General features: G+C 40.9%; 43 protein-coding genes and 4 tRNA genes (2 of these 47 cut by a window edge). 25 read left to right on the top strand and 22 right to left on the bottom strand.

Annotation, left to right across the window (positions count from 1 at the left end):
• The 6 genes in view from B3E92_RS16200 to B3E92_RS16225 are tightly spaced (at most 50 nt apart) and all read left to right on the top strand, a layout consistent with a single transcriptional unit that may run on beyond the window.
• Window positions 1-839 carry the 3' portion of a glycoside hydrolase family 28 protein gene (locus tag B3E92_RS16200; RefSeq protein WP_112374952.1) on the top strand. Its footprint begins 646 nt before the window's first position, so only the last 839 of its 1,485 coding nucleotides appear in the window; the start codon falls outside the window, past its left edge; the stop codon is at window positions 837-839.
• 10 nt (window positions 840-849) lie between these two features.
• A complete protein-coding gene (locus B3E92_RS16205; protein WP_172462408.1) occupies window positions 850-1,575 on the top strand; it encodes a glycosyl hydrolase family 28 protein in 726 nt (241 codons plus the stop codon).
• Window positions 1,576-1,586: 11 nt separating this feature from the next.
• Complete coding sequence (locus B3E92_RS16210) at window positions 1,587-3,056, top strand: glycoside hydrolase family 28 protein (RefSeq protein ID WP_112375436.1); 1,470 nt, start codon at window positions 1,587-1,589, stop codon at window positions 3,054-3,056.
• Window positions 3,057-3,106: 50 nt separating this feature from the next.
• Window positions 3,107-4,954 (top strand): CocE/NonD family hydrolase, encoded by a 1,848-nt coding sequence (locus B3E92_RS16215; RefSeq protein ID WP_204990857.1) that lies wholly within the window; start codon window positions 3,107-3,109, stop codon window positions 4,952-4,954.
• On the top strand, window positions 4,944-6,218 hold the full coding sequence (locus tag B3E92_RS16220; protein WP_286897543.1) for a M28 family metallopeptidase: 1,275 nt from the start codon (window positions 4,944-4,946) through the stop codon (window positions 6,216-6,218). Before B3E92_RS16215 ends, B3E92_RS16220 begins: the two co-directional genes overlap by 11 nt.
• Window positions 6,219-6,249: 31 nt before the next feature.
• Window positions 6,250-8,367: a right-handed parallel beta-helix repeat-containing protein gene (locus B3E92_RS16225; protein WP_286897544.1), complete on the top strand. Its 2,118-nt coding sequence runs from the start codon at window positions 6,250-6,252 to the stop codon at window positions 8,365-8,367.
• 5 nt (window positions 8,368-8,372) lie between these two features.
• On the opposite strand, the gene B3E92_RS16230 is transcribed toward B3E92_RS16225, so the two are convergent.
• Genes B3E92_RS16230 through rbsK form a run of 4 tightly spaced genes read right to left on the bottom strand, consistent with a single transcriptional unit; the run spans window position 8,373 to window position 13,539 of the window.
• Window positions 8,373-9,665 carry an acetylxylan esterase gene (locus B3E92_RS16230; RefSeq protein WP_286709690.1) on the bottom strand — a complete coding sequence of 431 codons (1,293 nt, stop codon included), beginning with the start codon at window positions 9,663-9,665 and terminating at the stop codon, window positions 8,373-8,375.
• A 24-nt stretch (window positions 9,666-9,689) separates the two neighbouring features.
• Complete coding sequence (locus B3E92_RS16235) at window positions 9,690-10,691, bottom strand: GRP family sugar transporter (RefSeq protein ID WP_112375435.1); 1,002 nt, start codon at window positions 10,689-10,691, stop codon at window positions 9,690-9,692.
• A 41-nt stretch (window positions 10,692-10,732) separates the two neighbouring features.
• A complete protein-coding gene (locus B3E92_RS16240) occupies window positions 10,733-12,592 on the bottom strand; it encodes a beta-L-arabinofuranosidase domain-containing protein (protein ID WP_112374946.1) in 1,860 nt (619 codons plus the stop codon).
• A 35-nt stretch (window positions 12,593-12,627) separates the two neighbouring features.
• Window positions 12,628-13,539: a ribokinase gene (gene rbsK, locus B3E92_RS16245; protein ID WP_286897545.1), complete on the bottom strand. Its 912-nt coding sequence runs from the start codon at window positions 13,537-13,539 to the stop codon at window positions 12,628-12,630.
• A gap of 233 nt (window positions 13,540-13,772) precedes the next feature.
• Here rbsK and B3E92_RS16250 point away from each other — a divergent pair, with 233 nt between their 5' ends.
• Window positions 13,773-14,816 (top strand): GntR family transcriptional regulator, encoded by a 1,044-nt coding sequence (locus B3E92_RS16250; protein WP_312128877.1) that lies wholly within the window; start codon window positions 13,773-13,775, stop codon window positions 14,814-14,816.
• A 107-nt stretch (window positions 14,817-14,923) separates the two neighbouring features.
• On the opposite strand, the gene B3E92_RS16255 is transcribed toward B3E92_RS16250, so the two are convergent.
• The 9 genes from B3E92_RS16255 to panC form a co-directional block, all read right to left on the bottom strand.
• On the bottom strand, window positions 14,924-15,496 hold the full coding sequence (locus B3E92_RS16255) for a DUF4136 domain-containing protein (protein ID WP_286897546.1): 573 nt from the start codon (window positions 15,494-15,496) through the stop codon (window positions 14,924-14,926).
• Between the two features lie 285 nt (window positions 15,497-15,781).
• Window positions 15,782-17,425, bottom strand: a complete 1,644-nt coding sequence (locus B3E92_RS16260) for an NAD+ synthase (protein ID WP_286709687.1) — start codon at window positions 17,423-17,425, stop codon at window positions 15,782-15,784.
• Window positions 17,426-18,368: 943 nt separating this feature from the next.
• Window positions 18,369-18,962, bottom strand: coding sequence for an FKBP-type peptidyl-prolyl cis-trans isomerase (locus tag B3E92_RS16265; protein ID WP_286897547.1), 594 nt, complete (start codon window positions 18,960-18,962; stop codon window positions 18,369-18,371).
• A 220-nt stretch (window positions 18,963-19,182) separates the two neighbouring features.
• A complete protein-coding gene (locus tag B3E92_RS16270; RefSeq protein ID WP_145327556.1) occupies window positions 19,183-19,854 on the bottom strand; it encodes an FKBP-type peptidyl-prolyl cis-trans isomerase in 672 nt (223 codons plus the stop codon).
• 75 nt (window positions 19,855-19,929) lie between these two features.
• Window positions 19,930-20,397 (bottom strand): thioredoxin family protein, encoded by a 468-nt coding sequence (locus B3E92_RS16275; RefSeq protein WP_286897548.1) that lies wholly within the window; start codon window positions 20,395-20,397, stop codon window positions 19,930-19,932.
• Between the two features lie 14 nt (window positions 20,398-20,411).
• Entirely contained in the window at window positions 20,412-22,748 is a 2,337-nt protein-coding gene (locus B3E92_RS16280; RefSeq protein ID WP_286709684.1) for a TonB-dependent receptor, read from the bottom strand.
• 371 nt (window positions 22,749-23,119) lie between these two features.
• A complete protein-coding gene (locus B3E92_RS16285) occupies window positions 23,120-23,482 on the bottom strand; it encodes a hypothetical protein (protein ID WP_145327559.1) in 363 nt (120 codons plus the stop codon).
• A 120-nt stretch (window positions 23,483-23,602) separates the two neighbouring features.
• Complete coding sequence (gene panD / locus B3E92_RS16290) at window positions 23,603-23,953, bottom strand: aspartate 1-decarboxylase (RefSeq protein WP_115046550.1); 351 nt, start codon at window positions 23,951-23,953, stop codon at window positions 23,603-23,605.
• A 44-nt stretch (window positions 23,954-23,997) separates the two neighbouring features.
• Window positions 23,998-24,858, bottom strand: a complete 861-nt coding sequence (panC, locus tag B3E92_RS16295) for a pantoate--beta-alanine ligase (RefSeq protein WP_201667161.1) — start codon at window positions 24,856-24,858, stop codon at window positions 23,998-24,000.
• 148 nt (window positions 24,859-25,006) lie between these two features.
• On the opposite strand from panC, the gene B3E92_RS16300 reads away from it, so the two are divergent.
• The 4 genes from B3E92_RS16300 to uvrC all read left to right on the top strand — a co-directional run bounded on the left by B3E92_RS16300 (window position 25,007) and on the right by uvrC (window position 31,077).
• On the top strand, window positions 25,007-25,825 hold the full coding sequence (locus tag B3E92_RS16300) for a glycogen/starch synthase (RefSeq protein ID WP_286709682.1): 819 nt from the start codon (window positions 25,007-25,009) through the stop codon (window positions 25,823-25,825).
• A gap of 368 nt (window positions 25,826-26,193) precedes the next feature.
• A complete protein-coding gene (gene ispF / locus B3E92_RS16305) occupies window positions 26,194-26,673 on the top strand; it encodes a 2-C-methyl-D-erythritol 2,4-cyclodiphosphate synthase (protein WP_070570337.1) in 480 nt (159 codons plus the stop codon).
• Between the two features lie 240 nt (window positions 26,674-26,913).
• Window positions 26,914-29,184 carry a penicillin-binding protein 1A gene (locus B3E92_RS16310; protein ID WP_286709681.1) on the top strand — a complete coding sequence of 757 codons (2,271 nt, stop codon included), beginning with the start codon at window positions 26,914-26,916 and terminating at the stop codon, window positions 29,182-29,184.
• Window positions 29,185-29,277: 93 nt separating this feature from the next.
• On the top strand, window positions 29,278-31,077 hold the full coding sequence (uvrC, locus tag B3E92_RS16315) for an excinuclease ABC subunit UvrC (RefSeq protein WP_115046553.1): 1,800 nt from the start codon (window positions 29,278-29,280) through the stop codon (window positions 31,075-31,077).
• A 73-nt stretch (window positions 31,078-31,150) separates the two neighbouring features.
• Here uvrC and era read toward each other — a convergent pair whose 3' ends face one another.
• The gene (era, locus tag B3E92_RS16320; RefSeq protein WP_070570335.1) at window positions 31,151-32,029 is read right to left on the bottom strand and encodes a GTPase Era; all 879 of its coding nucleotides are present in this window, start codon (window positions 32,027-32,029) and stop codon (window positions 31,151-31,153) included.
• Between the two features lie 115 nt (window positions 32,030-32,144).
• On the opposite strand from era, the gene B3E92_RS16325 reads away from it, so the two are divergent.
• From B3E92_RS16325 to B3E92_RS16365, 9 genes are all read left to right on the top strand, one after another.
• Window positions 32,145-32,217, top strand: a tRNA-Met gene (locus tag B3E92_RS16325).
• A gap of 55 nt (window positions 32,218-32,272) precedes the next feature.
• A tRNA-Met gene (locus B3E92_RS16330) sits at window positions 32,273-32,345 on the top strand.
• A 56-nt stretch (window positions 32,346-32,401) separates the two neighbouring features.
• Window positions 32,402-32,474: transfer RNA gene (locus tag B3E92_RS16335), tRNA-Met, on the top strand.
• Between the two features lie 55 nt (window positions 32,475-32,529).
• Window positions 32,530-32,602, top strand: a tRNA-Met gene (locus B3E92_RS16340).
• A 349-nt stretch (window positions 32,603-32,951) separates the two neighbouring features.
• Window positions 32,952-36,041: a SusC/RagA family TonB-linked outer membrane protein gene (locus tag B3E92_RS16345; RefSeq protein WP_083296082.1), complete on the top strand. Its 3,090-nt coding sequence runs from the start codon at window positions 32,952-32,954 to the stop codon at window positions 36,039-36,041.
• A gap of 23 nt (window positions 36,042-36,064) precedes the next feature.
• The gene (locus tag B3E92_RS16350; protein WP_286897549.1) at window positions 36,065-37,786 is read left to right on the top strand and encodes a RagB/SusD family nutrient uptake outer membrane protein; all 1,722 of its coding nucleotides are present in this window, start codon (window positions 36,065-36,067) and stop codon (window positions 37,784-37,786) included.
• A gap of 169 nt (window positions 37,787-37,955) precedes the next feature.
• Window positions 37,956-39,257, top strand: coding sequence for a ribosome biogenesis GTPase Der (gene der / locus B3E92_RS16355; protein ID WP_070569188.1), 1,302 nt, complete (start codon window positions 37,956-37,958; stop codon window positions 39,255-39,257).
• 21 nt (window positions 39,258-39,278) lie between these two features.
• Complete coding sequence (cysS, locus tag B3E92_RS16360; RefSeq protein WP_075994298.1) at window positions 39,279-40,745, top strand: cysteine--tRNA ligase; 1,467 nt, start codon at window positions 39,279-39,281, stop codon at window positions 40,743-40,745.
• A gap of 120 nt (window positions 40,746-40,865) precedes the next feature.
• Complete coding sequence (locus B3E92_RS16365; protein WP_070569123.1) at window positions 40,866-41,750, top strand: DUF4440 domain-containing protein; 885 nt, start codon at window positions 40,866-40,868, stop codon at window positions 41,748-41,750.
• 77 nt (window positions 41,751-41,827) lie between these two features.
• On the opposite strand, the gene B3E92_RS16370 is transcribed toward B3E92_RS16365, so the two are convergent.
• Window positions 41,828-43,177: a peptidylprolyl isomerase gene (locus tag B3E92_RS16370; protein WP_145329853.1), complete on the bottom strand. Its 1,350-nt coding sequence runs from the start codon at window positions 43,175-43,177 to the stop codon at window positions 41,828-41,830.
• A 482-nt stretch (window positions 43,178-43,659) separates the two neighbouring features.
• Here B3E92_RS16370 and B3E92_RS16375 point away from each other — a divergent pair, with 482 nt between their 5' ends.
• A complete protein-coding gene (locus B3E92_RS16375) occupies window positions 43,660-44,751 on the top strand; it encodes a lactonase family protein (protein ID WP_158638943.1) in 1,092 nt (363 codons plus the stop codon).
• 61 nt (window positions 44,752-44,812) lie between these two features.
• Here the strand turns inward: B3E92_RS16375 and mnhG are convergent, their stop codons facing one another.
• From mnhG to B3E92_RS16410, 7 genes are read right to left on the bottom strand one after another with little or no spacing between them, the layout of a single operon-like run.
• Window positions 44,813-45,163, bottom strand: a complete 351-nt coding sequence (mnhG, locus tag B3E92_RS16380; RefSeq protein WP_145329857.1) for a monovalent cation/H(+) antiporter subunit G — start codon at window positions 45,161-45,163, stop codon at window positions 44,813-44,815.
• On the bottom strand, window positions 45,156-45,431 hold the full coding sequence (locus B3E92_RS16385) for a monovalent cation/H+ antiporter complex subunit F (RefSeq protein ID WP_046671612.1): 276 nt from the start codon (window positions 45,429-45,431) through the stop codon (window positions 45,156-45,158). Before B3E92_RS16385 ends, mnhG begins: the two co-directional genes overlap by 8 nt.
• Entirely contained in the window at window positions 45,428-45,886 is a 459-nt protein-coding gene (locus B3E92_RS16390) for a Na+/H+ antiporter subunit E (RefSeq protein WP_227550155.1), read from the bottom strand. Before B3E92_RS16390 ends, B3E92_RS16385 begins: the two co-directional genes overlap by 4 nt.
• Window positions 45,887-45,905: 19 nt before the next feature.
• Entirely contained in the window at window positions 45,906-47,414 is a 1,509-nt protein-coding gene (locus B3E92_RS16395) for a proton-conducting transporter membrane subunit (RefSeq protein WP_145329859.1), read from the bottom strand.
• A complete protein-coding gene (locus tag B3E92_RS16400; RefSeq protein ID WP_028072046.1) occupies window positions 47,411-47,767 on the bottom strand; it encodes a Na+/H+ antiporter subunit C in 357 nt (118 codons plus the stop codon). Before B3E92_RS16400 ends, B3E92_RS16395 begins: the two co-directional genes overlap by 4 nt.
• The gene (locus B3E92_RS16405) at window positions 47,767-48,189 is read right to left on the bottom strand and encodes a Na+/H+ antiporter subunit B (protein ID WP_046671608.1); all 423 of its coding nucleotides are present in this window, start codon (window positions 48,187-48,189) and stop codon (window positions 47,767-47,769) included. The genes B3E92_RS16400 and B3E92_RS16405 overlap by 1 nt, the downstream gene beginning before the upstream one ends.
• 56 nt (window positions 48,190-48,245) lie before the next feature.
• The gene (locus tag B3E92_RS16410) at window positions 48,246-50,555 is read right to left on the bottom strand and encodes a putative monovalent cation/H+ antiporter subunit A (protein WP_145329861.1); all 2,310 of its coding nucleotides are present in this window, start codon (window positions 50,553-50,555) and stop codon (window positions 48,246-48,248) included.
• A gap of 365 nt (window positions 50,556-50,920) precedes the next feature.
• On the opposite strand from B3E92_RS16410, the gene B3E92_RS16415 reads away from it, so the two are divergent.
• The 4 genes from B3E92_RS16415 to B3E92_RS16430 form a co-directional block, all read left to right on the top strand.
• A complete protein-coding gene (locus B3E92_RS16415) occupies window positions 50,921-51,448 on the top strand; it encodes an RNA polymerase sigma factor (protein ID WP_070569139.1) in 528 nt (175 codons plus the stop codon).
• Window positions 51,449-51,494: 46 nt separating this feature from the next.
• On the top strand, window positions 51,495-52,652 hold the full coding sequence (locus tag B3E92_RS16420; protein WP_145329864.1) for a FecR family protein: 1,158 nt from the start codon (window positions 51,495-51,497) through the stop codon (window positions 52,650-52,652).
• Window positions 52,653-52,906: 254 nt separating this feature from the next.
• Entirely contained in the window at window positions 52,907-56,533 is a 3,627-nt protein-coding gene (locus tag B3E92_RS16425; protein ID WP_208734339.1) for a SusC/RagA family TonB-linked outer membrane protein, read from the top strand.
• Window positions 56,534-56,544: 11 nt separating this feature from the next.
• Window positions 56,545-57,671: the 5' portion of a RagB/SusD family nutrient uptake outer membrane protein gene (locus B3E92_RS16430; protein WP_145329866.1), read on the top strand. The gene runs 361 nt beyond the window's last position; the window shows 1,127 of its 1,488 coding nt (coding positions 1-1,127); it begins with the start codon at window positions 56,545-56,547; its stop codon lies beyond the right edge, outside the window.

Raw genomic sequence — 57,671 nt, forward strand, 5'->3', positions numbered from 1 at the left:
AGAATGTAGTGATCCGGAATTGCTATTTCGATGCGGCTGATGATGCCATCTGCTTTAAGTCACACGATGCGAATGCAGTCTGTGAGAATGTGCTGGTCGAAAACTGTACGGCGCGCTCCAGTGCCAGTGCCCTAAAATTTGGGACAGTCTCCCGCGGTGGTTTCCGAAATTTTGTTGTCAGGAACCTCGTAGTCTATGATACATATCGATCAGCAATCACTTTTGCTGCCGTAGATGGTGGATTCGTCGAAAATATCCTGGTGGACGGTGTCAAAAGTATCAATACCGGTAATGTCATTTTCTTGCGTATTGGTGATCGCTGGAGCAAGGGAAAGAAACCTTTTATGAAAGATATAACGATTCGCAATGTATATGCAGAGGTACCCGCCAATAAACCCGATTTGGGATATAGTTATGAGGGACCCGTAGAAGATATGCCCCGGAATATTTCTCCGGCAAGCATCATCGGCTTACCTGATCATAAGATCGAAAATGTTACGCTGGAGAATATAGAGATCGTTTATCCCGGAGGTGGAAATCCGTTATATGCTTACCGCGGGATTGATCCTAAGTCATTGGATGGTATTCCCGAAATGGCTAATGCTTATCCAGAATTTTCACAGTTTAAAGAGTTGCCAGCTTGGGGATTATATATCCGTCATGCCAAACAGATCAATTTAAAAAATGTGACTTTCCGTATTAAAGGTGCAGATTACAGGCCTACGATTGTTGCCGATGACCTCACTGGGGGCGCCTGGGATTTTAAATCCTATTTGGATGGAGATCGGTTAAAGGACAGTTTCCATTTATATCAAACAAAAGATGTCAAAATTAATTAGACAGCGTAACATGAAGAAGTATCTATTTTTGATCGTGTTATGGGCGAGCTGCTTCAAGCTGTTTGCTCAGGACTATAATGCATCGCTTTTCGGTTGTAAGTCCGATGGTGTAACCAATAATATGGGATCTATACAATATGCCATTGATTATATTGCCAAAAAAGGCGGCGGTAAACTACATTTTTATGTCGGACGTTATCTGACGGGGACATTTAGTTTAAAATCCAATGTATCCATCGAACTGCATGAAGGCGCTGTATTGGTTGGCAGCAGCAACATATTTGATTACAGCCTTCAGGATGGCAAGAGAGCTCTCATTGTTGCAGTCGGTCAATCTAATATTCAGATTGGTGGGAAAGGCGTCATTGATGGGCAGCAGTCTTTATTGCGTAGCCAGGTCGCAGCGCTAAGACAGAAAGGAAACATTGATCTATCTGAAAAAGTGGAAGACATTAGCCTAATTTATTTGAAAGCTTCTAAAAATATCCAGATCAACGGCATAATGGAATTGAACCTGCTCGGAGCAGCACAATTTATTGATCAGTGTGCGGATGTTACCCTAAGCGCATTGGACATAAATAGTCCGGGCAGCATTGGTGTGTATGTCAGCAATTCCAAAACGGTGCGTCTGTCCAATGTTTTCTTTCAAGCCATTGGCAAGGCATTGGTTGAATCGGAGGGGAGTCAGCAGGTCATCAAAGAAAATAGCCGGTTGGCTAATGGTAAAACATTATAAATGGGATGTTTATGAAAATTAAACTTATTCTTGTCATGATCTTCCTCTATGGTGGTATACTGACATTACAGGCGAAAGAATACAATGCTTCTCTTTTTGGCATTAAATCGAACGGAACAACATTAAATACCACTTCTATACAAAGAGCAATTGATTTTATTCATGAGCAGGGTGGGGGGACGTTACGATTCTACGTTGGACGTTATCTGACGGGAACTGTCGTGCTCAAAGAGAATGTGCATATTCAACTCGAAGAAGGCGCAATCCTGGTCGGCTCAACCAATATTTATGACTATAATATCGATGTCCCGAATTGTGCTTTGATTTATGCAAAGGACGCTAAAAATATCACCATTAAAGGGAAGGGAGTTATTGATGGACAAGGGCGTGAAGTTGCTTATAATTTGCTTGCACAGATCCAGAGCGGCGTGCTCAAAGATCCCTTAGACTATGATCGCCCGCGCAATAGAAGGCCAAAGGCCATTTATATGCGCTCTTGCGAAAATGTACGTATTCATGGTGTCACCATCAAAAATTCAGCCGACTGGGTTCAGGTCTATGATCAATGTGTCAATACGGTCGTAGATAGCATCACAGTTGATAGCAAGGCTTTTTGGAACAATGATGGTATCGACATTGTCGATTGTCGTAACTTTAAGTTGCTCAACTCTTTTATCGATGCTTCAGACGATGCAATATGCCTAAAGTCGCATGATGCAACGAAGAGCTGTGAAGATGTTGAGATCCGCAACTGTACAGCACGGTCGAGTGCAAATGGTATTAAATTCGGTACTGTTTCCGCTGGCGGTTATAAACGCATTCGTATCATCAACAATAAAGTCTATGATACCTTTCGTTCGGCTTTGACGATTGCAACTCCCGATGGCGGCATAATAGAAGATATTCTTGTCGATAGTCTGACCGCATTTAACACGGGGAACCCTTTTTATTTGCGCATTGGCGCACGCTGGAATAAAGGACGCATCGGCTCCATTAATAATGTTGTGATTCAGAATGTAAAAGTTGAGGTGGCAAAAGGGAAACCAGACCGCGGTTATTCCTACGAAGGGCCTATTGAAGATAATCCGCGCAATCCATCGCCTTCGAGTATTGTAGGACTGAAAAATGCGCCCATCCGAAATGTGACCTTTAGGAATATCGAAATCAGCTACCCGGGTGGCTCGAACCCCCACTATGCCTATCGGGGGACGAGCAGAACGGATCTCGACAGTATTCCCGAAATGGAAGCATCTTATCCCGAATTTTCCCAGTTTAAAGAGCTTCCTGCCTGGGGTTTTTATATTCGACATGCAGAAAACATACATTTTGAAGGGGTCGTCCTCAAATTGAGGGAGCCGGATTATAGACCGATGTTGGTGCTGGATGATGTCAATGGATATGCACTGTCCAGGGTAAAGCAGGAGGGAGCAAAAGGAAAGAAAGAATTGGTAGCGCAGGGATCCAAAAAAGTTAAACCTTAACGGAAATACGTAACTTGTTGGCCAAGATATAACCTGTTAAATTGAATGTTATGCGATTACACCTGATGCTGGCCTTAACAGGCTTGATACTCTCCCTGGGATTACGCGCCCAAAATACAGCGCAGGATTCTGTTTATGTTTATGCACATTACACAAAACAGGAAATTTATATTCCCATGCGGGATGGAAAAAAGCTCTATACAGCGATTTACACCCCCAGAGATACGGCAAAGAGTTATCCTATTATGATGATGCGGACACCCTACAGTATTGCACCTTATGGGGAACAGAATTTTCGAATTCCGATCGGTCCAAGCATGGAATTTGTGAAGGAAAAATTCATTTTCGTTTACCAGGATGTCAGGGGAAAATATAAGTCTGAAGGAGATTTTATTGCCAATCGACCCTATACAGATACGCCAGGGGCGGTCAATGAATCAACAGATACCTACGACACAATTGATTGGCTTGTGAAACAGCTGAAATCGAATGGTAACGTGGGGATATGGGGGATTTCCTCTCCCGGGATGTACGCATCGATGTCACTGATTGATTCACACCCTGCATTGCGGGCCGTATCTCCGCAGGCACCGGTAACGGATTGGTTTCTAGGGGATGATCGCCATCACAACGGGGCTTTTATGTTGATGGGGAGTTTTTCGTTTCTATCCTCGTTTGGAAAAAAACGCGATTCTATCGGCAGCAAGGGGGCAGCGGGATTTTCCAATTATGGAACAGATCAAGCGTATTCTTTTTTTCTGAAAGCAGGAGCTCTATCCAATCTCAATCAGCAGTATTTAAAGGGCGAAAGTGTCCTCTGGAACGAAATGATGTCTCATCCAAATTATGATGACTACTGGACGTCGCGAGCCTATCTTTCTCGAATCCGTGAGCTGAAACCAAAGGTACTTGTTGTTGGTGGATGGTTTGACCAAGAGGACTTATATGGACCGTTGAAAACCTATCAGGCACTACAAAAAATTGCGTCGGACCGTGTAAAACTAGTGATGGGCCCCTGGTATCATGGTTCCTGGTCTAGGGGAAGTGGCAGGCAACTGGATAGCCTGGATTTTGGTCAAAATACAGCCAGTTATTATCGGAAAAAGATTGAACTTCCTTTCTTTGTAAGCCATCTCAAAGGGCAGGGTAAAGACGGACTTGCCGCGGCTACAGTTTTTGTAACAGGCGAGAATAATTGGTCTTCACACCGGACATGGCCTGTGGAAGAGGTACGGTCACAGCCCTTATTTCTTACAGCAGATAGAAAATTGAGTTTGAAGCCAGCTCCCAAATCGGCATCTCCCTATGTCTCCTATATTTCTGATCCCAGCAAACCTGTTCCCTATACACGGGAAAAAACTGTTTTGCGCGGCTATAAATACATGTATGAAGATCAATTTTTTGCCGCGCAGCGACCAGATGTGCTTGTCTTTGAAACTGAAGTCTTAGAACAGGATGTAAAGTTGATGGGGAATATTCAGGCGAATCTGTTTGTCAGCAGTACCGGCAGTGATGCCGATTTTGTCGTAAAACTGATCGATGTGCATCCGTACAAAAAAGGGGATAAACTTTCGGATTGTCAATGTCTGATTCGTGGGGAGGTTATGCGGGCCAAATATCGAAAAAGCTTTGCTCATCCGGAAGCGATGAAACCCAACAGGATTGAGGAAGTACGTTTCGATATGCAGGATGCTGCTCATGTATTTAAAAAAGGGCATAAGATTATGGTGCAGATACAGAGTTCCTGGTTTCCTTTGGTTGATCGAAATCCGCAGCAGTTTATGAATATTTATGAGGCTGCCGACAAAGACTTCAAGACGCAGGAACATCGGATCTATTGTCAGGGGCAATATGCTTCTTTTATTTCATTACCTATTGTTACGTCTCATGAAAATTAAGTATTGTTATTGTTTTGTTCTTTTCTTTATTTCCAGCTTTTCGCTACGGGCGCAGGTCGACTATGCGCGAGCTGTTGTAAAGGAGCTGGCATCCAAAGCCTATGCAGGTCGTGGATATGTGTTTGATGGTGATCGAAAGGCCGCCGCTTTTATTGCGAAGGAGTTTAAGAAGAGCGGATTGCTGCCTTTGAGCGATCATTATTATCAACCTTTTGTAATGCCCGCAAATGTATTTCCTAAGGATGTTAAAATTACGATAGATGGCCAAAAACTCCGTATGGGTGAACAGGTATTGATTGAAGCATCCAGTCCGTCCCTCAAAGGGAAATTTGGACTGACGGAGGTCATGATATCGTCTGATACGGATGCTTTGGATAAACTGATGCAAAATACTGCATTTCAACACAAATTTCTAGTACTTGATGAGCGCAAGGCTTTGGAAACAATGAAGCCAGACCAATTCCGGTCTGCCTTGCTGCGCCTTGCCCAAGGGGGGCATTATCGTGGGATTCTGGTGCAAACCAAGCAAAAGCTACTTTGGCGGGGAGCTACCAGTCAGCTCAATCGACCAATTGTTTATGTGAAAAATAATGCTGCTGTAGCGCTGGAGGGGAAGCAGATCAATCTGGCAATCCATGCCCGCTTTCAGCCAGACTATACGACAAATAACGTCTGCGGTATGCTGAAGGGAACCAGTGCATCGGACTCTACGATTGTCATCACGGCGCATTATGATCATGTGGGGGCGATCGGTAGACATACTGTTTTTACCGGTGCCAATGACAATGCCAGTGGTACTGCGCTCATGCTCTATTTGGCACGCTACTATCAGCAGCATCCGCCGCGCTATAACATGGTTTTCTTGGCCTTTTCGGGTGAGGAAAGCGGTTTACTAGGCTCGAGTTTCTTTGCTAAGAATCCACTTATTGACCTCAAAAAAATTAAGATCCTGCTTAATTTTGATATGGCAGGTACAGGCGATGATGGCATTCAAGTGGTGAACGGCACGATATTTAAAGAACAATTCGAACGACTAACGGCAATCAATACGGAAAAAAAATACCTACCTCAGGTAAAGGTGCGTGGACCAATGAACCGTAGCGATCACTATCCTTTTTATGAAAAAGGAGTGCCTTCATTTTTCATCTATACTCTGGGTGGCATTGATGCCTATCATGATATTTATGATCGATACGAAACGTTGCCCTTTACACGGTTTAATGAGTACGTAAGGCTCATGGTTGATTTTATTGGCACCATTTAATTGGGGACTATAATCTGTTAAATTTTTCGATATGAAGCATCTTAGAAGAGCGTTGACCTTAGCACGGAAGATTTTCTGGTATAGTTTGTTTTACTTCATTCCATTTTATAGCTTCGGCCAACTGCAATTGGTTGTTTCACCTGACGGAAGTGAACATGGAGACGGTTCACTAGCGCATCCCTTGGCGTCGGTCGCTCAAGCGCTAACGTTGTTGCGCACACAGCGGGGGGAGAAGCCGGAGCGTACAGCCTTCGTGCTTCTCCGTGGAGGAACTTATTTCTTTGATTCGGGGATTTCGTTGGATGAAAGAGACAGCCATACCATCATTCAGGCTTATGGCAATGAAAGGGTTATTTTTAAAGGCTCCATTCCGCTGTCGACAACAGGTTTGTTCCGTACACGCGAGAACGGATCGATCAATTTCTATCAACTGAATTTGCTGGAACATGGTGTCAAGGACTTGGGACAGTTGCGCCAGGTTGGTTTTTCCAGAGCCAGTGGCAATGCTCCGGGCGAATTATTTGTGGACGGCATAGCTTTTCATCTGGCGCGTTGGCCCAATCAGGGAATGGTGCCTATGGGGAAAGTGATTGATACAGGTTCCATTCCACGGAATCGGGATTCGAGTAATCGGGGCGGTGTTTTTCAGTATAAAGAATCACGTATCGATGCCTGGGCAAAGGAAGATGACCCTTGGATTGCGGGTTATTTCAAATGGGGCTATGCCGATGATATGGTACGTGTCAAGACCATTGATCAAAACAAAAAAACAATAACAACAAAGGAACCCACATTGTACGGCTTTGACTATAAGAAAAAATACAGGCAATGGCGGGGTATAAATCTATTGGTGGAATTGGACACTGTAGGTGAATTTTATCTCGATAGAAAACATGGCGTACTGTCATTTGCTGTTGATAAGCCCATAAAGACATTGAGCTATTCTGTCTTGGAAGAACCATTTTTTAGTCTGATCGGTACGCAGCATACACAGATTAGGGGTATTGAGTTTGAAGAATCCAGAGGAATGGGGGTTTACCTGCGGGATACCTATGCCGTCGAGATTGATGCGTGTAGGTTTAGCAATTTGGGTAGCCTGGGCGTTGCTGTTGGGTATGGAATAAAACCTTTTGAGCGTTTGCAGCACGAAGGTACGGGAGAAGCGCTTGACAACAGTATTGGAGATCTACATCAGCACCTGTATAGTCATCCGACATTTGATCAGAAAGGAGGTGAACAGAATGTCATTCGCCATTGTCATTTTTCACATCTAGGAGCCGGCGGGGTTTCGTTGTCGGGTGGAGACCGTAGCAAATTGACGAAAGGGAATAATCGAATTGAGGACTGTATCTTTTTTGATCTGAACCGTTTGGAGCGGTCCTATCGACCGGCGATAGCACTTTATGGCGTGGGCAATACCGTCAAAAATTGTGAGATATCAGATTTGCCGAGTATGGCTATTCTCATTCATGGCAATGAGCATAAAATCGAATATAATTACATTCACAAGGTTGCACAGGAAGTTGATGATCAGGGAGCGATTTATATCGGACGGGATCCTTCAGAGCGGCACAATCTGATACAATATAATCTACTTGCAAATATTCCGAAAACATTAAGGACTTCTGGCATATATCACGATGATGCATCAAGTGGTACCAAAGTATTCGGTAATATTTTCGTCAATGCCGGTGAGCGATCGGTATTTATTGGCGGGGGCTCAGATAATTGGTATGTGAATAACCTATTTGTAGGTGCCGGAAGATGGGCGGTACGTGTGGACAATCGGTTGGAAAACTGGCTTAAAAACCTGAATGTGTACGGATCGGGGCACTTGTTCTATGACCGTTTGGTGGGTGTCAATTATCTGATAAGCCCTTATCGCGAAGCCTATCCCGAATTAGCATTGCAGTTTAGCCGAAATGGAAAACCTACAGGAAATGTATTTCAGGATAATCGGTTTTACAATTGTAAGCACATTCTAAAAGGTAAAAGAAAATGGCTTGCCTGGGATCAAAGTAACAAGGAAGGTTTTCTGCTGGATTTCCGTCGGGATTTTCAGACAATGAATTTAAAGGATCTCAAAGTTGTTCTAGGGACGAAAGCCCTAGAACAACAGATTCCGATAGACAACATTGGCCCTCAATAATAGATCTATTTTTCCGTTTGCTGTTTTATCCAGTTGAACCATTCGGTTTTTTGATCCGGATGGGTCCAATGTCCTGTTTCCTTGTAGATATGCAATGTTTTGGGTGCGGTGATGCCATTGTAGCTAGCGTACATCGAAGTAGGAGGGCAAATCACATCGTTGAATCCCCAGGAATAGAATCCCGGTACTGTAATGCGTTTGGCAAAGTTGACCACATCGTAATACGATAACGTTGTTTCGATATCACGGATGCCTTTTAAGGCACTGTAATTTGCTGGAGCAAAATAGTGGGGCCATCCACCAGCACGTTGATGCAGGTAGCCCGTCACGTCCGACAGCGCAGGATAGAGTGCCGCAACTGCGGTCACACGTTTATCCAATGCTGTGGTTGCGATACTCAGCGCACCGCCCTGACTACCACCCATAACAACGAGGTTTTTTCCATCCCATTCAGGTAGTGAAGTGAGGTAGTCGTTGGCTCGCAGACAACCTAAGTAGACACGCTTATAATAAAACTGATCTTTATCCTGCAGATTATAGTTATAATATGCCTTCAAAGCACCTGCAGCTAGGTCTTTGTAGATCGCGGAGTCTAGGTCAACCGGAATGCCATGTATGCCAATGCTTAAGACTATCATTCCTTTGGCGGCCAATTCAATCTCAGGGCCATAAGGGCGAACGCCAGCACCGGGCACACGCAATACAGCTGGATATTTTCCCGGATCTGAAGGCATGCTTAAAATACCATATATTTTGCTATTTCCAACGTTGTTAAATGATACACGATAGACGTCGACCTCTACAGTACTTTTGTCAGGAAGCAAAGTTTTGCTGGCCTCGATGGGAACAGCCTGAAGTACTTTGATCGCCTTATCCCAGAACGAATTAAAATCCACCGGATTTTGTTGTGTAGCAATGATTTTTTCGGGTGAAAATCCGATTGTGCATAGCTTTTTGGTCTGCTTTCCGTTTTTAGTCACAATAACAGTACAACGCAGAAAGCCTGGTTTCTTCAACGTGAAAGGAGCACTTTTAAAATGCCCCTGAAAGGACGGTATCTGTGCACTGACAAAAGGCCTGACCATTTCAGGACCTATTTCGTAATACACACTATCGCTATGGAAAGCTTGCCCCCCTGCATTGACCTGAATATCAAAACTAACTTGATCGCCGGGTTTTGCGAGCCAGTTGTCGTACGCTGTATTAATCTGTATGTCTAATTTTTCGGTTTGCCCTTTACTGTTTATGGCACAGAACAGAAGCAAGGTTAAGAAAAGAAATTTGTTGATTTTTTGCATAGTAGTAGGATGAATCTAAATGGATTATTTCCCTGCTTCAATGAGCAGCAGCAATCCGAGAATAAATAAGCAAAACATAAATCCGAGCCACAGCATGGTCTGTTTGCTGGCGCCTTTGAATTCGCGCCAGATAAACACACCCCATAAGGCCGCAACCAAAGTTGCACCCTGACCTAATCCATAGGATATTGCTGGCCCGGCTTTACCCGCAGCAATTAGATTAAGGGAATTGCCTATTCCCCAAATGATACCGCCGAGAATACCGACAAGGTGTACACTGAAATTACCTTTAAAATAATCGCTATAACGAAGAGGTGGTCCCGCTAGTGGCCTTTTCATGAGTAAGGTGTTGAAAATAAAATTGCTCAATAAGATACCGCATGAAAAGATAAATACTGCCGTATAGGGCGTCATTTTTCCGATTGCTGGCGACTCAAAATTATTCAGGTCCATGGCGGATGCTATAAATCGATAAAATAACGACATCAACAGCCCTGCGAGCACGCTAAGAAAAATTCCTTTCGAGGAAAGTTTCTGCTGATTTTTCATCATTCTTTTATAGGCAAAAGCATTGATAACAATGGCTACCGCGATACAGGCTACTCCAGCAAATAGGAGGGATGGATTACCTTGCATTGCTGCAATATAGTTGATAAGGACTCCTAAAATCAATGCCGTACCGATACCAACCGGAAATGCAACAGCCATACCTGCCAGGGAGATCGCCGATGAAAGTAGGATATTGGCAGCATTGAATATAATCCCACCAAGTAAGGCATTGCAAATATTGCTGCCCTCTGCTTGTTGCAGGTCGGCGACAAACGGTCTGCCGAGCTCGCCATGACTGCCTAGTGTAAAGGCAAACAGTAAAGAAAGGAGAAAAATGCCGAGCACATAATCCCAGTAGAAAAGTTCATAGCGCCAGCTTTTGTTGGCTAGTTTTTGGGTATTTGCCCAAGAACCCCAGCAGATCATCGTAATGATGCAGAAGATGATGGATTGGGTATAGCTTGTTACAATAAACATGTCTTCTTGTTGAGTCTGTTGATATTTGAGAAAGGGTACCATTATCGACTTATAGCAGGAACCCAGAGTGTCGAAAAACCTCCAGTTTGACTGGCATCGGCATAAGGCACAAATACCAGCGACTGCTGCCCATTGTCGGCGGTTTTGATCTCGGTGGCATAAGCCAATGTTCCAACCCAGCCTTTCGGTAGCTTGTCCTGTGCATCGGTCAGTTTGATATTGTCTTGAAGCGGATAAACAAATTTTGTTTTATCCAGCTGGAGCTGCGGATTCAGTGATTGATCCAGGGCAAAGATCTGCGGTCCCCTTTTTAATGTAAAGCTATTGGGATAAGTTTTCCCACCATTGATAATTTCTGTTTCTATATCAAAAGAAACGACGATTTTATCCTTGTCTTTCCATTGGCGCTCGATTTTTAGAAAATGATCGGGACCAGATTTATAGCTTTTGCCATTGACTGTTGCGGTATAGTTTTTAGCCCATTCCGGAACGCGCAATTGAAGTGGAAATTGTGCTGAGCCTGGAATATGAACTTGTACAGTCGCGGTTCCCTTTCTTGGAAATTCACTTGTTAGGGTAAGTTCCAACGGTATAGTCTTTTGGGATGAAGTCTTGATATTCTCTTTGATCTGTGCCGGTTCATATAGCAATAATGTCGGGATATTGTTGAGCATACCAAAATTCAAGTAGGGAATAAGTGCTATTCCTCGTGGAACGCTGCTCAGGCAGCAGGTGATATTACAGCGGTAGGGTTTTTCGCCAATAAGAGGCGTATAGTAACTTACACAGCCAGTCTGCGGATTTTCGGCACCGAGTAGGTGGTTGTAGATCGTTTTTTCAATTTCATTATAATATTTTAGATCGCCAGTAATTGAAAAAAGCTGTGTATTGAATTGAAGCCAAGTCGTGGTGACACAGCCTTCCCCCATGTGGGCCGAGGTGTCGGCTAGGAGGTAATGGTTGTCCTGAAATCGCTCATGATCACTGGATGTACCTGTTGCAAATAATCTGTTGGCGCTGATATCATCGAAGGTGTAATTGATGACCTGAAGTAATTGACTATCCCCAGTCAGACGGTACATCTTGACCAGTCCGACGATATTTGAAAGCATCTCATAGGCTTTGGCATTAGCTACTTTATCGACGCGTTTATGCTTTAAAATGGAGTTAACAATAGCTGGACCACCTTCAAAGTCATATGCGCGAATGATGTAACGGCAAAATTCAAGGTATTTTTTGTCGCCAGTCCATCGGTATAGATCTAGCATCGGGTCAATGACGGAAGTTGCGGCCATGCCGACATGCGATCCTGATTTCAGAATATTTTTTTTTCCGGGGGTATCGCCGAAAGTGCTGCAAATGAGGTCGCCAATTTGTACAGCTGCTTTCAATGCCTTGGTATCTCCAACGGCGCCATAGTAAGCAAGCAATCCAAAGAGATCATATTTATGCACCCAGACATCCCAGGAGGTCCAACGGTTTTCAGCTAGGTAAGTGCCCAGATATCCATCTGTATCCTGTGTTTCGACCAGGCGATGAAACATGCGATCCATCTGTTGTTTCAATCGAGGATCTTTGGTGACAAGCCAGGTGTTTGCTGCGGCCTCAAGATATTTTCCAATATGCTCACCGATCCATCGTTGTTTTCCCGGACGGTTTTCAAAACCGGCTAATAAACCTTCTTCATCTACCTGAAGCAGTCTTTTTTCGAGATTAAGCTGATAGCGATTACCCAAATAGCCGCTGAGCAGATCTATTTGAGGGATTTCAAGGTCGTAGCGAGAGGGCACAACATAGTCGACTTTTGGATTGGCCGCTGCGGTAATCAGCTGTGCTTTGGAATGCTGAATCGAGGTAAACAGCAGCAATGCTGTAGCTGCTAAAATAAGACGAAGAGACATGATTATGTAAATGAGTTTAATAATTGATTTTCAGGTTATAAGATGCTGTATTCTTGCCAAAAAGGAATGGACGTCTGCGCTCCCATGCGGGTAACAGAGATTGCTGCAGCTTTGGAAGCTAGTTTGACTGCATCGACGATCGGCATTTCCTTGGCAACACAGGCGGCAAGGACGCCACAGAACGTATCTCCTGCTGCGGTACTGTCCACTGCATTGACTTCTTCCGCTGGAATCTGAATATAGTTATCCTTTTCCTTGAGCAGTGAACCTTTAGCGCCTAGGGTTATGATGATTATACCCGGGCACTTTTGATACAGGTAGTCTGCCGCTAGGGCGGCCTCTTCCCAGTTTTCAATCGTCATGCCGGTATAAAATTGTGTTTCGGATGTATTAAGTATGAGGATATCGACTTGTTGGAGTAGTTGATCTGTCAGGGCCTGTGCAGGAGCTGTGTTGAGTATAATTTTGGTATCATGCTGCACGGCAATGTCAATGGCCTGTTCGATGGTTTCTATTGGAATTTCAAGCTGCATAAGCAGTACATTGCCAGAGATGATTGTATTCTTAACCGATTGAAGTTCCTTGGGTGTAAGTGTCGCATTGGCTCCTGGTGCGACGAGGATGCAATTTTCACCTTTCGCATCCACGGAGATGAGGGCTATGCCAGAAGGATTTTCTTCATCCCGGAAGATCATGTCAACCAGAATGCCTTCTTGCTGGTAATGCGCAATAGCCTGTTGACCGAAGATATCTGTGCCGACTTTAGCGATAAAAGCGACTGCGCTACGGGACCGCGCCGCCGCAACCGCCTGATTGGCTCCCTTGCCACCGGGGACCATGAAAAATTGACCACCTAAAATAGTTTCTCCGGGTGCAGGGAGATGTGCTGCTTTGACCACCATATCCGTGTTTGAACTGCCTAAAACGACAATATTTGCGCTGCTCATAATAATTAGGTTTATACGCTGTTACTTAATTGATAACCAAAAGTACAGATTTCGTATTTCAGTTAATTATAACGGCTATTTTTTTCGTACAGGTAAGGGCAGGATAGTTAACGCAACATCTTTCCTATTTTTTGATTTATATAAAGTATCTTAGTATATATTCTCCGAGAGGGGATAAGACCAGTTGTAACTTATAAAGTTTTTAGCGTATTTATCATGTAGATGTTCAAGCTATGAATATGACCAATGCAATAGCTCAATTTTTAAAAATACTTGAAATAAGTGACTTTTCTGCTACGCCCAAGTATCTCCAGTTAGCAAATACGATTGTTGATGCCGTTAAAAATGAAATTTTATCGAAAGATGATATGTTGCCTTCGATTAACGAGCTGAGCGGTTATCTCGATATTTCACGCGACACGGTGGAGAAAGCATACCGTTATCTAAAAAAACAGGAAATTATTGCATCTAACCCGGGCAAAGGATATTATATCAATAAAATAGATGTACAGTCCAAGGTAAAGATCGCGCTCTTTTTAAATAAGCTCAGCACACATAAAAAAATTGTCTATGACTCCTTTGCGCGTGAGCTGGGTGACTATGCCAATTTGGATTTATTTGTTTATAACTCGGATCTTTCCTATCTGAATACGTTGCTTGGAAGTTTGACCAAGACGTATGATCATTACGTGCTATTTCCACATTTCAAAGAAGGACGGGATAAAGCTCCGGATATCATCCGAAAAATTCCTGCAGAAAAACTCATGTTATTGGGTCGCTTTATTGAGGATGTACCGGGCGAATTTCCTGCTGTTTATGAAAATTATGAGCAGGATATTTATAGTGCCCTGGAGGAGGCTAACGAGTCATTAAGTAAATATCAGATGCTCAAATTGGTGTTTCCAGATCATAGCGATTTTCCAAAAGCTATTATTAAAGGATTTTATAAATTCTGTCAGCAATATGCTTTTGATCACGAATTGGTCGCCGACCTCCATCGTGAAAAAGTTGTAAAGGAGACTTGCTACATCAATATTATTGAAGATGATCTTGTCAAGTTATTGAATAAGATTATACAGAAAAAATTGGTCATCGGGATGGATGTTGGGGTTATATCCTATAATGAAACACCATTGAAAAAATTTATATTGAATGGTATTACGACGATATCGACCGATTTTGAAATGATGGGGCGATTGGCTGCCGAATTGATCAGAAGTAAATCAAAGGAACGTGTTGAAGTCCCATTCTATTTAAAACTTAGGCCTTCTGTATAGACCAAAAAAAACAGACTAATCGTGCTGATTAGCCTGTTTTTTTGATAAATATTTCCTAGCTCTTTTCGTATTATGATGCAATAATCAAAGAAGCAGCTAGTTGATTTTTATTTCTTTAAGGTCTTCACAGGAAATAGATCAATAACACCTTTTGCAACCTTGCTGATGTTATTAATTACTTTTTCTGGATTGTCAACATCGCCAGAACCACGTGCCTGCCAGATCACTGCGTTTGTTTTACGATCGATGGCTTCGATAATCAAATGACCATAACGATAGCGTTCTTTTGCAACTGGGTAATAACCGCCACCATAGTAATATGGTGAAAACCATGGACGGTACCAGCCCCAGGGGCCGCCCCAGCCGTAATAACCGCCGCCGCCATAGATCAAACGGCTTTTATTGTTGACAATGGTAATATACCGAAATAGTAAATCAGGATTATCTTTAGAATATTGTAGGCCCTTTGCCTCCAGCGCAGTATTCGCGGCATCCAGGATATTAGCTTTGGCGATATCGTTGTCAAAATAAGACTTCGAAAGCGAGTCTACCGGAGGTAACCAAGCATACGTCTTGAAAGGAGTAAAATCCATCTTTTCTACCCGAGTGGTATTGTATTGATAAGACGAACATGATGCGAGTGCAACGCAAAGCACCAAAAATAATAGAATCTTTTTCATCGTAGTAATTTATTTATCAACTGTGATGAATCTACCATGAGTATTCTGTTGCTGCATTGGACAACCACACTCATGATGGTTCATGGCCTATATGGAACTTATATTTATTTAACTAATTTGTTCTTATTCTTTATCCGCATACCTTTCAATTGTAAAAAATAGTACAGTTGACGGTCTTCATGGCAATTGTTTTTTAATCGTCCGGGATGCTGCCATCCTTTTTGATTTTACAATCTATTACTTTAGACAAAAAACTATAAATATGGTTTAATCCGAATTGTAAAATTAATAAGGATATTTTGCCACCAACGGAATCTGCCTTCCTGGACCAAAAGCTTTTGGACTAACACGCAGGATAGGCGGAGCTTGAAAACGTTTGAATTCCGCATTATTAACCAATTTACATACCCTTTCTACTAACGATTTTTCAAAGCCCATTGCTACAACCTCAGATCCTGCTTTCTCATTTTCGATGAGTTCAAAGAGGATTTGATCCAATAGATAGTATTCCGGTAGAGAGTCCGAATCTTTTTGATCTGGTCGAAGTTCCGCAGAAGGCGCTTTTTCAATGGTATTGACTGGAATGATCTCCCTTTCTCGATTGATATAGCGCGCTAAATCATAGGCTTTGGATTTGTAAACATCACCGATTACAGAGATGGAACCTGCCATATCACCATAGAGTGTACCATATCCTACAGCAGCCTCACTTTTGTTGGATGTATTGAGTAAAATATTGCCGAATTTATTGGAAGCGGCCATCAGAATTACCGCACGTGCGCGCGCTTGAATATTCTCTTCAGTCGTATCTGGCTGCAGCCCTTCAAAAAGAGGAGCTAAACTATGTTCGAAGGCATTGGCAATATCTTTGATCGGAACGATATAATGTTTGCAACCGGTATTGTTGACAAGATCCATCGCATCTTTTATCGAATGGTCGGAAGAGTAGACCGATGGCATCAGTATGGCTAATACATTATCGGCACCCAGAGCCTCGCAGGCCAAAGCAGCAACTAAGGCCGAATCTAGCCCACCGGACAAACCTAAAACCGCCTTCTTGAAACCAGATTTTTGAAAATAATCACGTAGCCCAAGGATCAATGCATCATGTATAAGAGCCATCTCAGCTATAGACTCTTTCGAAGATGCTGTGGTGGAGGTTATATTTTGTTGATGGTAGGTGACAAATTGAAGATCTTCTTCAAAGCTTTTTAGCTCAGCAATTTTTGTTCCTTCATTATTCAGGGCGATTGAGCGGCCGTCAAAGATAATATCCATGTGAGCACCAATTTGATTGACATAAATTAGCGGTCTGCCAGATTTTTTTAGCTGTTGGCTGAGTACCTTGATCCGTTCATCAAAATGGGTATAGGAAAAAGGGGATGCCGCAATGTTGATGAGGAGGTCTGGATTTTCTTTTCTCAACTCTGCCATGGGGTCTCCAACGTAAGAATTGCCCCCTTCGTCATCATCCCACAAATCTTCACATATGGTTAAGGCGATTTTTACGCCGTTCAACTCGATACAATCAAAACGTCTGCTGGGCTCAAAATAACGATATTCATCAAATACATCATAATCGGGCAAAAGGCCTTTTTTAACAATGTTTCGGACTTCCCCATGCTCAATAAATACAGCGGTATTATAAAGCTCTTTGCCCTCAGGATCACTGTTTTTGACGGGGGCTCCGATGATACAGGCGATATCCTGACAATGAGCAGCGATTTGATGAATAGCTTCATCGCATTGACGTTTAAAGGCCTTACTTCGCAAAAGATCCTTGGCAGGATAACCACCAATCGCGAGTTCGGCGAAAATAATAAGATCGGCCGTTGCTTCTTTGGCCTGTTGGATCGCGCTAATTATTTTTTTAGTATTTGCTTCAAAATTACCGATATGGTAATTCAATTGTGCTAAAGCTATTTTCATATGCTATTAATCGTCTAACTAAATAAGATACCAATTGATGTCGGATCTTCTCACAAATTTATTTCTTTTTTTTGATACTCAGACCGCCCTTGGTCGAATAAAAGCGCTAAATTATCTTCCGATCAATTGAAGAACATCGTATTACCAGCTATGGCCTGTAAGTGGAATGAATGCACAGTGAGTCCATGTTGAGTCGATCTGTTGAGCTGCTATCGTTGTAGATGTATGTTTTTTACAACGCGTGACGATATTGAATGTGCTAAATTGTTTTAACATAATTTTAACAACGTTAAATGCTGTTAAATTTCTTGACATGAAAGCAGATCTGTAGTACCTTTGATATATCAAAAGAAACGAAAGATATTTAAAAATAATATATAAAGAACTTTTCATAATTTAGGTTAATAATTGGTTAGGTAAAGCTCGGAGTTCCCCACTTCGAGCTTTTATTTTTTCTAGACACCTGTTTCAAGTCGTGTTTCAATTTCCTTCTTTGTTTAATTAATTTAAGGTGTTGTTTATGGATCATACTATTGTCGCACAACAGCGCTCTTTTTGTTACGTAAGTATAGCTTCTACCCTTTTTCTCTTTTATTTTTTTAGTGGCAAATTAGGATCAGATAGTGATCAAATTAACTCTTTTGACAATGCTTGTTCAGTGATCGTTCAGTGCTTGTTCAGTGATTGCTCAGTGTATACTGGATGATCAGTGACTGATCACTGTTTAAAAAGCCATTGAAAATTGTTTTTAGGTATAAGTTGATCTTAAAATATATCAATTTTAAGATCTATCTTACTTTTAAGTTTTTGGATAATTTTGCTAGCATATAAAACTATCACCCAATAAACAGATTAATCGTTGAAAACCTCCTGAACTAAAAAGCTCCTAAAATGATGTCATTTTAGGAGCTTTTATGCTTTGTTGCTTCAAGAGAAGCGATAATTATTTGATATCCGTTACTTCAATTACAAAATCCAATGGCGAGTTTGCCGGAATAGTTCCCACAGCCTGGTTTTGGTATCCATAAAGGGAAGGTGCCATGATATGAATTTTACTGCCCTTTTGTAGACCTTTTTCTGTTAAGCCGCCTAATTTCATGTCACCGATTTTTTGCGGAGCAAATGCGAAGGTCCAAGCAGGAATAATAGTGCTGTAAAATGGATACTGATACCCCGTATTTGTGATGATTTCAAATTCTTTGGCAGTATCAGTTTGATCAAATACACTTCCACTCAATAATTTTCCAACGTATTTTACAGTCGGTTTAAATTTTAAGTATTTGCCATTTAATGTGTCAACCACTTTATATTCATAGTTCCCTGTTCCTTCGGCAAGAATTTCATACCAAATTCCTGTTTCGCTGTTGTATTGTGCATCAGGGTAATTTTGGCTGACGTAATTTTTAAGTGTTACAGAATCCGTTTTAAATTGTGCATTCGCATCATAAACCGGCGCATCGTCACTTTTGTTACAGCTTACAATAAGGAAAGCGATTGCTGCAATTCCCATGAATAGTGGTGATAACAGTTTTTTCATTGTATTTTTTTATTGGTTTTTCAAGGAAAAGCTATTTTATTTATGAAAGTAGCTTTGCAAATGTATATTATTTTTTCTTCGTTAAAAGTTTTCACTGTAAGAATTAACATTTTGATACAGTAATTTACACTTCTGATCGTGGACTACGGCGGTGGTTGCTTACAAAAAAGCCATTCTCACGAGGAAAATGGCTTTGATGAATGCATTGTTTTTCATTTTTTTATTTAACAGCGCCAACAGCTTTTAGGTCGATGGTGTATACTACCGGTGTATTTTTAGGAACAGTTACCTTTTCGCTTCCCGTTGTATATTCCACTTGATCAAAAGAATAGTAAGAAGGAGCAATAAAGCTAATTTTATCACCTTTTTGCAATCCTTTTTGTAATAAACCTTCAAATCTTACATCTTGACCTTGGATATTAATAATGGTAGGAATAAATGCTTGCACCCACGCTTGTCCATAAGTTTTTATGGCAACGCGGATGTCGTCATAAACTTTAGGAACACCATCTGTATTTTTGTCGAATACAGTTCCATCCATTAGTTCACCTTTGAAGTTTAAGGTTGCAGACCACGCGTTTGCTTGTGGACCATAATAGCCAACACTTCCTGTATAACTATATGGTGTTGAATTATCTGTTGCAAGCTCTACTTTGTACCAAATTCCTGTGGAGTCGGAAAACCGTGCATTTTCTTTCCATTTGGATTTGGCATACTGCTCTAAAAGAGGAGCTTGTATTTTTAGTAGGGAATCCCTGCGTGCTTTTTCTTTTCTAGCAGCTTCTATTTGTTGTCTATTCAATGCATCATAATCGATATTATCTTTATTACAAGCCGTAAATAGAACTCCCAGACACAAAAACGCCATTAATAATTTCGTGATATTTTTCATAATTTCTTAAAGTGTGTATTAATTATAAAATCCAAAACGCAGGAATAATGGAGTTCGCTACACGTAAATGTTAAATTATTCTAAAAAAACAGCTAACTCCTTTGAATTCAGGTGTTTTTGTCGTATGTTTTTTAGCCGAAATTCACTATCAAAACGTAGGAGAGTTGGGAAAATCATTTTTCTCCCTTGTAGCAATTGCAAAGCTAAAGGATGGAATTGTCCTGTTTTTTTTCTTTTGCTTAAGGGCTTCCATATGCTTCGATCAAAAGCAATCTCATCGATAGATTCTGCGTCGAGCTTCACCGCATAGTAGCGCTTGTTGATTAATTGGACAATCTCTTTTTTTGTAAAGATTTCCTGTTCCATTTTTCGGCAGTAGCTGCACCAATCTGTATGAATAAAGAGCAGTGTTTCGCGTGGTGAAACGGCCAGGAGTGAATCCAATTGCGCAAAATCAATCCAATTTATCCGCTCCTGTCCATAGTGGCAGAGCGGATAAAAGAATAGGATTAAGAGCACATATATTTTTTGGAAATGCTTCATATCCCAAATTTATGTTAATGAAAATGACCAACACGAAGTCCAAACGTGTAAGTACGGGGGCGTGTTGGACCATAGATATAGTCTGAATCACGTAGCGCTCCCTTGTCGAAGTCCTTCTGAAAAGCATTGAACATATTTTGTACTCCACCAAAAATTTCGATGCTGAAATCCTTATGTATTGGAAAGGTGTAGCCTAAGCGGAGATTTAATTCCACAAAGTCCCGGGCATTTTTAAGGGTCATCACATCATTTTGAATGTGTGGAACAATCATTTTTCCCGTATATACTCCAGTCAGATCGATCGCAAATTGTTTGGTTGCTTTCAGGTTGCTATTCAAATAACCATAAATGTTGGGCGTACGGACATATTTTTTGGTGAGGATATCCTGCCCATCTTCTTTTCCTGTATAGATGATTTGGTCTTTCTTGTAACGTGAGCGCTGGATCGTCCCGCCGGTTTGGAAAGAAAACCAGGAGGATGGCGCGATATTGATTTCAATATTGGAACCATACACCCGGGCTCCTTCACCATTTTGCATTTCCTGGATAATCAATCCGTCTTTTTCAGACGCCATGACGTTGACAAACTGATTGTTTAGATCCGTGTAAAATCCCTCCACGAGCAAACTGGTTTGTACATTTCCGAAATTTTTATTGTAGCTAAAAGAACCTGTATACGCATTGGAGTATTCAGTTTTCAGATTTTCACCGATCAATACAAAGACTTGGTTTCCGCCAATGGAAGTGACATGCATGTCCTCATTAAATGCCTGTGGCGCACGGAAGCCACGTGCATAACCCCCTCTAAATTGGAGGTCTTTTGTGATATCGTATAAGATGGTCAACCGTGGACTAAAGGTGCCGAAGCGCTGATCTGAGTTCCTATTTATACCTGCAAGACTATATTTTCCGTCTACATAGGTATAATCATATCGCGCTCCGATTAACGTTTTAAAATTGCTTAAAGGCTTCCATTCGTATTGGGCATAACTGCCTAGTCCCTTGTTCTGCTGGTCGATGGTTCGTTTATACCCCGGTATTTCATCCTGGGTATCGTTGTATGAAAACTCTATACCGGCAGTAAATACATCTCTTTCAAAGTTGTAGGTATATTGTCCCCCGGCAACCAGCGCGATATCATTTGTTTTTCCATAGGCATTTGCGGCTAATGTGCTGTCGGCAAGTGTTGTTCCGCCTCCAAGACCGCCATAGTAGCTGTCGCGAACAGTTTTCTGCACAGAGCCATACAGGGACATTTTTTGCTTATAATCGGTGGAATAATGATCGTAGGTGATTCCGCCAACAAGCGAACTGGTTTCCAATTGCTCGGTGATTTGCGTCAGATGGGGTACTTTATCGAGTTGATCACCACCGCGGCGGAACTCGTTCACGGTGCTAAAGTCAACCGTTATCTTATCCAGGTCACTCGGCTTGTAAAATAATTTTGTGCCGAAAGTGGTGTTACGAAGTTTGGTTATTTCCGAAAAACCATCACCATTCGCATCGTAAGCTTCCCGATTACGGTGCATGCCGTAGAATGTGGCTCCTCTTTTGAGGTCTTCCGAAACGGTTGAGGTATTAAAATCAACGGTATTATCCCAGCTTTTGCCACCAATAAGTGAGTTGGTGGATTTGACCTGCCAGTCGTTCTCTACCGGATCTTTTGTAATAATATTGATGGTCCCTGCAATGGCATTGGCACCAAATAAAGCCGAACCGCCGCTACGCACAACCTCAATACGATCGATCATACTGGTTGGAATCTGATCCAAACCGTATACGCTATTTAGTGCGGAAAATACCGCCCTACTATTGATCAATATTTGTGAATAGGGGCCCTCGAGACCATTAAGCCGGACTTGTGAAAAACCGCAATTCTGGCAATTGTTTTCTACCCGTACACCCGGTTGATAATTCAATGTTTCCGACATAGCGACAGATTGTGTCGCATTAAATAATTTGGGACCAATGACATTGACCACCACAGGAGCGTCCTTACGTTTTACGCCATAGCGTGTAGCTGAAACCACAACCTCATCCAAATTGAGGTTGTCTTCCTCCAGTTGGATTTGCAATGGTGCCTTCAACGTGTCTAAAGAGATGACTTTGCTGAAGGAACGATAGCCCACTGCAGATATATTCAAGGTTACTTTTTGCGTTGATAGTGCAGACAGCTTAAAGTAGCCATCGGCATCGGATGTTGTCGCGAGCTTGCTGTTTTTTAAGGTCAGGGTACCGGAAGGAACCGCTTCATGATTTTTATTGAACAAGTAGCCTTCAAGTTTTGACTGGGCGTATATAGTGGATGTACCAGCCAGTAATGTGGCCAATAATGTGTATTGCTTTAGCATCGTAATTTGATAAAAATTTAAAACATTTAAGCCTCATATAGCGAGGTCTATTCCTATTGCATAAATGGCGTTCGAGGTATTGCAAACTTCTCGAAAACAGGCGAATGGCTTGTTTTTTAGTAAGGTGCTTTATACCAGGCAACGTACTGAACTCCCGCAGAGGTTATTCAGCAAACGTTTTCGCCATTGTGAAAAGACAATGCTCGAAAAGGAGGCAACGAAAAGATGGTATCAAAAGATATTTATCGATAGGTATTACATTCCATAGCAACTGGACCAATCAATTGAGCGCATGGCTAACATATTGTTTTTTGCACAACACGAGTTTGGCCGCCCTGTACTGCAGACCTTCGAAATCTTTGATTTTTGATTTATGCTAAGCTGGGGGGACCACGTAAGTGGTAATGATCGATGGTTGTGGTGAATGCTTCCGAACAAAATAAATGATAGCGTTCCTCTTTTACTTCACGCGCAATAGGAAGCTCAAGGACGGTAAATTCAGTTTGTACGTAGGTATTGTGATAGATGACATTGAGGTATTCGATTTGGTCATCTGTTTCTTGCGGCTTTTGTTTCTTTGTAAAATCATAAGGGTGGGTGTGCATGACAATCTCACCGGTTGATTTTACCTCTTTGTGCATAAAAACAACACCCGAAATAATAATCAGCGACATTAATACCAATTGGCAAAATGCGATAAGCTGACGTGGGGATTTCGTTGTTTTTCGGTACATAAAAAAGCGTTACTTTTTAGGGTAACGCTTCAAAAATACGATTTTATTTTGTGAGTATTCGTGATCCACTCATTAAAAAATTATAAAGTTTCTATGTGCTAAGCTTAACTTGCTTCCTGATTATTTAATCAGATGATTGTTGTCGTCTGGAAATACAACGGAAGGTTTAAACTTCTTAGCTTCCTCAAAATCCATGTTTGCGTAGGAAATGATGATGACGATGTCGCCAACCTGAACCAGGCGAGCCGCAGCACCATTCAAACAGATAATGCCTGATCCACGTTGCCCTGGGATGACGTATGTTTCAAGACGGGCTCCATTATTGTTGTTTACGATTTGAACTTTCTCGTTAGCGATGATATTTGCGGCATCCATCAAATCTTCATCTATCGTGATACTACCCACATAATTCAATTCCGCTTGTGTGACTTTAACGCGGTGAATCTTGGATTTCATTACTTCTATTACCATGGCGCAAAGGTAGGGCTTTCTGCTGAATTTGAAAGATTTGTCAATTAATTTGACAAATTATTCAGAATCATATTATCAATCAAACGGACACCTTCAACCCAGGCCGTGACAAGTGCGACATGCTGCTTGCTGAAATCGATGTGGTTGACTTCTTTTAACGTTGAACTTTCACATAGCGCAAAGTATTCAACGCTAAGCCCATCGGTGTCTGTTAAAATCTGTAGGGCTTTGTCTTTTATTTCCGCTAGCGGGATAGGGTCATGTATATGATCTTTTACATATTGCAGCGAACGGGAGAGTGCCAAAGCCGTTCTTTTTCCAGCTTCACTTAAGCGCGCGTTTCTAGAGCTCAGTGCTAGGCCGTCTTGATCTCTAATGATAGGACATATCGCCAATTGAATCGCGAGATCCTTCATGGCTATCATGCGTTTGATAACCATGACCTGTTGAAAATCTTTTTGTCCGAAACACGCAATATCCGGTTGTACTAATGTAAATAATTTATAGACGACCTGGGTGACACCTTGGAAATGGCCAGGGCGTTTTTCGCCTTCCCAAATTTGGTCCAGTTCGCCAAGATCGAGATGCCAGGCCTCATTTTTATCGGGGTACATCTCATCAACGCTTGGTAAGAAAAGGATGTCGCAATCGACGGATTCCAGTAATCTGATGTCGTTTTCGATGGGCCGTGGATATTTTTCGAGATCTTTCGGATCGTTAAATTGTGTGGGGTTAACAAAAATGCTGCAAACACGAATATCGCTGATCGGTTTTGCATAATTTAATAAGGATAAATGTCCTTCATGTAAAGCGCCCATCGTAGGGATTAGGGCGATTTTTTGACCTGTTGATCGGGCTTCTTGCAGGTATGCTTGGAGAGATGCTTTCGTTTTGAAAATTTCCACTTTGCTATTTAGTTTTTTGTTGGCAAAGGTGCATAATATTTTGGGAATATAAAACGATGATTAATAGTAAATTGCATAGTAAGTATTTTTTTCGTACCTTTGTAGACCGATTTTACTGTTCGAAAATAATAAATAAAAATAACTGGAGATGGCAAAAACGAAGATATTGTTTATTACTCACGAGATGTCGCCTTTCCTCGAATTAACTAAAATTTCTGAAATTACACGTCAACTTCCACAAGCGATGCAAGAAAAGGGTTTTGAGATCCGGATCTTAATGCCGCGTTTTGGGAATATCAATGAGCGTCGAAATAGATTACATGAGGTTATTCGTCTTTCAGGCTTGAACATTGTTGTGGATAATAATGATAATCCGCTAATTATTAAAGTTGCTTCATTACCTGCGGCCCGTATGCAGGTGTATTTCTTGGATAATGAAGACTACTTTCAGCGTAAAAAAGTTTTTAGTGATGAGCATGGCGAATTCTTTGCAGACAATAATGAGCGTTCGGTGTTCTTCTGTAAAGGAGCATTGGAAACTGTGAAGAAATTAGGTTGGTCCCCTGATGTAGTACACTGTCATGGATGGTTCTCTGCTTTGGTACCGGCTTACGTGAAGACAACGTATAAAGACGATCCTACATTCAAGGATGCAAAAGTGATGTACTCTTTGTTCAATGAAGAATTTAAAGGTACATTAGGTACAAAGTATGCTGAAATGGCGCCCGAGGGCTCCTTTAAAGCTGCGGATGCGCTGGTGTACGGCGATGGTAGTTATGAGGCGATCTACAAAGGTGCTTTGCATTTTACCGATATGGTGGTTGTCGCTGACGAAAATGTCAACACGGAAATAGTTGATTTTGCTCGATCAAAAGATATTCAGGTTTTTGAGCCTAATGGCGATCAGGACTACGATGCTTTTGGAGAAGTATATGATCAGTTTGCGCCAGAAGAAGTAGAAGCTTAAGCTTTACCTTTCGAAGCGTTTCGAAAAACAAACAGACAATAATATAGAAAAAGGCTATTCTCAAGGATAGCCTTTTTTTTATGCGACTCTTTTTCTTCTGGTCGAACCGTTATTTCAATGATTTTCGTTGCGCTACCTGCCAGAAACCTTTTGTAGCAATAAATATAGCTGCGAATTGCTATCTTCGCAGTAATCTGTCAATGATTTTAGCTATTCATACCAGGGAATCTCAGCGAAGATGAATCGGTTTTGATCTATACCTATGCTAGCTTATCAAATAGCATACATTGGCCGATTTAGTGTATATAAATCGCGTGTTTGGGCATATCTTAAGGATGTGAACAGACAGCATAGCTATAATTCGTGTAATGAAAATTAAGGTAGGATTTGGATTTGATGTCCATCAGATGAAAGAAGGTCATCCGTTTATTGTTGGTGGAGTGCAACTGGAGCATCATGCTGGAGCCTTTGGGCATTCTGATGCCGATGTGTTGGTTCATGCGATATGTGATGCCATTTTAGGCGCCGCCAATTTGGAAGATATTGGCTACCACTTCCCAAATACAGATATGCGCTGGAAAGGCATTAGCAGTTTATTGTTATTAAAAGAATGTATGGCGCTGATTGCTGCGAAGGGATATACGCTTGGCAATATTGATGCGATGCTGTGCCTGGAAGCTCCTAAGATAAAACCCTACATTCCACAAATGAAGGTTAAACTGGCTGAAGCAACGGGTTTGGATATCGATGACATCTCTATTAAAGCAACAACAAATGAAACAATGGGATTTATCGGTCGTCAGGAAGGGGTGGTTGCCTATGCGGTTTGCTTGATTGAACGCGCGTAGTTCGCCACAATATTTTCACGTTTAAATTCTTGCTTTTGGCCCAATTAGTAATACCTTTGCCAAAGTAGGGATTCTTGGCACACTATCTGATAGAGTGTGCATTAATGTCTTAATTGAAGTCTTTAAAGATCAAAATGATGCCCTATCCAAGTTTGCAAAATGCAACTGCGGTTGGAAAAATGGTCTCTGCATTGCGGTCTTTACAATGAATAATATTTACGTCTGAAATTTAGTAAATAGATGAAACGAGTATCAAAAAAAAATCAACTTACTGAGGCTGATGTCAAGCGGTATACGTTCAATTTTTGGAAAATTATCGTCGGGATTGTCGCGATAGGTTTTCTCTTTATATTGAGTATACGTCTTGGCCTATTTGGAAAATTACCCTCCTTCAGTGATTTGGAAAACCCCAAAAGTAATTTAGCGTCTGAAGTTATAACGGAAGATCATAAGGTATTGGGAACGTATTATGTCCAAAACCGTTCCAATGTAAAGTATAGTGAATTGTCACCTTATTTGGTCAAAGCATTGGTTTCTACAGAGGATAAACGCTTTTATGATCACTCCGGGATAGACTACTCACGGACATTTACAGTTATCTTTCACACCTTGACAGGTAACAAACAGGGGGGAAGTACCATTACACAGCAGCTTGCTCTGAATCTATTTTCGGATGGACGGCAAAAGAATTTTCTAAAGCGTGTCATCCAAAAATTTCAGGAATGGATTACCGCTGTTCGTTTGGAAAGAAATTATACCAAAGATGAGATTATTACCATGTATTTTAATACGGTAGACTTTGGTGCTTATAATACCTACGGAATCAAATCTGCCGCGCGGACTTATTTCAATACGACTCCGGATAAACTGACGGCGGAACAAGCAGCCCTTTTGGTAGGAATGCTTAAAGGCCCGGGAGCATATTCTCCTGTGCGGTACCCCGAAAAATCACGTACGCGCCGTAATACAGTATTGAACAATATGGTTGCCGCTAATTTTATTTCGGCAGAGGAAGCTACCAAAGCGAAGGAGAAACCACTTGGTTTAGAACTGAAGATTGCAAATTACGGTGAAGGTTTGGCACCCTATTTTAGAGCGGTATTAAAGGATGAAATCAAAAAAGAATTCGCAAAATTGTCCATCACCAAACCAGATGGTACGCCGTATGACCTCGATCGTGATGGATTGAAAATCTATACGACGATCAATATGTCGATGCAGCAATATGCAGAGGATTCGCAAAAAGAATGGATGAAGCAATTGCAGTCTAAATTTTCCGCACAATGGAAAAATAGGGATGCTTTTAAAGGCGACAAAGCCAAACTGCTCATGAGTGGAATGAAGCGCTCTGACCGTTACCGTATTTTGAAAGAAGAGGGCTTGAATGAAGACGCAATCAAAAAGGCTTTCAATGTAAAGGTTCCGATGAATATTTTTACGTGGAAGGGAAGTGTTGATACGATGATGACGCCAATGGATTCCATTAAGTACAATAAACTCATGTTGCGCAATGCGATGATGTCTATGGAGCCGAAGACCGGACACATCAAAGCTTGGGTTGGTGGTATTGATTTTGACCACTTCAAATATGATCAGGTAAAAATGGGTACGCGTCAGGTCGGATCGACGGCGAAACCATTTACGTACGCGGTGGCGATTGACAACGGCTATTCACCATGTTACAGTATTCCCAATTACCAACAAACCTATAATGGGTGGACGCCAAGAGGAAATGCACAAGGTGGGAACCCGATTACTTTAGCGAAGGCATTGGCTTATTCGCAAAACTATGCAACGGCCTATTTGGTACACGAAGTTGGTGCTGCAGAAGTGGCCGCATTGACTAAACGGATGGGTATAACAAGTGATGTGCCTAATTATCCTTCGATCTCATTAGGTGCTTATGAAGCGTCGGTCTTTGATATGGTGGGTGCTTATTCGGCATTTGTGAATCAAGGAACCTGGATTGAGCCAACTGCGATCTTACGTATTGAAGATAAAAATGGTACACCGATCTATGATAAAGCACCAAAGGTCGTAAAAGCCCTAAATAGTGAATCTGCTTATATTATTGTTGATATGTTGAAAAAAGTGGTATCCCAAGGTACGGCGAGACGTATTCAATGGATGTATAAGCTCACCAATCCAATTGGTGGTAAAACAGGTACAACCAACGATAACTCAGATGCCTGGTTTATTGGTATCACACCGGAACTGGTTACAGGGGTTTGGACCGGTGCAGAAGATCGAGGTATTAGTTTCGACAGGATGGAGTACGGACAGGGGGCCGCAGCAGCGATGCCTGTATTTGCGTACTATATGCAGAAAGTATATAAAGATTCAAATCTGAAGTATACCAAGGGCGATTTTGAGCAACCGCAGGGTGGGCTTACCCGTGTCATTGACTGTAATCAGTATTGGGGCGGTGGTGGCTCAGATGTCGAAGATGGATCTACGGATTCAAGCGGTAAAGATGCGACTAAACTAAAAGATGATCGCTTAGGTTTCTAAGTTATTTTAACGATTACCATTGGGCCAGATAATAAATTTTTTCGAGATTTGTTGTCTGGCCTTTTTGCTGAACATGTTTGATATTGGAACGTAATGGACGTATTTGATTATAGAGAAGAATTAAAAAAGATACCACATCGACCGGGAGTCTATCAGTATTTTGATAAAAATAGTGAGCTGATCTATATCGGTAAAGCGAAGGATCTGCGTAATCGGGTCGGTTCGTATTTCGTGAATGAAAATCAGCTGAATGGCAAAACCCGTGTTTTGGTTCGCAAGATCAACCGTATATCTTTTACTATAGTTGATACAGAGATTGATGCTTGGTTGCTTGAGAATTCATTAATCAAGAAACACAAGCCCAAGTATAATGTTCTGTTGAAGGATGATAAAACCTATCCATGGATTGTCATCAAGAACGAACCTTTTCCGCGGGTTTTTTGGACCAGACAATATATCAAGGATGGGTCTCGTTATTATGGCCCCTATCCTTCGGTGGGGATGATGCATATTGTATTGGATCTGATCCGTGAACTATTTCCCCTCCGTACCTGCAATTTGGCTCTCACACAGGAAAACATACGGAAAGGCAAGTTTAAGATCTGTCTTGAATATCAAATTGGAAATTGTAAGGGGCCCTGCGAAGGGTATCAGTCCGAAGACGACTACGATCAGAACCTGAGTGATATCAAGGATATTCTGAACGGAAAGATTGCTGTGGTGACCAATCGTTTAAAGGAAAGTATTGGCACAGCAGCAGCGGCTTTGGATTTTGAAAGGGCACAGTTAATGAAGGCGAAGTTGGATAAGCTGGACAATTACCAGAGCAAGTCGACGGTGGTCAACTCATCCATTACCAATGTGGATGTATTTAGTATTGCTTCAGACGAGGGTTACGCTTTTGTCAATTACCTGAAAGTCATGAATGGTGTTATTATTCAGACACAGACCCTCGAAATGAAAAGGCGTTTGGACGAGAGTGAACAGGAGCTTTTGGCCTTGGCCATACCGGAGATTCGGGAGCGCTTCAAAAGTCTCTCGCGGGAAATTATCGTACCTTTTGAATTGGATATTGAAGAGAACGAACGGATTCGATTTACGATTCCGAAGTTGGGGGAAAAGAAAAAATTGCTGGAGCTTTCCCAAAAGAATGTGGCATTTTTTAGAAAAGAGCGTCTGTTGCAATATGAAAAGCTTAATCCGGATATTCGGACGGAGCGCATCTTAAAGCAGATGCAAAAAGATCTGCGCATGAATGTGCTCCCGCAACATATTGAATGTTTCGATAACTCGAATATTCAGGGGAATTATCCCGTATCGGCTATTGTTGTCTTTAAGGATGCAAAACCTTCGAAGAAAGATTACCGCCATTTTAATGTGAAAACCGTGGAGGGGCCCAATGATTTTGCCACGATGGAGGAGGCTGTTTTTAGACGCTATAGGCGATTATTGGATGAAGATCAGCCTTTGCCGCAATTGATCATTATCGATGGGGGAAAAGGGCAGCTGGGCGCAGCCTTAAAGAGTCTGCGCTTGTTGGGGATAGAACGGAAAGTAACGGTCATCGGCATTGCCAAAAGACTTGAGGAGCTTTTCTATCCGGGTGATCAGTACCCACTTTATTTGGATAAGAAGTCTGAAACCCTCAAGGTCATTCAACATCTCCGGGATGAAGCACACCGCTTCGGAATCACCTTCCACAGAAATCAACGGAGCCGCAAAACCTTTGTTTCAGAGCTGGAAAATGTTCCGGGTATTGGAAAAACAACGGTTGAGAAAGTATTAACTGAGTTTAAATCGGTAAAAAAAGTGAAGGAAGCCTCCGATGAAGAGCTAAAAAAAGTGCTTAATCTGAAACAGATTAAAGCACTTCGTGAATATTTTGCAACGTAAAAATTTAAAAGAAGAATAGTTCGTGCATTCGAGGTCGGTAAAAAAGGTCTCCGTACGAACTTTTCAAAGCGAATTAATCATCGTAACCAAAACGTTTAAGGTAGTTCTTTTTACTTCTCCAGTCAGGAATCACCTTAACAAAAAGTTCGAGGAATACTTTTCCATCGATAAACTCTTCGATATCCTGGCGGGCATAGGTACCGACTTTTTTGATCATTGCGCCTGCTTTTCCGATGATAATATTTTTTTGAGAGTCGCGCTCTACAATAATTTCGGCAGCAATACGAGTGATATTTGCTTCTTCTTTGTATGATGTGACGATTACTTCTGTACTGTAGGGGATTTCCTTATCGTATAGTTTGAATACTTTTTCACGGATCATCTCAGAGACGAAGAAACGCATGGATTTATCCGTTAGCTCATCTTTCTCATAATAGGCTTCGTGAATCGGTAACTTGTCCTTGATGTAGTGCATCACGGCGGCGACATTATGATTTAATTTTGCTGAAATTGCAAAAACGGTATCTGGATTTAATTTTTCCTGCCAAAATTCAATCTTAGCCTTGACCTCTTCTTCCGAAGATTTATCAATTTTGTTGATAAGCACGGCAACAGGGGAATTTGTTTTACGCAATTTCTCCAGGACATCGTTCTCATCGTATTTTTCGTGGATATCTGTCACAAATAAAATAATGTCTGCATCGATCAACGATCCTTGGACAAAATTCATCATCGATTCTTGCAAAGAATAGTTTGGTTTGATAACACCAGGGGTGTCCGAAAACACAATTTGATGGTCTTCATCGTTTACAATACCGATAATGCGGTGTCTTGTCGTTTGCGCTTTGGGTGTAATGATAGACATTTTTTCACCCACTAAAGCGTTCATTAGGGTGGACTTACCAGCATTTGGCTTTCCGATGATACTTACGAATCCTGCTTTATGTGACATTTTTCTAAATTTTATTAGGATTACAAAGAAACAAAATATATCTTTGTACTCCAATTCGGAAGGATCATAATCTTGTTTTTTCAAAAGAAAAAAGCAATTTTGTTCAAAAATATATTGCGGGGTGGAGCAGTTGGTAGCTCGTCGGGCTCATAACCCGAAGGTCACTAGTTCGAGTCTGGTCCCCGCTACTAAAGAAAGAGCCGATTGCAATGATCGGTTCTTTTCAAGACATTTAAGATACATTGCGGGGTGGAGCAGTTGGTAGCTCGTCGGGCTCATAACCCGAAGGTCACTAGTTCGAGTCTGGTCCCCGCTACTAAAAGAAAGAGCCGATTGCAATGATCGGTTCTTTTTAAGACATTTAAAATACATTGCGGGGTGGAGCAGTTGGTAGCTCGTCGGGCTCATAACCCGAAGGTCACTAGTTCGAGTCTGGTCCCCGCTACTAAAGAAAGAGCCGATTGCAATGATCGGTTCTTTTCAAGACATTTAAAATACATTGCGGGGTGGAGCAGTTGGTAGCTCGTCGGGCTCATAACCCGAAGGTCACTAGTTCGAGTCTGGTCCCCGCTACTAAAAGAAAAAAGCCGAGGTGAATATCTTGGCTTTTTTTGTGTCCTAAATCACGCTATAATATCACCTGTCTTTCAGGATTATCTTTTTCCTGCTCGTCTAAATTTCTCATTGTCGACTGTCCTGAGGTTGTTAAAAAACTGTCTTTTGCTGTTAGTTAATCGCTCTAATTTTTTGATAGTGGATTTTACTGTAAAATGTGTGTTTATGCAATCGTTTGTTTAATTGGCGCAATCGATTTCGTTGCTGCTAAATTTTGATATACTGTCATCATCCTTTAGTTTTAGCATTCATGTACCTAAATTTTGATTAGCACGCTAATCAATTTTTAAACTAACTATTAAATATTATGATTTCAAAGATTCTCGACAATCACAAGTTGAGTCTGTTATCATTAGCTTTACTCATTGCAAGTACACACAGCTCGGCTAATGCTAATGGTCTTACGTTTCCAAACAACAATATTTTGTTGAATGACGCGGTTTATCAACAAAAAGTGAATGGAAAAGTGCAGTCTACAGACGGCCCGTTGGCTGGAGCAACCATTAGCGTTAAGGGGAGCGGTAAATCGACATCCGCAGGAGCAGATGGACGTTTTACAATAGATGCTAAAAATGGTGATGTACTGGTCGTTACAAGTGTTGGTTATAAAGCACAAGAAGTGACCGTGACAGGACCGGTTGTTAACATCAATATGGAGTCCAATAGTGAAGCACTCCAGGAAGTTGTCATTGTTGGTTATGGAACACAACAGAAAAAAGAAAGTTTGACTGGCGCTCTTCAGGCGGTTAAAGGAAACAAATTACGTGATGTCACTACGCCATCGGTTGAAAACATGCTGAATGGTAAAGCTGCCGGGGTATATGTTGCCCCAGGAGCCGGTAAACCAGGGTCAAATGGCGGTGTTGTGATTCGTGGTCAGGCAACATTAAGTGGTACGACCAGCCCATTGTGGGTCATTGACGGTGTTATTGTTGGCTCAAGCCCAGGTGATATCAATCCGGACGACATTGAATCATTAACCATCCTAAAAGATGCTGCTTCAACCTCGATTTATGGTTCTCAAGGCGCGAATGGTGTTGTCGTTGTGACAACCAAAAACCCTACTGCATCCAAAACAAGCATTAGCTTTTCTACAAAAATGGGTATCAACCAACTTTCCAATGGACACATGGAAATGATGGATGGTGCTGAACTCTATGACTACTTTGCGTCATTCTCCAATCAAGATAAAATTAAATTTCCACGCTGGAACCCTGAATTACGCAACAGTAATTTTGACTGGTGGAAACTGGCGACAAAAACCGGGTTTGTCCAAAACCACAATTTGTCTATTCAGGGTGGAAATGATAAATTACAGTCTTATTTGTCTTTAGGTTACTACAACGAAGCCGGTGCTGTAAAAGGATATGATTACGATCGTTATAATTTTAGATTACGTACCAACTATAAGCCTTTCGATTGGCTGACCATTAAGCCATCTATTGCGGGATCAAGACGTGCTGTAGATGATCGTCAATATGATGTCAATGCCATGTATGGAAACCTGCCTTGGGACAGTCCTTACGATGCAAATGGAAATTTAGTGCCACATCGTTACAGCGGCTGGGTCAACAACGCAAGTACAAACTACTTGTACGACCTCCAATGGAATCATAGTGCCAATACCAATTATGAATTTATGGGTAACTTAGATTTCGACATCAAATTAACAGATTGGTTGACGTTCTCTTCTGTCAACAATTATCGTTACAATAGTTATTCCGATAGCGGATATCAAGATCCACGATCAAACAGCGGCGAAAGTGTAATTGGTCGTGTGACAGATTATCGCATGGAATTTGCCCGTCGGTATACCAACCAGATTTTACGTTTCAACAAGACTTGGGATAAACATAGCCTGAATGGATTGGCTGCATACGAATTTAACGACTATTGGACAAAAACCTTAGATGCTTATGGAACGGGTATTGTAAATGGTTTCGAGGTATTGGATGTAGTTGCAAAACCAGAGCGAACCAGAGGTGGAATTTCTGAATGGGCAGTACAGTCATTTTTGTCTAATGCAAACTATGCATACGATAATAAATATTTGGCACAGGTATCTTTCCGTCGTGATGGAGCATCCAATTTTGGTACCAATGCAAAATATGGAAACTTCTTTTCAGTTAGTGGTGGTTGGAATATCAATAAGGAAGAGTGGTTCAAGGCTGATTGGGTAGATAATTTAAAACTGAGAGCGGCTTATGGATCGGTAGGTAATAGACCAAGTTCATTATATCCGCAATATAGTCTTTACTCGGTGTCTGCATCATCAAGTTACAATGGTATACCAGGGGCATTAATTAGCCAAATTGGTAATAAAGATCTGACTTGGGAAAAAACCTACACAACTGGTTTTGGGGTTGATGCAGCCTTGTTTAAGAATAGATTGCGATTCAATGTTGATTATTATGACAAGAAGACCGATAATGTACTTTATCAAGTGCCAATCAGCGGTCTAACCGGTGTTACTTCTATCTGGAAAAATATTGGTAAGATGCAAAACCGGGGGATTGAATTGACCATCGGTGGCGACATCGTTCGAAATGACAATGTACATTGGAGCTTGGATGTTAATTTGAGTCACAATGTGAATAAATTGACCGAGCTATTTGCGACAAAAGATGCCAATGGTAACCTTGTTTCAAAACCAATTATCGCAGGTGACGGATCGGGTATCGCTGGATCAGCGCAACGTCTGCTTCAACCTGGTTTTCCGGTAGATACCTATTACTTAAAAGAGTGGGCAGGTGTTAACGTAGATAATGGTTTGCCAATGTGGTATCGATACGAGACAGATGCCAATGGCAATGAAACAAGGACAACGACGTCGAACTATTCCAATGCAACCTTCCGTAATGTAGGAAAAGGAAATCCGGATCTTTTTGGCGGTTTCAGTACGGCTTTAAGTTATAAGCAGTTTGACCTGAATGCCGTGTTCGGTTTCTCCTTGGGGGGTAAATTATATAATTACTCGCGTCAGGAATTTGATTCGGATGGAACCTATACGGATCGTAACCAGATGAAGTTACAGGATGGTTGGAGCCGTTGGGAAAAACCTGGCGATGTTGCCACTCACCCGATTGCAAGATACGACAACCAAGATAAAGGTAATTCACCTTCAACACGCTTTTTAGAAAGTAACAATTTCTTGAAAATGAGATCGCTGACCTTAGGGTACAACTTTGATTTAAAGAAATATAACATCAAAAATTTACGTGTATTCTTAGCTGGGGAGAATTTGTTTACGATTACAAACTATTCGGGTGTTGATCCGGAGCTTCCATTGACTGAGCCAGATGGCAAAGGCGGCGGCGGTCAAATGATTCGATCTACCGGAGTTTCTGTCTATCCTATGGTTCGCAAATACATGTTCGGCGCAAGCGTAACATTTTAATTTTAACGTTTAGAAAATCAACAATGAAAAAGATATTAATAGGACTTTTGATCGCAACGGCAGTATCCTCCTGCGATATAGATCGTCTTCCTTATACTTCGATGGACGAAGAGAATATTGTGAGTAATCCTGATGCCATGGTAACAGGTACTTATGCGCAGTTAAAAGCTTGGTCCGACCCAATGCACCGTCTTGGTGAATACGCTGGTGATAATATGATGATCCGCGGGTCATCGACAGACGCGTTTTACGAATTTATCTCCTATGCGAGAACACCTAATAATTACCGTTTGCAGAACTTCTGGGATAGCGGTTATAAAGCTATCGCGCAATCTTCGAACGTCATTAAGATGTTTGCTGAAGGTCAAAGTGAAGAGATGGATAATAAGTTGGGTGAATGTTATTACATCCGTGGAATGATGTATTTTTACCTTTGCCGTGCGTTCGGGAAGCCTTATTACCAAAGTCCCGAGACAAACTTGGGTGTTCCAATTGTCAACGGTACACCTGAAGATGTATTCAATGATTTGAACTTGCCAGACCGTGCGTCTGTAAAAGATACTTATGCGCAAGCGATCAGTGATCTGAAAAAAGCAGAAGCTTTATTGAAGATCGATAAGGGGGCAGTGTATGCTTCAAAGGGGGCGGCACAAGCAATGCTTTCCCGTATATACCTGTATATGAGCGGCACGTATAAAAATCCAAATGCAGAATATGCACGTCTTTCTGTAGAATACGCAGACAAGGTGATTAATTCAGGTAAATATGTCCTATTGGCTCGTGAGCAATTCATGAAATACAATACCTTTAGACCAGAAGATAACAAAGAGACGATCTTTGCGGTGAAACGTGTCGCTTCTGAATTTTCAGGTGATGATCACTATTATGGTATTGGTGGTATGTACTCCAATATCGGTGGTATGGGCTGGGGCGAGATGTATTCCAGTGCCAAGTACATAGATTTATTAAATGAAACAGGTCGCAATGACTGGAGACCTGATCATTATACGATTGTCGATGCACGTGCGGCCTTTATTGAACCTACTTATTCCAAAGATAAGGCCGGCAAATACTCAACTGTGTTTCGATTTATCAAACAAGATGTACCCAAAAATGCAGGCGATCCGGTTACGCTAAGCTATGTACAGGCTCCTGCTACCATAAACGGGAATACCGTGACTTGTAAAGATGGTGATAATGTCTATACATTAACTGCTGTCAATGCTGCACAACAAACCTATAAAATTGCCTATGCAGATGGTAAAACATATACAGGTATGATTGATTACTATATTTCCTTGAACCGGGCTTATCCACAATTTTATATTGTGAAATGCTCACGTGAAGGTGAGGAGTCTCAACTGCACTCCCCTGTAATCAGCCGCTTGGGTGAAATTTATTTAAACCGCGCAGAGGCTAATGCAAAATTAGGTAATTATGGTGCAGCGCTAAATGATTTAAATACCATCAGAAATCGATCTATTGTCAATGGTGGATATACTTCAATTGATGCGGCCAGTGCAAGCAAACTGATTGACAAAGAGCGTCAGTTGGAATTGGCTTATCAGGCTGAACGCAGCTACGATGTGTTCCGTAACGGAGACCCGTTAAACCGTACATATCCGGGGCCACAGAAACAATTTGAAGATATTCTACCAACAGATTTTAGAGTAACTTATTTTATTCCTCAGGATGCGATCAATTCATATCCGGGCAAATTGACTCAGAATCCAACGTCTAACTAGGCGAATATTGATAATTTAAACCCTATAAATGGCTTTACTTCACGGTAAAGCCATTTTTGTTTTTGTGTCGCGATAATCCCTTTCGAATCCGTATCTTTGTTCCCTTAAGTATATTTTTAGCATAAAAGTGCCGCCTGCTGTGATAGTGGGTGGATCAAATAAAATAAATATGGCAAATATTGTTGCAATTGTTGGTCGTCCAAATGTTGGTAAATCTACCTTATTCAATCGTCTTACAGAAAGTAGAAAAGCGATTGTTGATGACTTTAGCGGGGTGACGCGCGACCGTCATTATGAAACAGCCGAGTGGATCGGAAAGAAATTTACAGTAATTGATACAGGTGGTTTTGTACATGGTTCGGATGATGTCTTTGAAGAGGCTATTCGCGATCAGGTTTATATCGCTATTGAAGAAGCTTCAGTCGTTATATTCATGGTGGATGTCACAACTGGTATTACCGACTTGGATGACGAAATCGCTGATATTCTGAGAAGAAGCTCCAAACCTGTGTATGTAGTGGCCAATAAAGTCGATCACGCGAAATTGCATCATGAATCGGCAGAGTTTTATGCCTTTGGTTTAGGAGAGGTCTTCAATATCTCGTCAGCTACAGGATCGGGTACAGGTGAACTGTTGGATGCTGTGGTTTCTCATTTCGAAGTGGAGGAGGAAGAAGAAGAATCCTTACCTAAATATACCATCGTAGGCCGCCCGAATGTAGGTAAATCTTCTTTGACAAATGCTTTGATCGGTAAAGATCGCAACATTGTAACGCCAATGGCAGGGACAACACGTGATTCAATCCGTATACATTACAATCAATATGGACATAACTTTTTATTGATCGATACTGCAGGTCTTCGTCGTAAGTCCAAAGTAAATGAAGATATTGAGTTTTATTCGGTGATGCGTACCATCAAAGCCTTGGAAGATTCTGATGTGACGATTTTAATGTTGGATGCACAGGATGGATTAGAAGCGCAGGATGTTAATATTTTCAACCTGGCAGAGAAGAACCGTAAAGGTATCGTAATTGTTGTCAATAAGTGGGATTTGATCGAAAAGGACAACAAAACAATGAAGGCTTTTGAAGATCGCATCAAAGAGAAAATAGCACCATTTACAGATGTGCCTATTATCTTTACTTCCGTAACTGAAAAACAACGTGTTCTTAAGGTGTTGGAAGTTGCCGACAAGGTATATGCCAACAAAACCAAAAAGATCCCTACTTCCAAATTGAATGAAGTGATGTTGGATATTATCGAGAATTATCCACCGCCATCCTTAAAGGGTAAATATATCAAAATTAAATATGCAACACAGTTGCCAGGACGGACACCGATGTTTGCATTCTTCTGTAATCTGCCACAATACATCAAAGATCCGTACAAACGTTTTATTGAAAACAAATTGCGTGAGAACTTTGACTTTACAGGTGTGCCAATTCAAATATATTTCAGACAAAAATAGATTTCCAAGCAGCGATTAAACATGGACCATAATCTCTATTTATACAATACGCTTTCGCGAACAAAAGAAAAATTCGAACCTATTCATCCCAATCTTGTTGGTATGTATGTATGTGGGCCCACAGTGTACAGTGATGTGCATTTGGGGAACTGTCGGACGTTTGTGTCTTTTGATTTGATTTTTAGATACTTGCGTCACCTTGGTTATAAAGTGCGTTATGTGCGCAATATTACCGATGCGGGACACTTGGAAGGCGATCGTGATGAAGGGGATGATAAATTTGCAAAAAAAGCAAAATTGGAACAATTGGAACCGATGGAAATTGTTCAAAAGTATACGATAGGTTTTCATGACGTATTGCGTCTTTTCAATACGTTGCCGCCCAGTATTGAGCCTACTGCGACAGGACATATTTCCGAGCAGATTGAAATGATCGAACAGATTATGGAGAATGGCTATGCCTATGAGCGCAACGGTACAGTCTATTTTGATGTTGAAAAATACGTTGAAACATACGATTATACGATATTGACCAATCGTAAATTGGAGGATATGCTCAATAATACCCGTGAATTGAGCGGTCAGGATGAGAAAAAGGGACGTTTGGATTTTGCCTTATGGATCAAAGCAAAACCTGAAACGATTATGCGTTGGCCTGCACCTTGGAGTGTTGGCTTCCCAGGTTGGCATATTGAATGTTCGGCCATGAGCAGAAAGTACTTAGGTGATCAGTTTGATATTCATGGCGGTGGAATGGATTTGGCAGCTACACATCATACCAATGAAATTGCACAATCAGAAGCATGTAACCATACGAGCCCTGCCAAATATTGGATGCACACGAATATGTTGACTGTAAATGGTGCGCGTATGTCCAAATCTGCCGGAAATGGATTTTTACCGGGCGAACTATTTACTGGAAATCATCCCTTATTGAATAGAGGTTATTCGCCGATGGCCGTACGATTCTTTATGTTGCAGGCACATTATAGAAGTACGCTGGATTTCTCCAATGAGGCTTTGGATGCGGCCGACAAGGGGTATAAAAGACTCATGACTGCGATCAGTCTTTTAGACAAATTGAAGGTGTCGAAAGGTGCTGATTCATTCAATTTAGCTGAAATCCGCCGCAAGTGTTACGCAGCTATGGATGACGATTTTAATAGTCCTGTACTCATTGCCGAATTGTTTGAAATAGTACGTATCATCAACTCGATTTATGATGGTAAAGCGAAAGTAACAGCTGAGGGATTGGAAGGTCTTCAAGTATTCATGAAAGAATTTGTTGAGGATATCCTAGGGCTTAGAAACGATCAGACTTCAGCATCCGATGATATCGATGACGTCATGAATCTGGTCATTAAACTACGTAATGAAGCCAAAGCAAATAAAGACTTCGTCACCTCTGACCGTATTCGTGATGAGCTTAATTCTATTGGAATTCAATTGAAAGATAGCAAAGAAGGAACACTTTGGAATAAGATTTGATAGATAAGAAATCGAATTTATAAAAGAGGAATAAAATGGAATATTCCTATTGGGAAAACACATTATCGTGGAAACCAATGGATATTCCATGTAACCTTTAAAAGAAAGATCAATTTGCATATGAATTTTTGGAATAGGCTATCCGTCGTCGCATTCATGAGTGTTGCTGGTACAACACTTTATGCGCAGATACCTGAGAAAGTTGGAAGCCTATTGCAGGCCGATAAGGATGCTGCTGCACTGGCTAAAGCCTCTACACCGCATCAAGCGTTTCTTTCGATCATTGATAAGGAATCTACGTTTTATGTCCCATCGGCAGTAAATGCTTATAACTATCTTAATAATAGACCAAATATTCCCGATGTCTTAAATTGGCAACCTACGTTTGCGTTGATTGCTAAAAGTCAGGAGTTTGGTGTGACTTCGGGGTCTATGGACTTTCAGAAAGTAGGTGCAAGATTGCGTCATGGAGAATACTTGACTGTCTGGAAACGCAACAAAAAGGGTAAGTGGCTGGTCGATATTCGGGCCGAAGTTGAAAACAACGGGAAGGATGGGGAATTTGATCTTGAATATATCGAACCTACCGATTCGTGGTATCTGAAGCATCGCTCTAAAGTGCGATTAAATCAGCGTGAAGATATTGTCCTGGAAACAGACAAATTGATGTCAACAGTTCTGAAGGCCGATAACCCAACCGCATATAAGGAGTTTTTAAGCGAGGATGTCCGCTTTTTGTTCCCTTGGACCAGTCCGATGGAAGGAAAGGCCACAATGATGGCTTATCTCAAAAAACAGCGGATGACGATAGAAACAGTCCCGGAAGAAGTAAAACGTTCGTATAGTGGCGATTTTGCCTATACAAAAGGAACTGCAACGGTACGACAAAAGGATAAGGTGGTGAAGTATAATTATATTCGTATCTGGCAACTGAGCGAATTGGCGAAGGATGATGTGAAGAAAGCGAACTGGAATATTCTGATCGAGATGATGTTTGAGAAATAGCATGACGATTGCCAAATAAAAAAAGGGCTTGAATATATACTATTCAAGCCCTTTTTTATAGGATAAGTGTTGTAGACTTATTGTTTTTTCCATTTTTTCAATTCATCGCATGAACCAAACTCGTCACTGATATTGATAAATGTTGTTTTCGATTTATCATCGAACCATTTACTTAGATTGCGATTGATTTTATCTTGTCTGGCAGCCTCTTTGATTTTGGTGAAATCCTCGTCCAAATTTGCTTTGTGCGGCGGAATACGTGTTTTCAAGTAATTGAAACGGTAGCCAACATCGCCCATTTTGTCTGTAAATTGCTCTGGTTTGGAGTATTCCCCTGGTTTTAGGGGATCGATTGCTGTGAATACTGATTTCTCCAAGCCATCCATAGGAATTACGGTTGTGCGGCTTGAGCCTTCTTGATTTAGGATCATACCCCCATTGAATTTACTTTCCTCTGCATCTGAATAATTTGTAGCAGCATGATAGAAATCCATTTTTTTGTCAACAACCAGTTTATAGATACTGTCCAATTTATTTTTGGTTCGTTCCAACGCTGCTGCACCAGGATTGATCTTCATCAGGATATGGCGTGTATGCACCTCTTCGCCCCGTCGTTCGAGTACCTGAATAATATGAAAGCCAAATTTGGATTCTACAATTGGTGAAATTTCTCCCGGTTTTAATTTAAAAGCCATCGCGGAGAATTCCTTTACGTAGTTGTCACGTGTGCCGAAACCTAAATCACCACCATAAGGGGCAGATCCCGGATCTTGCGAGTATATACGAGCCATTGTACCAAAGTCCGAGCCATCTACAATCTGCTTGCGGATACCTTCAATCTTATCTCGTTGCTCTTTTTTTTCTGCATCTGTCAATTTGGGCATCATCACAATCTCACCAATTTCTACCTCGGTATTGAAGTAAGGCAGACTGTCTTTATTCAAGCCTTCAAAATAACGCTTTACTTCCAATGGTGTTACGTCTACTTTTTGAACAATGTTTTGCTGCATTTTGTTAGCTTTCAATTGCTCAAAAACACTTGAACGCATTTCTTCCTTGTATTGCAATAAAGAGCGGTTGAGGAATTTTTCAAGACGTTCTTGCCCCCCTGCCTGTTGTGACATATGACGTAGGCGGGAGTTAAGGTTATCGTCAACTTCGGTTTCCGTTACATCTATAGAGTCAATTACTGCCTGTTGGGAAAGCAGCTTCTGAATGATTAACTGCTCAAGTACGCCGCATTTAAAATTTTCATTAGGTTTATTCCCTTGCGCTAACCATTGAGAATATTGCATATCCACGTCGGACTGTAAGATAATGCCCGATCCAACCGTTGCTACAACGCGATCAATAACTTGACGTTGCGCAAGACTGGCCTGAATTGATGCAAACAGCAATAAAAACAATATATAAATGTTTTTTTTCATCCGTATAAATTATTTATGATATTTATGAGTGATCTTCATTTGTATAAATGAACTCGTTTCACTCGGTTATTTGTTCATCATTTATTTTTTTGTCACAAGCATTCACGCTGCCTTCGGCGGTATACGTAGTAATTGTGTTCAATATATACTTTTTTGAACAACAGCACAAAATTATCAGATTATATGAATTATTCGTACTTTTATTTAACAATATTTTTGTATTCCCAATATTTTAAATGGGTGATTTTAGAATTGTTAAAATTGATGTGCTAAAATACGCATTTGCCTATTAGAAAGGACGGTTTTAACCAAATTTAACAAGTCTATTGACGATATTTACGCCTGTAAAATGGAGGGATTTTAGATCCTCACACGGAGGAATGAATGGAGGGATTTAATTGGAGTCCTGTATAATTTAGCAACAAACTTGGTGTAACGGTCTCATTCAACAAATGAGTAGCTACATCTATAAAATAATTTCAATGAAAAAAGCATTTATTTATTTGATGACAATTTTACCTCTGGCTAGTTTTGCGCAACAGATTCCCATGTTTGTGGGCACATATACGAGCAAAACCGCGAGCAAGGGCATCTATATTTATAATTTTGATGTTAAAACTGGTGAAACAACCTTGTCGAGCACGCAAGAAAGTAAAGATCCATCCTTTTTAGCGCGAAATAATAACTTTATTTATGCCGTTAATGAGGTTCCAAATCAAGAGGGGACTGTTTCTGCCTATTCTTTTAAGGACGGTCATTTAACTTTTCTAAACTCACTTCCTTCCGGAGGAGAGTCGCCTTGTTTTGTTGAAGTACATCCTAAGGGTATCTTGCTCGCTGTAGCAAATTATACGGGCGGCTCTGCGGCGTTGTTTGATTTAGAAAGTAATGGTGTTTTAAGCAAAAGAGCGCGATTAATACAACATGAGGGTAAGGGGGTGGATCCCATACGCCAAGAAAAGCCACATGTACATTCTACTTTTTTCTCCAATAAAGGGGATAAGTTGTACGTCCAAGATCTTGGTTTGGATGAGATTTCTATTTATCCGGTGAATAAAACGGGAAATGCCTATAGTCTTGCAGATGAATCAGAAGATATCTTTACACCAGCAGGAGGGGGACCGCGTCATATCGTGTTTGATAAGAAAGAGAAATTCCTGTATGTCGTATTGGAAATGACCGGTCAAATTGCATCGTATAAGAAAGATGGCGACGCATGGATGTATCAAAGTACTTTCGATATCAACCCCGAAGGTTTTAAAGGAACTAACGGCGGTGCTGATATGAAGATCTCTGCTGATGGAAAATTCCTGTATGCGACCAACCGTGGCGATGCCAATACGATAGCTACTTTTTCGGTAGAGAAGGATGGGGAATTGAAGAAAATAGCAAATCTTTCTGTAAAAGGTAAAGGTCCGCGTAATTTCAACCTTTCTCCGGATGGGAAATATCTTTTGGTCGCCAATCAATATACCAACAACATTGTTTTGTTTAGCCGGGATGCTAAAACGGGTTTGTTGACAGATACTGGAAAAGAAATTGCTGTACCAGCACCAGTTTGCATTATCTTCTAATCCAGAAAAGAAGTTCGAATAAGAAAAGAAGATTTTTAGGAAAAACCGTATGCGTTTTTTCTTAAAAATCTTCTTTTCTACAATCTAATTTACCTTCCTTTTCAAGGTCATTTAAGGTGGTTCCCTTCCATGTTCTTACCCGCTGTATATAGGCAGCCCTTCCAATCATGTGTGCTGCAACCGGAGCCGTTAGGATCAGAAAAAATCCAATAGCTATAGCCTTGGTCGTTACGGATACATCCGGGAAGGTCATTGCCGCACAGATAAGTAAAAGTCCCACACCCAGCGTTGCCGCTTTTACAGTAACCGAAAGACGTAAATAAAAATCCGGCATCCGCAAGATGCCAATAGACGCAAATAGTATGGCCAAGGCCCCGATGGTACTGAGAATGGCTAAAGTAATATCAATCATCTTTGCTTTGTTTTTCTAAATAAAATGAAAATGCGATCGTACCAAGAAATGCGATCAGTGCCAAGATCATGGCAATGTCTAAAAACACTTCCTGCGAAGTTCGTATACTATAAACGGTAATAATGCCAATTCCGATGGTGATAATGAGATCTAGGGCAATAACACGATCAAATATCTGGGGACCTTTATACAGACGAATAAAAGCCAGTATGACTGAGATAGTCAAGATCGGAAGGATCACATAATCAAAATAGCTATTTAAAGTCATCTTAAGAGTTCTAAAAGTCTTCGTTCAACATTATTTTTAAGGGTAGAAACAAACTGTTCCTTGCTTTTCATGTACATGACGTGAATAAAGAGCGTTTTTTTATCTTCACTTACGTCGAGGATGAGTGTGCCGGGTGTCAAGGAGATAAAGGTTGAAAGCAGGTTAATTTCCAAATCGGTTTTTGCATCCATGGGATACTTGACAATCGCAGGTTTGATAAAAAACTTGGGGGTTATCACGTCGTAGGCAACCTGCACATTGGCGACAATCATTTCCCACAGGAAAAAAAGAATAAAACTCAATGTTTTGGGGACCCGATAAAAGTAGCGTTGGTCCACCTCATTCCTGTTCATAAGCCAGAGGATACCGAATCCCAACATAAAGCCGAAAAGGAAGTTGGTGTAATACATCGATCCCGTCAAAGCGACCCAGATGAAGGATAGCATGAGGTTCATTAAAAACTGTTTTATCATATCATTTCTGCCCTCCTAATACAGCGTTTATGTAAGGTGATGTGTCCAATAATTGTGTAGCGATCTGATCCGCGACATGGATAATCGCTTCGGCGTTGAGTCCGATATACAGGGATGCAGATGCCAAAATAACAACAGGGAGTATGAGCATTGTTCTTTTATAGCCGATCATACCCGCAAATTTGTCCTCAATGATTTCCGGATCAGGTGCATCTTTCCAGAATACCTGCGCCCACATTTTGGCGATGACAAACAAGGTGATAAAGCTGCCGATAATCAGGGCTCCCGCGAAAGCATACTTCTCTAAGTGGAAGGCATCTTTGAATAGATAGATTTTAGGCCAGAAGCCCGAGAGAGGCGGGATGCCCACCAGTGAAAAAAGAACAATGGCAAAAAGTAATGAAATCTTTGGGTATTGGGCATAAAGTCCACCCAGTTTAGTCATATCCATGGTGCCGCGGAGTTGCCGTATAACACCGGCTATGAGGAATAAATTCGTTTTGACCATGATATCATGGATCAGATAGAATACTGCCCCCAATAAAGCCCATTTGCTATACAGGCCCAATCCGCCAATCATAAAACCAATATGACAAACGATCAAATAGGAAAACAACCTCCGGATATTGGTTTTGATCAATGCACCAAAAGCGCCCGTCAGAATTGTCAATATGGCTATTACGATAAGGAGTTCCTTGGTAAAATGATTGGGAATAAATAGTAAGGAAAATACCCGGAACAAGGCGTAAATCCCAACCTTGGTCAATAAGCCCCCAAATGTCGCTGCTACGGCCGAAGGTGGCGTATGGTAAGAGGACGGTAACCAGAAATAGAGTGGAAATACAGCGGATTTAATCCCAAAACCGATCAGGAAAAATGTTGCTGTAATTTCTACTAAAGCCTGATTTTGTATTTTAGGAATACGGAGGGCCAGGTCGGCCATGTTTAACGAGCCTGAAATACCATAAAGTATACCTATTCCTGTTAAGAAAAATGTGGAGGCCAGGATATTCATGGCCATATATTTTACGGCACCTTCCAACTGGGATTTTCTGCCCCCCAAAGTCATCAGCACAAAAGAGGAAATAATAATAACTTCAAACCATACATACAGATTGAAGATGTCACCGGTTAGAAAAGCCCCATTGAGCCCCATCATCAAAAAGTGAAAGATCGGGAAATAACCATAGAGTATGCGCTGGCGCCCCACACCGACACAGGAAAAGATAGAGACCGCCAGACCTGCGATAGAAGTGAGGAGAACAAGGGTACTGCTGAATAGATCGGCAACAAAAACGATCCCAAAAGGAGCTTTCCAATTGGCTGCATTCATGGTCAAAATACCGCCATCATAAACTTTGAAGAACAGTTTAAAGGCAAGAATGAGTGCGAGCAAGCTTCCGCCAACGCTCAGAAAACGTTGTGCAGTGGATTTGCGCCACAACATCAGTTGGACAATAGCAATAAATAAATGCACGATAATCGTGGCAATAATGTGGTTGTCTATCATATATCTTCTTCCTCAGGCGTGTTCAAATCATCCAGATCATCTGTACCCAGCAATGCATATACACGCTTGAGTAAAACGATGGCAAAGGAGGTTAGGCCAAAGCTGATCACGATGGCCGTTAAAATAAGTGCTTGCGGAATCGGGTCCGCATAAATATCGGTGAATACCTTCAGATCGGGTCCAATGATAGGTGGTTTACCTTTAATAATGTTTCCCAATAAGAAGATCAATATATTGGTACCATTGCCCAGTAACATAATCCCCAGCAACAATTTCACCATGCTTCGACGCAAGATGAGGTATATTCCGGCAGCATAAAGGATGCCGATCAATAGTACGAGTACCAGTTCCATTATTCTTCTTCTTCAGTAGTTAAAGCAATTGTAAATAAAATCGTCAGGACGACACCTATGACAACAAAGTATACACCAAGGTCAAAAAATAAGGCGGTTCCTATCATCCCGATAACGGGGATTTTCTCTTCCAGCCAAAGCCCGGTCATGACGGGGTAGCCAAAAAATGCCGGTAAGAACATGCTTATGGCCGAAATCCCCAATCCTATGGGGATAAGTGACAAGGGTTTGTACTGAATCAGTTTCATGGTATTTTGAGGGCCAAAGGCAAAACTATGCAGCACAAAGGCAATCGAAGCAACCAAGCCGCCAACGAAACCTCCGCCGGGGTAATAATGCCCCCTGAGTAGAAGGAACACCGAGAAAAGTAAGAGTATCGGTAATAAATACCGCGTAGCGGTCTGTAATATTGTACTGTTCATTTGTTACTATTTAGCAAGGAGTTATTAGCTCATTTGTGCATAACCTTTATCTATCATTATTCTTTATCAGAGGATTTTAAACGTAATTTTAATAAGCTATATACCCCTAATGCAGCAATACTCAATACGACGATTTCAAACATGGTGTCAAAACCTCTGAAATCGACAAGCAATACATTGACGACATTTTTTCCTTTAGCAAGCACATAAGCATAATCGCCATAGAAATCACTGATATTAGTTGTTGTTGGTTCATGGAGTACACGGAGTGCGACCATGGATAGCAAAATTCCAAAAACGATAGCGACCACGGCGTCGCGAATGATGGTGCGTCGGTTGGCCAAATTCAGAAAAGAAGGGAGTTTAAAGAGTACCAACACAAAGAGTACCACCGTTAGGGTGTCGATGGTGAATTGCGTCATCGCTAGATCCGGTGCACTGTAAAACACGAAAATAAGACATATGGCATAGCCTACAACACTGGTGGCTACTACGGCTGTTAAACGGGATGAGGTGCGGATGGTGAGTACAATGGCGCCAATCAAAATGCAGACTGTGGTGACTTCGTAGAAACTCACTGGAGATAAGGTTTCCCATTTGATATGGAGCGGTCCCCCCAGGTATAACTGGTAGGCGATCAATAATTCGGCAAATAAGATAATTTTCAACAGATACGAACGCAAATAGCCGTTGTGCATTTTGTTGGTGAAGAAAGTAGAGAACAAAACAATTTCCTGCGCACATAATTGGATGATATATTCAGGAGAAATCTTATTGAAATTTGCAATCCAAGCCAATTTTTTATCGCTGGGCCTGTTTGCGAAATAAAGTAAGGTGCCAGCAGCAATTGTAATAGCGCTTAATAGGAGGATCAAATTAAAGCCATGCCAGATTTTCAGGTGAAAAGTTTCGGGTTTTGCGAGTATACTTGTTGCGGTAGGTCCGGCAATCCATTCGCCGACAAGTCCTGGGATGCATCCAAAGACAACTCCTAATATAGCTAAAAGTAAAGGTGGGATCCACATGGCTTTATAGGGCAGGTGGATTGTATTAAATTGCTCGGGCAGCTTACCCATAAAAGGTTTGATACCGGCCATAAATCCGGCAGAGACCAATAATATATTGGTTGCTACTGCAGCGAGGGTCAAATAGAGAAATAAATCGGGTGTGGCATGTAGTGTTGCCTCGTAAATCAGATCCTTTCCAATAAATCCAAATGTAAGTGGAATACCTGCACTGGAAAGTGCCGCTAGGAGACCTGCGATAGCGACAGGCATTAATACCTTGCGTAGCCCCCGCAAGACTGTAAGATCTCGCGTTCCCGTTTCATGGTCTATAATCCCCGTAATCAAGAATAATGCGGCTTTATATAGGGCATGTACGAGTATAAAGACACTTGCAGCGATAATAGCATCCTTGGTACCGAGTCCCAATAAGAAAACCAAAATACCGAGGGCGGATATGGTTGAATAAGCGAGTACTCCCTTGAGGTCTGTTCTGAAAAGCGAATGGAATGCGGCATAAAGCATCGTGAGGCCACCAATGGCCATGAGGGAATACATCCAGATCGGGTTGCCCCCTAGTATCGGTGAAAAACGGGCCAAAAGGTAGATTCCGGCCTTTACCATGGTTGCCGAATGTAAGTAGGCTGACACAGGTGTTGGCGCCTTCATAGCACCGGGTAACCAAAAATGGAAAGGGAATTGTGCTGATTTCGTAATCGCTCCAAGTGCTACGAGGCCAAAGACCAGGGGAAAGAGTGGATGTTGCTGAATGATTGATACTTTGCCGATGAGTGCTGTAATATGGTAAGTACCGGCAATATTACCCAGCAAAATAAAACCTGCCAGTAGAAAAAAACCACCCAACCCAGTAATGGATAGTGCAGTCAGTGCGCTTTTGCGAGAATCATTTTTGTCATTGTTAAATCCAATGAGAAAAAATGAGCTGATCGAGGTCAGTTCCCAGAAGATAAACAATAGTAACATGTTGTCCGACAGGACAAGCCCCAGCATAGCCGACATAAAAAGGCAGAGGTAGCCAAAGAATCGATCGATATACCGATGACCTTTGAGATAGGCATTCGCATAAAAGAATATACAGGATCCGATCCCAGTAATCAATAAGGCGAAAAGTAGCGACAGTCCATCTAATTTAAAATCCAGATTGATGCCTAAGGAGGGCACCCACGATGTTGATTGTACGAAATAGGAGCCTTGACCAATAGGTACAATATATTGCGTAAAGTATAGAAATAGAAGTACCGGTAAGAATGCGAGAATAAAACCCCATTTGGTTTTTAGGAATCGACCAAATGGAACAATAAGGCTCGATGTTATTAGTCCTGAAAGAACAGTAAATAGCATGTAGTCTTTGTTTTAATTTTTAACCTTCTACATTTCATCGTTGCCAATGCTTATACGGCGATGAAGGTTTTTTGAAAGTTTACAATATAGTAAAAAAAAGCGAAAAAATGCTAGTTTTTGACCGTTTTCTCTCTCTATAAATGATAAAAGCAGGAATTTTGTTTTGTTTGTCGGAAAAAAAAACAAAACTAGTTTAGCAATTTAGAGATGAATAAATTCGGGTTTAGAATTATTATTTGGGATTGACAAAAAAAAAGAGCATTTTTACGATACAATTATTAAACATCCTCAATTGGATGTGTTTTTTACCCTAAATAATCTCATCTATAAAAATAATAGAATCAGAGTGTGGAAGAGATCTAACTATGCAGAAAGAAGAAGTATTGTTTAAGACACACTATAATGGACTTTGCCATTTTGCTTGGAAGATTGTGGGTGACCTTTCTCTAGCAGAAGATCTGGTACAAGACTCTTTTATTGCTTATTTCAAAAATACTGATCATGTCAGTGATAATGAGATTGCAATAAAGAACTATCTCTATAGTTCTGTGCGTTTCGCTTGTTATAATCATATCCGTCATGAAAAGGTCCGTCAAAAATATTGGAATGTTGTAGGTTTTACCGAAGAAGATAATACTGCGCTTGAATTGAATATGATTCACAGTGAGGTCATTCAGGAAATATATAAAATTATTGAGGAAATGCCTTTCGCCTGTCAACAAGTTTTTCGGCTTGGTTATCTTGAAGGTTTATCCAATCTTGAAATTACACGGGAGCTGCAAATTAGTATCAATACTGTAAAAACACAAAAGCAACGAGGCATGAAAATGTTGCTCAAACGTTTGAATCCCGAGTTTATACCCCTTATTATATTTTTGTTAAAAAATATTTAAATTCTTGTCACCCTTTTCTTCGTCTTAAGTTTCTTTATGGTAATTGATGAAAGAAAACACAAGACATATCACTGATTTAATACAGAAATTCCTTTGTGGTCAATTGACAGCAGAGGAACAAGTGCAGCTTGATGAATGGCTCAATGCCAGTTCACAAAATAAGCAGCTTTTAGAGTCCTTCCGAAAAGCGGAAAATATAGCAGAAGATTTAGCCGTTATTCGGCAGTTGGATGTAAATCAAGCATGGGAGCGGTTGAAAAGTAAAGAATCTAACAGCGCGAGATCTTTTCGGAAATGGTCCTTAAGCATTGCAGCATCTATTGTATTCTTGTTAGGTGGTTTTCTATTATGGAAAGGTGATTTTACCTCATTCTTTTCGGGTGATAAAAGTGTAATAGTTTCAAAAAAGCAAGATATTGCTCCGGCAACAAGTGGTGCAGTATTAGTCTTGGCTGATGGCTCCAGGCTCTCTTTGAATAGTGATTCCACTAAAACCTTGACTAAAAACAATAATCTAATCGGTAATAGCAATGAGCTGATCGTTAAGCAAACAGATCAAGCGATCCCATTGCAGTATAATTCTTTGATTGTGCCAAAAGCAAGTTTCTATAAGATGACTTTGGCTGATGGCACAAAAGTTTGGGTAAATGCGCTATCTCAATTGAAATTTCCTGCGCAGTTTTCACCGAAAGAACGTAGAGTCTTTTTGGATGGAGAAGCCTATTTCGAAGTTACCCCCAAGTCAGATCAACCTTTCATTGTGGAATCGAAAGGTAATGAAATTAAAGTGCTCGGAACGCATTTTAATATTAATTCTTATTCGGATCATGTTCGAACAACTTTAGCAGAGGGGAGAGTGGAGGTACGTCAAAATGATCAACGGGTAGAATTATTTCCTGGTGAATATGCTTCTTCTTTTAAAGACAACTTAGTTAAGGGAAAAGCAGATCTGGCCCATGATCTTGCTTGGCACAACAATGAATTTTATTTCAAAAAGGAAACGATAACGAATATAGCACATCAATTATCACGTTGGTATGATCTAGATGTTACCTTCCGAGGTGATGTGCAGCTGGACAAAGAGTATACCGGAAGTATCGAGCGTGATGTAAAATTGTCTCAAGTATTGGAGATGTTATCCTATGTCAGTAACCTAAAATTTGAAGTAGAAGGTAATAAATTGATTATTGCTACCAAAAGTTAAGGACTAACAATTTATAAAAAGAAAATAGCGCGCCTATGATAAAATAATACATCAACAACAATGACCTAAAAAAAGAGAACAGGAATGTTGCAGCATCCCTGTTCAGAAAAAGATGTGATCATCAGGTCCTAAATCTAAAATGAACAATTAAATCCCAATTAACCACAAAGTGTAAATGTATGAATAACTTACCACTTAGCAAAAGGTGGTCCTTGATCCCTCAAGACCCACGATTTTGCAAACCATTACGTATTATGAAAATTAGTACATGTCTTCTATTCGCATTTGTGACGGGTGTGCACGCTAAGAGCACGGCACAAAAAGTCACGTTGAATATGAAAAATGCCCGTATTGAAGAAGCGTTGTCTGCTATCTCCAAGCAGTCCCATCTACGTGTGTTGTATAGTGAAAACTTGAATACTAAGGCTCGGATTTCGGTGAACGTTAAGAATGCGTCCGTTGAGGAAGCACTGAATGCTGTTCTGAAAAGCAATAATATTGAATACAAAATTATTGCTAATACCATTTCGGTCAATAGTAATGTAAAGAACGTCAATTTAACGCTTCCTGAAGAAGTCCAACAGCAGTCCATCAATGGAACGGTCAAAGATAAAGACGGAAAAGGGTTGAGCGGGGCTACAGTAACAGTCAAAGGAACATCTGTTTCTACCCAAACGGATGAACAAGGACGTTTTAAGATCAATGCTCCTTTAACTTCTACTTTGGTTGTCCGATATATAGGTTATGCCGGAGGTGAAATTGCTGTAGAGGGACGTGCTATTGTCCCTATTATATTAAAGCCTCTGGATAATCAGTTAGATGTCGTTGATGTCGTTTCGACGGGATATCAAAATATTGACCGTAAGTTGTTTACTGGTGCGACATCAAAGATCAATGCGAAAGATGCCGAACGTAACGGTGTGCCAGATATTACTAGAATGCTAGAAGGACAGGCGGCTGGTGTATCCGTTCAAAACGTTTCCGGCACTTTTGGAGCTGCTCCAAAAGTGCGGGTCCGTGGAGCAACATCTCTTTCAGGAGATAATAAACCATTGTGGGTTGTAGATGGCATTATTCTAGAAGATGTAGTCAATATTTCTAATGAGGCACTTTCCACAGGTGATGCAAATACATTGATAGGATCTTCGGTGGCGGGCTTGAACCCTGATGATATTCAGGATTTTACAATACTCAAGGACGCTGCGGCGACTGCTATGTATGGGGCGCGAGCAATGAATGGTGTTATCGTCGTCAATACCAAAAAGGGACGAAATACAGATGGTCAGCCACGTGTAAGTTACACTGGAAACTTTACGACTTATTTGAAACCAAATTATTCCCAATTTGACATTATGAATTCAGCAGATCAGATGTCAGTTATTTTGGAACTTCAAAACAAAGGCTATTATACCCATAGTGGTTCTTCAAGAGGTAAAGATGGTGGTGTTTTTTATAAAATGTACAATCAGTTATATGATTATGATCCCTTAACAGATACTTATAAATTAAAAAATACGCAAGAAGATCGATTAAATTTTTTATCTCGATATGCAAATGCCAATACAGATTGGTTTGATTTGTTATTCAAGAATTCATTATTGCAGGAACATTCTGTGAGCGTAAATTCAGGGACGGAGAAAGCCCAATCCTATTTTTCAACTTCGTTGATGAAGGATAATGGAATGACGCTCGGTGATAACGTTAGTCGTTATACAGCCAACTTTCGTAATAATTTTAAGTTCTCGGATAAATTATCCGCTGAATTTTTGGTTACTGGTTCGATTCGTGATCAACGTTCTCCCGGAACATTGACACGTCAATCCGATCCTGTATATGGATCTTATAGTAGAGACTTCGATATTAATCCTTATTCCTATTCCTTAAACACAAGCCGTATGATGACGGCCTATGATGAAAACGGAGAATTGGAATATTTTGTTAGGAATTATGCGCCGTTCAATATTTTCAACGAACTGGAGAAAAATTATTTAAAGTTGAATATGTTGGATTTGAAAGTTCAGGGAGGTATCAAATATAAAATTATCCCGCAATTGACTTATTCCGCAGATGGAGCCTATAGGTATGCTAATTCGACACGGCAGCATTATATTTTGGAAGGATCTAATATGGCGGAAGCTTTCCGAGCCGATTATGATGCGACAATAGCCAACGGAAATATTAATTTGTACAAGGATCCGGATGATCCCAATAGCTTACCGGTTGTTGTTCTTCCCGACGGTGGTTTTTTTAATACCACTACTAATAACATCAAAAATTATTACTTCAGACAGAACCTAGAGTATGATGATACATTTAGTGATATCCATCGTTTAAATATCTTTGGATCTATGGAAGTCCGATATACGGATCGGCAAAATTCAAATTACGAAGGGATTGGTTATCAGTATGAAAACGGTGGGCTGGTCAATCCGAATTACCGTTATTTCAAGAAAATGATCGAAGGAGGAGATCCCTATTTCGGTATGGATTATAATTATGACCGATTTGCAGCATTTATGTTACGAGCCGCTTATTCATATAAAGGAAAGTATAGTGTAAATGCCACAGGGCGATATGACGGATCAAACAAAATGGGAAAATCGAATGTTGCACGTTGGTTACCAACTTGGAACGTGTCAGGCGCATGGCACATTGATCAGGAAAAGTTTTTTGAGAATATATCCCATATTGTTTCAGGTGCAGCCATACGCGGTACTTATGGGTTAACAGCAAGTATGGGTAATGTTGCGAACTCTGCCCCTGTTTATTACAATCAGATCACCTATCGTCCGTATGAAAGTGAAAAAGAAGCGGGTGTTTATATTTCTGGATTAAAGAACTCTGAATTGACGTGGGAGAAAATGTATGAACTTAATATCGGAACTGATCTTTCCCTATTCAATAAACTTGATATTACATTTGATTGGTATAAAAGAAATCAATTTGATTTGATTGGTCAGATTCTGACTTCAGGTATTGGTGGTCAGTATCGTAAGAATGCCAATTACGCGGATATGAAGGCTCACGGTGTCGAATTGACAGTAGCAGGTAATATCTTAAAGCGTACAGATGGATTTAATTGGAGGTCATCCTTTAATTTTGGCTACAACAAAAACGAAATTACACGCTTAGAAGTAAATCCGAATATATGGAATATGGTTCGAGCAGAGGGAGGCCAGATGGTTGGCGGCCCACAACGCGGATTGTACTCTATTACATTCGACGGTTTAGATCCGCAATATGGCTATCCTACTTTTATCGGAACAAGTGGTAAAAAAACTACTTATGTGAGATTACAGGATGAAGTAGTGGACTATCTGACTTATCATGGTCCAGTAGATCCTACGCTGACAGGAGGTTTTTATAATAGATTCGAATACAAAAATTTCAGCTTATCAGCACTATTTACATTTGCGACGGGTAATTATGTTCGTAAGCAACCCGCATTTTCGGCATCTTACTCAGACATGTACTCAATGTCGAAAAATATGTATAACAGATGGATGATACCCGGAGATGAAAAGATTACCAATATTCCGTCCCTAATCGATCCGTTGACAGTAACGAATGATGTGAAAGATGAGAACGGAGCGAATGTAAATGCGGTTTATCCTTACAATGCCTACAATTATTCAACAGAAAATGTGGCAAAAGGTGACTTTATTCGTCTGAAAAATGTGTCATTTTCATATACATTACCTAAATCTTTTGTAACGAAATACAAATTTTCAAGTGCCCAGATATCTGTGGTAGGTAATAATATCGCATTACTGTACTCAGATAAAAAATTAAACGGTGCTGATCCGGAGTTTTTCAACAATGGTGGTGTGGCAATGCCCATCCCTAAGCAATACACAATATCTCTTAAGTTAGGATTTTAATAGTGATAAAAATGAAAAAGAACAAACATTATATAAAACGAGCCCTTTTGTTGACAATGGGATGTCTATTATTTAGCTCGTGTAATAAGTTTTTGGATGAAAATCCCGATATGCGAACAGAAATTAATACAGTCGACAAAGTAGCTCAATTGTTGGTTTCGGCGTATCCTGGCTACAGCTATTTTTTTACGGAATCTGCAACGGACAATTTCGAAGATAAGGGGCCAGGACAAGGATCACATTTGAATCAGCCTATGATTGATTTGTATTTATGGAAGGACCCCGATGGTTCTGGAAACAGTACGCCCGTACAATACTGGAACGGTTGCTATGAGGCGATTGCTGCAGCAAATCAGGCATTGGAATCAATCGAAGAAGGTGGTTTTAAACCTGAGAAGATCAATCAATATAAGGGAGAAGCTTTAGTTGCTCGAGCATATTCACATTTTATGCTGGTAACGTTGTTTTCAAAAGCTTACGAGATCAATGGTAATAATGAAAGCCCCGGAATTCCTTATGTCACGAAACCTGAAACGATTGTTATGGGGCAATATGAACGGGAAACTGTAGCTGCCACATATGCTAAAATAGAAAAGGATTTGGAAGAAGGTTTACCATTGTTGGCGGGCGGGGTATGGCAAGTTCCTAAATATCATTTTAACCCACAGGCTGCTCATGCTTTCGCCGCGCGTTTCTATTTATTTAAAGGAGATTGGGATAAGGTTATTACACATGTCTCAGCAATCTTTCCGGACAATAATTTTTACGATAATATCAGACAATATGCTGGTAATCTTTACAATTTGTCCTATGCTGAACATAGTCAAGAATATACAAAAGCTGAAAAGCCATTTAATTTATTGTTGGCCAATTGTTATTCTACTTATCATCGGGATAGTGGATTTGGAAAATGTTTATATGGATTCGGAGAACAAAAGAAAAATGAATGGGCGGGAAATACACCTTTCGGTCCAGCATTTAGAAACCGACTAGGAAGTTGGGGAGCCCCACACTATACACCCAATAAGTACAAAGAATATTTTCATTACTCTAATGTGGCCGCAGGGATTGGGTACCCGTATATCATGATGCCACTGTTTACGACTGATGAAGCGCTGGCCAACCGGGCTGAAGCCTA

The organism is Sphingobacterium sp. UBA6317, assembly GCF_002440385.1.
In the GTDB taxonomy this organism is placed as follows: Bacteria; Bacteroidota; Bacteroidia; order Sphingobacteriales; family Sphingobacteriaceae; genus Sphingobacterium; species Sphingobacterium multivorum.

Bases quoted from the DNA above. Each gene is read 5' to 3' on its own strand.
- B3E92_RS16250 (WP_312128877.1), top strand. From the start codon at position 13,773: ATGAATATGACCAATGCAATAGCTCAATTTTTAAAAATACTTGAAATA.
- B3E92_RS16215 (WP_204990857.1), top strand. From the start codon at position 3,107: ATGCGATTACACCTGATGCTGGCCTTAACAGGCTTGATACTCTCCCTG.
- B3E92_RS16255 (WP_286897546.1), bottom strand. From the start codon at position 15,496: ATGAAAAAGATTCTATTATTTTTGGTGCTTTGCGTTGCACTCGCATCA.
- B3E92_RS16310 (WP_286709681.1), top strand. From the start codon at position 26,914: ATGAAACGAGTATCAAAAAAAAATCAACTTACTGAGGCTGATGTCAAG.
- B3E92_RS16225 (WP_286897544.1), top strand. From the start codon at position 6,250: ATGAAGCATCTTAGAAGAGCGTTGACCTTAGCACGGAAGATTTTCTGG.
- mnhG (WP_145329857.1), bottom strand. From the start codon at position 45,163: ATGATTGATATTACTTTAGCCATTCTCAGTACCATCGGGGCCTTGGCC.
- B3E92_RS16400 (WP_028072046.1), bottom strand. From the start codon at position 47,767: ATGGAACTGGTACTCGTACTATTGATCGGCATCCTTTATGCTGCCGGA.
- B3E92_RS16220 (WP_286897543.1), top strand. From the start codon at position 4,944: ATGAAAATTAAGTATTGTTATTGTTTTGTTCTTTTCTTTATTTCCAGC.
- B3E92_RS16370 (WP_145329853.1), bottom strand. From the start codon at position 43,177: ATGAAAAAAAACATTTATATATTGTTTTTATTGCTGTTTGCATCAATT.
- B3E92_RS16420 (WP_145329864.1), top strand. From the start codon at position 51,495: ATGAAAGAAAACACAAGACATATCACTGATTTAATACAGAAATTCCTT.
- B3E92_RS16365 (WP_070569123.1), top strand. From the start codon at position 40,866: ATGAATTTTTGGAATAGGCTATCCGTCGTCGCATTCATGAGTGTTGCT.
- B3E92_RS16240 (WP_112374946.1), bottom strand. From the start codon at position 12,592: ATGTCTCTTCGTCTTATTTTAGCAGCTACAGCATTGCTGCTGTTTACC.
- cysS (WP_075994298.1), top strand. From the start codon at position 39,279: ATGGACCATAATCTCTATTTATACAATACGCTTTCGCGAACAAAAGAA.
- B3E92_RS16235 (WP_112375435.1), bottom strand. From the start codon at position 10,691: ATGTTTATTGTAACAAGCTATACCCAATCCATCATCTTCTGCATCATT.
- B3E92_RS16275 (WP_286897548.1), bottom strand. From the start codon at position 20,397: ATGAAGCATTTCCAAAAAATATATGTGCTCTTAATCCTATTCTTTTAT.
- B3E92_RS16230 (WP_286709690.1), bottom strand. From the start codon at position 9,665: ATGCAAAAAATCAACAAATTTCTTTTCTTAACCTTGCTTCTGTTCTGT.
- B3E92_RS16265 (WP_286897547.1), bottom strand. From the start codon at position 18,962: ATGAAAAAACTGTTATCACCACTATTCATGGGAATTGCAGCAATCGCT.
- rbsK (WP_286897545.1), bottom strand. From the start codon at position 13,539: ATGAGCAGCGCAAATATTGTCGTTTTAGGCAGTTCAAACACGGATATG.
- panD (WP_115046550.1), bottom strand. From the start codon at position 23,953: ATGGTAATAGAAGTAATGAAATCCAAGATTCACCGCGTTAAAGTCACA.
- B3E92_RS16390 (WP_227550155.1), bottom strand. From the start codon at position 45,886: ATGAACCTCATGCTATCCTTCATCTGGGTCGCTTTGACGGGATCGATG.
- B3E92_RS16345 (WP_083296082.1), top strand. From the start codon at position 32,952: ATGATTTCAAAGATTCTCGACAATCACAAGTTGAGTCTGTTATCATTA.
- B3E92_RS16375 (WP_158638943.1), top strand. From the start codon at position 43,660: ATGAAAAAAGCATTTATTTATTTGATGACAATTTTACCTCTGGCTAGT.
- B3E92_RS16205 (WP_172462408.1), top strand. From the start codon at position 850: ATGAAGAAGTATCTATTTTTGATCGTGTTATGGGCGAGCTGCTTCAAG.
- B3E92_RS16415 (WP_070569139.1), top strand. From the start codon at position 50,921: ATGCAGAAAGAAGAAGTATTGTTTAAGACACACTATAATGGACTTTGC.
- der (WP_070569188.1), top strand. From the start codon at position 37,956: ATGGCAAATATTGTTGCAATTGTTGGTCGTCCAAATGTTGGTAAATCT.
- B3E92_RS16210 (WP_112375436.1), top strand. From the start codon at position 1,587: ATGAAAATTAAACTTATTCTTGTCATGATCTTCCTCTATGGTGGTATA.
- B3E92_RS16285 (WP_145327559.1), bottom strand. From the start codon at position 23,482: ATGTACCGAAAAACAACGAAATCCCCACGTCAGCTTATCGCATTTTGC.
- B3E92_RS16350 (WP_286897549.1), top strand. From the start codon at position 36,065: ATGAAAAAGATATTAATAGGACTTTTGATCGCAACGGCAGTATCCTCC.
- B3E92_RS16395 (WP_145329859.1), bottom strand. From the start codon at position 47,414: ATGATAGACAACCACATTATTGCCACGATTATCGTGCATTTATTTATT.
- B3E92_RS16405 (WP_046671608.1), bottom strand. From the start codon at position 48,189: ATGAACAGTACAATATTACAGACCGCTACGCGGTATTTATTACCGATA.
- B3E92_RS16410 (WP_145329861.1), bottom strand. From the start codon at position 50,555: ATGCTATTTACTGTTCTTTCAGGACTAATAACATCGAGCCTTATTGTT.
- B3E92_RS16385 (WP_046671612.1), bottom strand. From the start codon at position 45,431: ATGACTTTAAATAGCTATTTTGATTATGTGATCCTTCCGATCTTGACT.
- B3E92_RS16270 (WP_145327556.1), bottom strand. From the start codon at position 19,854: ATGAAAAATATCACGAAATTATTAATGGCGTTTTTGTGTCTGGGAGTT.
- B3E92_RS16280 (WP_286709684.1), bottom strand. From the start codon at position 22,748: ATGCTAAAGCAATACACATTATTGGCCACATTACTGGCTGGTACATCC.
- uvrC (WP_115046553.1), top strand. From the start codon at position 29,278: ATGGACGTATTTGATTATAGAGAAGAATTAAAAAAGATACCACATCGA.
- era (WP_070570335.1), bottom strand. From the start codon at position 32,029: ATGTCACATAAAGCAGGATTCGTAAGTATCATCGGAAAGCCAAATGCT.
- ispF (WP_070570337.1), top strand. From the start codon at position 26,194: ATGAAAATTAAGGTAGGATTTGGATTTGATGTCCATCAGATGAAAGAA.
- B3E92_RS16260 (WP_286709687.1), bottom strand. From the start codon at position 17,425: ATGAAAATAGCTTTAGCACAATTGAATTACCATATCGGTAATTTTGAA.
- B3E92_RS16300 (WP_286709682.1), top strand. From the start codon at position 25,007: ATGGCAAAAACGAAGATATTGTTTATTACTCACGAGATGTCGCCTTTC.
- B3E92_RS16425 (WP_208734339.1), top strand. From the start codon at position 52,907: ATGAAAATTAGTACATGTCTTCTATTCGCATTTGTGACGGGTGTGCAC.